The 41358-nt window shown below is 33.8% G+C and carries 33 protein-coding genes and 1 pseudogene (1 of these 34 cut by a window edge); 10 read left to right on the top strand and 24 right to left on the bottom strand.

What is annotated here, in order from left to right:
- Positions 1 to 229 precede the first annotated feature (229 nt).
- Positions 230 to 394 (top strand): DUF4269 domain-containing protein, encoded by a 165-nt coding sequence (locus FT986_RS00540; protein WP_370451097.1) that lies wholly within the window; start codon positions 230 to 232, stop codon positions 392 to 394.
- A 227-nt stretch (positions 395 to 621) separates the two neighbouring features.
- Here the strand turns inward: FT986_RS00540 and FT986_RS00535 are convergent, their stop codons facing one another.
- Complete coding sequence (locus tag FT986_RS00535; protein WP_147863340.1) at positions 622 to 2109, bottom strand: hypothetical protein; 1488 nt, start codon at positions 2107 to 2109, stop codon at positions 622 to 624.
- A gap of 976 nt (positions 2110 to 3085) precedes the next feature.
- On the opposite strand from FT986_RS00535, the gene FT986_RS00530 reads away from it, so the two are divergent.
- The 4 genes and pseudogenes from FT986_RS00530 to FT986_RS00515 all read left to right on the top strand — a co-directional run.
- Positions 3086 to 4927: a tetratricopeptide repeat protein gene (locus FT986_RS00530; protein WP_147863339.1), complete on the top strand. Its 1842-nt coding sequence runs from the start codon at positions 3086 to 3088 to the stop codon at positions 4925 to 4927.
- A gap of 413 nt (positions 4928 to 5340) precedes the next feature.
- Positions 5341 to 8400, top strand: a complete 3060-nt coding sequence (locus FT986_RS00525; protein WP_147863338.1) for a T9SS type A sorting domain-containing protein — start codon at positions 5341 to 5343, stop codon at positions 8398 to 8400.
- A gap of 10 nt (positions 8401 to 8410) precedes the next feature.
- A complete protein-coding gene (locus tag FT986_RS00520; RefSeq protein WP_147863337.1) occupies positions 8411 to 8611 on the top strand; it encodes a hypothetical protein in 201 nt (66 codons plus the stop codon).
- Positions 8612 to 8764: 153 nt separating this feature from the next.
- Positions 8765 to 8920: pseudogene (locus tag FT986_RS00515) on the top strand (DUF2200 family protein); the annotation flags it as partial.
- 58 nt (positions 8921 to 8978) lie between these two features.
- Here FT986_RS00515 and FT986_RS00510 read toward each other — a convergent pair.
- Positions 8979 to 9719, bottom strand: coding sequence for a hypothetical protein (locus FT986_RS00510; RefSeq protein ID WP_147863335.1), 741 nt, complete (start codon positions 9717 to 9719; stop codon positions 8979 to 8981).
- Between the two features lie 504 nt (positions 9720 to 10223).
- Here FT986_RS00510 and FT986_RS00505 point away from each other — a divergent pair.
- A complete protein-coding gene (locus FT986_RS00505; protein WP_111541471.1) occupies positions 10224 to 10400 on the top strand; it encodes a histone H1 in 177 nt (58 codons plus the stop codon).
- Between the two features lie 100 nt (positions 10401 to 10500).
- Here FT986_RS00505 and FT986_RS00500 read toward each other — a convergent pair whose 3' ends face one another.
- From FT986_RS00500 to FT986_RS00470, 7 genes are all read right to left on the bottom strand, one after another.
- Entirely contained in the window at positions 10501 to 12375 is a 1875-nt protein-coding gene (locus tag FT986_RS00500; protein WP_147863334.1) for a hypothetical protein, read from the bottom strand.
- A 296-nt stretch (positions 12376 to 12671) separates the two neighbouring features.
- Positions 12672 to 12851, bottom strand: a complete 180-nt coding sequence (locus FT986_RS00495; protein WP_147863333.1) for a hypothetical protein — start codon at positions 12849 to 12851, stop codon at positions 12672 to 12674.
- 3 nt (positions 12852 to 12854) lie between these two features.
- Positions 12855 to 13541, bottom strand: a complete 687-nt coding sequence (locus FT986_RS00490) for an ABC transporter ATP-binding protein (RefSeq protein ID WP_147863332.1) — start codon at positions 13539 to 13541, stop codon at positions 12855 to 12857.
- Positions 13542 to 13725: 184 nt separating this feature from the next.
- A complete protein-coding gene (locus tag FT986_RS00485; protein ID WP_147863331.1) occupies positions 13726 to 14532 on the bottom strand; it encodes an anti-sigma factor domain-containing protein in 807 nt (268 codons plus the stop codon).
- Entirely contained in the window at positions 14532 to 15062 is a 531-nt protein-coding gene (locus tag FT986_RS00480) for an RNA polymerase sigma factor (RefSeq protein ID WP_111542058.1), read from the bottom strand. Before FT986_RS00480 ends, FT986_RS00485 begins: the two co-directional genes overlap by 1 nt.
- A 102-nt stretch (positions 15063 to 15164) precedes the next feature.
- A complete protein-coding gene (locus FT986_RS00475; protein WP_147863330.1) occupies positions 15165 to 15983 on the bottom strand; it encodes a hypothetical protein in 819 nt (272 codons plus the stop codon).
- A gap of 102 nt (positions 15984 to 16085) precedes the next feature.
- On the bottom strand, positions 16086 to 16943 hold the full coding sequence (locus FT986_RS00470; RefSeq protein WP_147863329.1) for a diacylglycerol kinase family protein: 858 nt from the start codon (positions 16941 to 16943) through the stop codon (positions 16086 to 16088).
- Between the two features lie 69 nt (positions 16944 to 17012).
- On the opposite strand from FT986_RS00470, the gene FT986_RS00465 reads away from it, so the two are divergent.
- Positions 17013 to 17975 (top strand): App1 family protein, encoded by a 963-nt coding sequence (locus FT986_RS00465; protein ID WP_147863328.1) that lies wholly within the window; start codon positions 17013 to 17015, stop codon positions 17973 to 17975.
- Between the two features lie 59 nt (positions 17976 to 18034).
- Here FT986_RS00465 and FT986_RS00460 read toward each other — a convergent pair whose 3' ends face one another.
- On the bottom strand, positions 18035 to 18319 hold the full coding sequence (locus FT986_RS00460; RefSeq protein ID WP_147863327.1) for a YtxH domain-containing protein: 285 nt from the start codon (positions 18317 to 18319) through the stop codon (positions 18035 to 18037).
- 143 nt (positions 18320 to 18462) lie between these two features.
- Positions 18463 to 20223, bottom strand: a complete 1761-nt coding sequence (locus tag FT986_RS00455) for a mechanosensitive ion channel family protein (protein WP_147863326.1) — start codon at positions 20221 to 20223, stop codon at positions 18463 to 18465.
- Positions 20224 to 20370: 147 nt separating this feature from the next.
- Here FT986_RS00455 and FT986_RS00450 point away from each other — a divergent pair, with 147 nt between their 5' ends.
- Positions 20371 to 20892, top strand: coding sequence for a hypothetical protein (locus tag FT986_RS00450; protein WP_147863325.1), 522 nt, complete (start codon positions 20371 to 20373; stop codon positions 20890 to 20892).
- A gap of 3 nt (positions 20893 to 20895) precedes the next feature.
- Complete coding sequence (locus FT986_RS00445; RefSeq protein ID WP_147863324.1) at positions 20896 to 21645, top strand: hypothetical protein; 750 nt, start codon at positions 20896 to 20898, stop codon at positions 21643 to 21645.
- 80 nt (positions 21646 to 21725) lie between these two features.
- Here the strand turns inward: FT986_RS00445 and FT986_RS00440 are convergent, their stop codons facing one another.
- From FT986_RS00440 to FT986_RS00395, 10 genes are all read right to left on the bottom strand, one after another.
- Positions 21726 to 23531, bottom strand: a complete 1806-nt coding sequence (locus FT986_RS00440) for an acyl-CoA dehydrogenase family protein (protein WP_147863323.1) — start codon at positions 23529 to 23531, stop codon at positions 21726 to 21728.
- A 27-nt stretch (positions 23532 to 23558) separates the two neighbouring features.
- Positions 23559 to 24749, bottom strand: coding sequence for an acetyl-CoA C-acyltransferase (locus FT986_RS00435; protein ID WP_111541178.1), 1191 nt, complete (start codon positions 24747 to 24749; stop codon positions 23559 to 23561).
- 54 nt (positions 24750 to 24803) lie between these two features.
- Positions 24804 to 25169: a four helix bundle protein gene (locus FT986_RS00430; RefSeq protein ID WP_147863322.1), complete on the bottom strand. Its 366-nt coding sequence runs from the start codon at positions 25167 to 25169 to the stop codon at positions 24804 to 24806.
- 46 nt (positions 25170 to 25215) lie between these two features.
- Positions 25216 to 27621: a 3-hydroxyacyl-CoA dehydrogenase/enoyl-CoA hydratase family protein gene (locus FT986_RS00425; RefSeq protein WP_147863321.1), complete on the bottom strand. Its 2406-nt coding sequence runs from the start codon at positions 27619 to 27621 to the stop codon at positions 25216 to 25218.
- Positions 27622 to 27623: 2 nt separating this feature from the next.
- Complete coding sequence (locus FT986_RS00420) at positions 27624 to 28076, bottom strand: MarR family winged helix-turn-helix transcriptional regulator (RefSeq protein ID WP_111541181.1); 453 nt, start codon at positions 28074 to 28076, stop codon at positions 27624 to 27626.
- A gap of 355 nt (positions 28077 to 28431) precedes the next feature.
- Positions 28432 to 30213 carry a long-chain fatty acid--CoA ligase gene (locus FT986_RS00415; protein WP_147863320.1) on the bottom strand — a complete coding sequence of 594 codons (1782 nt, stop codon included), beginning with the start codon at positions 30211 to 30213 and terminating at the stop codon, positions 28432 to 28434.
- Between the two features lie 153 nt (positions 30214 to 30366).
- On the bottom strand, positions 30367 to 31806 hold the full coding sequence (locus FT986_RS00410) for a glycosyltransferase family 2 protein (RefSeq protein ID WP_147863319.1): 1440 nt from the start codon (positions 31804 to 31806) through the stop codon (positions 30367 to 30369).
- 251 nt (positions 31807 to 32057) lie between these two features.
- Positions 32058 to 35720 (bottom strand): phosphoribosylformylglycinamidine synthase, encoded by a 3663-nt coding sequence (purL, locus tag FT986_RS00405; protein ID WP_147863318.1) that lies wholly within the window; start codon positions 35718 to 35720, stop codon positions 32058 to 32060.
- Between the two features lie 110 nt (positions 35721 to 35830).
- Positions 35831 to 37711, bottom strand: coding sequence for an endonuclease (locus tag FT986_RS15825; RefSeq protein ID WP_187248542.1), 1881 nt, complete (start codon positions 37709 to 37711; stop codon positions 35831 to 35833).
- Between the two features lie 8 nt (positions 37712 to 37719).
- On the bottom strand, positions 37720 to 38931 hold the full coding sequence (locus FT986_RS00395; protein WP_147863317.1) for an RsmB/NOP family class I SAM-dependent RNA methyltransferase: 1212 nt from the start codon (positions 38929 to 38931) through the stop codon (positions 37720 to 37722).
- Positions 38932 to 39006: 75 nt separating this feature from the next.
- On the opposite strand from FT986_RS00395, the gene FT986_RS00390 reads away from it, so the two are divergent.
- Complete coding sequence (locus FT986_RS00390; RefSeq protein WP_147863316.1) at positions 39007 to 40086, top strand: oxidoreductase; 1080 nt, start codon at positions 39007 to 39009, stop codon at positions 40084 to 40086.
- 31 nt (positions 40087 to 40117) lie between these two features.
- On the opposite strand, the gene FT986_RS00385 is transcribed toward FT986_RS00390, so the two are convergent.
- The 3 genes in view from FT986_RS00385 to FT986_RS00375 are tightly spaced (at most 18 nt apart) and all read right to left on the bottom strand, a layout consistent with a single transcriptional unit that may run on beyond the window.
- Entirely contained in the window at positions 40118 to 40546 is a 429-nt protein-coding gene (locus FT986_RS00385) for a hypothetical protein (protein ID WP_111541187.1), read from the bottom strand.
- On the bottom strand, positions 40543 to 41055 hold the full coding sequence (locus FT986_RS00380; RefSeq protein ID WP_147863315.1) for a hypothetical protein: 513 nt from the start codon (positions 41053 to 41055) through the stop codon (positions 40543 to 40545). Before FT986_RS00380 ends, FT986_RS00385 begins: the two co-directional genes overlap by 4 nt.
- An 18-nt stretch (positions 41056 to 41073) precedes the next feature.
- On the bottom strand, positions 41074 to 41358 hold the 3' portion of the coding sequence (locus FT986_RS00375; protein WP_147863314.1) for an RNA polymerase sigma factor. 279 nt of this gene lie beyond the right edge of the window; only the last 285 of its 564 coding nucleotides appear in the window; its start codon lies beyond the right edge, outside the window; it ends in the stop codon at positions 41074 to 41076.

Raw genomic sequence — 41358 nt, 5'->3', positions numbered from 1 at the left:
ATTTGTACAACAAGAGCCGTGTGAGGGGAGACTTTCAAGCACGGTTCTGTGAGAGGCTTAGGGTGAAATTCCCTTTGCCTACTCGATTACTAAACCGTTGTGGGTAATTTTAAAAAACCCTTTATTTATCAGGGTATTAACACCCCATATCTGTATATCAAAAAAAGGACGAAAAAAAAACAAGTATGGGTTATAGACAATTTGTTACGAATTCAAAACTGATAATTTTTTGTTTGAGATTTTTGGGCAAAATATTCCAACCGAAAAGCAAAATGCGTATCGTCATATGCTGATTGAAAAAGAGATTTTAAACGAAAGGGGTGTTGAGTTTCGAAATAAAATTATGGAGCTTAAGCATAGCGGCATAAAACCGAACCCGCATTTGCTCAACTAATAGGGTTAACAGGAAATCCTTATAAAGCACTATTAAAACTTGAAGAATAGGGAAGGAGGTGGTTGATAGCTGCTAGTGGTGTAGGGAGTTTAGTTTTGAGGATTCATTTTTTAAAAACATAACAACTCATAAGACTAAACCTCTAGAATAATAAGCTGCCGTTGTGATAAATGCCTGATGCATTTCTAAGAATCAAGCAAAGAAGACTTGAATCCTGTTTATCAGATTTATTTAAGATTGATAGGCAATCCTACGCCTAAACCAAAACGCAAGTCATTATCTCTACCATTTGGACTAAGGCTGAGGTCAGTGCGATCTAAAAATGTCTGAATAGTAACTAATGGTTTATCTTTTTCTTTATTTTTTAAGTTGAACAAAACCCCTAAACGCATAGGAGAAAGCTCTTTATCTTTTACATTTTTTTGTCTACTAAAATTGATGTACTCATAACTTATGATACCAAACAAACCTACCGGAATATTGAACGGATAGTAATAGGTTTCTAATTTAACGCTATTAGACGTCCCATACTCGTAACTAGCGTCTCCTATAAAGGCAGCGTCATCTTTTGTGAAAATGATAGGGTTTCCGTTAACGTCGGTTCCCAAGGATTGGGTAAAATTTAAAGTACTGTTTGAAAAACTGGAGATGTTTGAAGCCCTGCCTGCTGAAGTAGATGCTTTTATAAAAAAGCGATGCGGAAAGAATTTAAATCCATATTTCTTTTTACGTTCGTAATTGTAATTGAGGGAGAAGGTGATCCCGTATAAGTCTCCTTTGGTATCAGAGAACATGTTAGAGAAAGATTGACTGGGATCAAGGCTAAAGCTCCTAAAGCTTTCTCTTTTATAGAAAGGGGTTACCCCAAAAAATGTATTGTGTTTGGAATTCCACTGGGATTCAGCTGCTTTTAACTCCAAATCTATAAGTTCCTCTTCAAGTTTATTTAGGATGTAGGTTTCATTTGCTTTATAGACTGAAAGTAACTTACCGATGTTAAATTGAGTTGAAGTTATGGTGTGGGTTTTTGCTACTTCTTCTAAGGAGATAGTTTCAGTTTTTGTAAGTTTTAGCTCTTTAGTATCAACTTCACGTGAGGGTAATGCATCAAAGCCTTTAGCTTCCTGATCGTTAATGTAGAGGGCTGTTATTGCTTTTAGTTTCTCATATATTTGAATGTGTGAGGTGTCAATGTCTCTTTCCAGTCCACTAAAATTGGTACTTGTTATTTTAGGGTCTGTAAGTAATTCGTAATACTTGTCATGTTTGTTTTTAGCTTCAAGAATAGCTTCAAGGATTGCCAGTCGATGGGTGGTGTTCTTTAAATAATCAGGTTTAGTATAACCAGATAAGAACAACAAAGAACGGTAGTAATTGAAAGATATTTTCGCTTGTTGCCCGCCTTCTTCCTCATCAAAAAAATAGACCCCATTTGTACTTGTCAGATCTGCTTCCATAGTCAATACTCCTGAAGCTCCATTGTATAAGAGTCCGTTAATTTTGAGATTGCTGCCTTTGTCGTTAAGGGTAGCACTAATTCCTTGTTGCGGACTGTTTTCACTCAATAGCAAATAACTAAAATTTTGAGAGATCATTTTGTTATAAGCCGCAGCACTAACCAGCTGTTCCGGTTCTTCAAGGATAAGCTGACGCTGTGCTTGTATCTTAAAAAAGCTTAAACTTAAAACGCTGAGAACTAAAGCAAATTTTTTCATGACTCCAGTGTTTTGATTATTAGTAGATTATCTATAATAAAGTAAGCACTTTTTACCTTCTTAAACCATCCCCAATATTGGGTATTTATCCCTTTTGAAAAAATCATGGAAATCAGCAATCATCCTATTTTAAAAAATTGCAATTGAATTAAACGGTCATAAGCGTTCTTATAATATGGAAAGAGGATTCAAGAGTGTAAATATGCATTTAAAGAAACTAATAAAGCCTTCTCGATTTTTGTCTTTTATGTAATTAAAACAAATCGACTTTTGGAAACTCACAAATACTTAAGCAATAGTAAAGTGAATAAGTAAAAACTTATTTCTATGTATCTTATTCATTAATTGAAGAAAAGATCTTTCACTTCACTGCGTTTTGTTCTAGATGACAGGTTCTTTTTGTCATTTCGATGGACGAAGGACTGAGAAATCTGTTTAAATAGGAGTTAGAGTTTTTAATGAAAAGGTATTTCGACTTCACTGCGCTACGCTCAATATGACAGATTATTTTATGTCTGTCATTTCGATAGGCCGAGTGCTTTTCATCATCTAAAGGAACGACCTATCTAGAAATATATTGAAAATCAAGGAAGCAGCGAGGACTAGAAAATAAAAAGCTGTTTGAGAGCAACTGATAAGGAGGGTGAGTTCTTTTCATTTGTGGCTGGGGATTCCGTAGTATTTTTTTATAGATTTTTAGTCAGTCTTGATTCCTGCCCGTACCGGTCGGGCGGGTTTGTTTCGTTTTGTACCAAGACAAATCAATTTTAGAGATTCACGAATACTTAAGCAATAGCAAAGTGAATGAGTAAAAGAAGAGGAAGCTTCGCGAATATTTGCCATACTTTAAATAATCCTAACATAGCGGAGACCTATGAGTTCTTTTATTTTTTTGATAGGAAAGAAGGAAGGGCTTTTGTTTTTAATTTTTCTTAAAATGGAATAAAAATGTATTTTTGCATTTTTTTTTAAAGTTATGAAATCTTTACTCCCAGTACTTTTTTTTTTAGCTCAACAGTTACTTTTTTGTCAACATCTTAGCAAAAGTGAAGCAGACCATGTATTTAATATTCAATTAAACACTTTTAAAAAAGTATTTGCTCATCCTCGTCAAGCTAAAATAACGGTAGATAGTCTCATCAAAAACACTAACCTTTCTTGGCCAGATAGCTTAAAGGCTAATAATTATAATATTAAAGGAAGCTACTTTACTACCGTTGGAAAACAAGACTCGGCCGTATATTATTTTGAAAAAAACATAAGTTTATTAGATACTACTAAGCTCATTTATCCCCGAATGATTAATAATCTAGGGGTAGTTTTAAAGAAGAAGGGAGATTATAAAAGAGCATTTTATTGGATTGCTAAGGGAATTGAAATCGCTAAACATCAAAATAATCAGAAGGCACTTCAGTTACTCTATGGTTTAAAATCGGCGTGTTACGCACGGCTTCAAAATTATCCTTTAGCCATCGAATATCAAAAGATGGCTATAGAAATTATTGAAAAAAATAATTTGACCAATGATGCCATTTATATGGAATACCATAACCTGGCAAATTTGTACATGAACGTAGAGAATTACAAAATAGCTATTGAAATGTATGAAGACCTATTACCTAAGTTTCAATCGGTCGGTTTAATGGATACCTATTATTTGACTGCCCTTAATTTAAGCAACTCTTATATAGGTGCTCAGCAATTAAGTCGAGCAGATAGTTTAATTGGAGTAACGAGACCTAAAATCCAAGAATACGGAGATCCTAATATCATAAGTTATTCTAAAGAATTAAAAGCTTTAATATTAGAGAAAAACGAAAATTTTGTAGAGGCCGTTGCAATCTACCAAAAAGTTTTCGAAAAATCTTTAGAAATTAATAATGAGCGTTTGTATACGATAGCCTATAATTATCTTGGCCTTCTAGAAAATTTAGGGCAACATGAAAAAGCAGAACAATTGGTGTTGAATGTGTTGGCTTATGAGAATACAAAAGAAGATTCTCAGTTTGGGATCCTTGCCCAGCTTGAATTTTATAAAAAAGCGAAGGAGTATTTAAAAGAAAATGATAAAAAATCCTATGATGAGTTATTGCTAAGAACCATCGAACTGCAAGATTCCTTGCAACGTATGAATGATGGTTTAGTGGAAAAACAACTAGAATTAGAATATGAGAATAAAGCTCACAAAAATAAAAATATGCAATTAGAGCAACAACTCATGAGTACCAATGTAAAATTTTGGTTGACTTTTGGAGGTTTGAGTTCGTTAATTATATTAAGTTTTTTAGGCTATAAAAGAAGTATAAAAAACCATCAACTAAAAGTTGAAAAAATTAAAGCTTTTAAACGAGAACAACAGCTGCTCGCAGAAAAGCTCCAGCAAGAAAAAGAAATAAACCAGTTGAAAAGGAAAAAAATTGAAAAGCAAAAGGCAGAAATGCTAGCCTTAACCGCTGAACAATCTAAAATTCAACAAAAGTATAGCGCTATATTAGATAAGTTGGATGATACAACCCAACAAAAAATACAACAACAACTTAAGGAAATCACCCGAGGAGATGAATATTGGGATGTGATTAAAGAAAAGTTTTTAAGTATTAACCCCCATTTTATTAGTCAACTTAAGACTCGTGTACCTCGCATTACAAGTACTCAAATCGATTTTTGTGCTTTGATTAAAATGCGCTTGTCAAATAAAGAAATAGCAAAAGTCTTAGGAGTAACCCATGAAAGTGTGATTTCTAGAAAGTATCGACTTAAAAAGAAATTTAACTTAGAAAAAGAAACGGACTTTACTCGTTTTATTGAGGATTTATAGTAACTATATATCCCTTCTTGCTTTTCAGTTTTGATTAATTTTTTAATAAGTACAACTTGTTTATTACTTATAAAATTTTTCATTTTACTTCATTTTAACTCAATTTATCAACAAGTAAAATTTTTTTCGATACTTGGGGGTAAGACTATTATTCACCATTATAGCGGTTAAAAAAAATGATATAATAACGCTTTTTTAATCTATTGATTTTTTTCTTTTTTTTTAGAATCTAATAAAGACTTCTTTTCTATACTGTATCGTATCACTCTATTTTATCATCATATAATATAAAAGTAATAGGCTTCTAACTTGTTCATTTTAAGGGTTACCTGTAGATGTCTATAGTTTGTCTATGCTCGATTTTTGCTAAACATGACGAGGTTAAATAGGTTTGCTAAAAACTAATTAATCTTATGAAAGCACATTTTACCTATTTAACTATTTTATGTTGGTTGTGTATGAGTATTCCCTATTTTGCGGTAGCACAAACAGCTATTCAGCCTACAGGAAATGGAAGCACTAGCTCACCTTATTTAATTTCTAACCTTTCAGAACTTTATTGGATATCTCAGAATTCTTCTAGCTGGGATAAGCAATTTCAACAAACAGCAAATATTAACGCTTCTTCTAGTAGTAGTTGGGATGCTGGGCGCGGATGGACACCTATTGGTAATTCAGCAATAGGCTTTTCAGGGAGTTATGATGGAGTATCGTATAGTATCTCTAATTTATCCTTTGATCGTCAGGATGTAGATTTTACAGGATTCTTTGGGGTCTTAACAGGAAATGCGTTGGTGACAGATGTCCACCTTATAAATGCTGATTTTAAAATGAGCCATACGACGAATGGTGAAGAAGGAGACTATGTAGGAATTTTAGCAGGTATTACCGATATGAATACCACTATAAACAATTGTACTACTTCTGGTGATGTTGAAGGCTACCGACAAGTAGGAGGGTTGGTAGGACAATTAAGGGGAAGTACCCACGTTACAAATTGTAAAACGACTGTAAATGTAACTTCAAAACTTCCAAGAGCAACTAGCGGTGGTAATAAGTGGTCGAACGCAGGAGGTTTAGCAGGTTCTACAGGAAGCGTTGTAAATGTAATAATTTCTAATTGCCATACCTATGGAACCGTTACAGGAGAAAATAGAAGTATAGGAGGTTTTATAGGCCATATCAATGAGGCTGGTTCATATACCAACTGTTATGCCAATGTAAATATAGATGCAACCAATAGCTACCAAGGAAGAGTAGGAGGTTTCGTAGGTCAAGTAGAAGGTACAGCAACACTCAAAAACTGTGTGGCCTTGGGTAATGTATCTGCAGCTGAAAATGCTTGGAATGCAGGGGTAGGAGCATTTGTGGGAAGAATGAGAGGCCAAGCTACTATTGAAAATGCGTATGCAAAAGGAAATGTAAGTCAGACAGGTTCCACGCAATTAGGAGGTTTTGCAGGAGATATTCTTTCAAGTAATCAAATTACTAACTCTTATACTACTGCTAATGTCACCAACGGAAATGCCTTTATCGGGGTAAATGAAAATAACACTTACTCAAATGTTATCAATAGTTTTTGGAATAGTAATACTGCAAATACTACCACTTCTCAGGGGGGGACTGGCAAAACAGCAGAAGAGCTAAAATTAGCGACTACGTATTTAGAAACTGACTGGGATTTTTTACTTGCAGATGCAGCTTGGGCGATAAATACAAACGTGAATGATGGTCTTCCTTTCTTAAGGTTCGAAAACGAAACCCCTTCTTATATCTGGTTAGCTGAAAATTTGAATAACGATTTTGAAAATCCAGCGAACTGGAGCGAAAATACGACACCTACTTCCTCGAATGTTATTATTCCATCTTTAGGTGCTTCTAACAGTTTAAAGCCTATTATATCTGAGGATATCATCATTACCAATTTAACTCTAGAAACTTCGACTTCAAGACTGGAGGTAGATGCACAAGCTTCTTTAAGCCTTACTCAAGATCTCGTTAATAACGGAATAATCACCTTTAAAAGTAATCAGTTAGGAGATAGCTATTTTGGTGAATTTTCAGGAAATATTACAGGAATAGGAAGTGTGGTATCGGAAAAATATTACCCGAACAAAAGAGCCTTTAGGATGGTGACAAGTTCCTTAAACACCACCTCTACTATTTATGATAATTGGCAAAATGAAGGTTTAAATACTTCAGGAATAGGTACCCACATTACAGGGTCTACTAGTGGAGCTAATGGTTTTGATGCAACCCTTACTGGAAATGCTTCTATGTTTTATTTTAATAATGGCTGGCAAGCTATCAGCAACACCAATATGAACACCCTTACGGCTGGAGAACCATATCGCTTAATGATACGTGGGGATAGAAATGTAGATTTAACCAATAATACATCTTCAAGCAGTACTACCCTAATCACAGAAGGGAGTTTGTTTTATGGCGCGACTACTTATAATCCAATTACAGCAACAACAGGAGGGAAGCATTTTAGCTTTATAGGAAATCCTTTCCAGTCGAGGATAGATATTTCAACATTAACCCAAGCTAATAGTACAAATTACAGTACTAATTTTTACTATGCGTGGGATCCTATGATTAATTCTAGAGGGGGATTTGTTACCATAGATTTAAGTGACGGAAGCAATGTTCAAAGCTCATCTATGAATCAAATTATAGAACCAGGACAGGCATTTTTCTTAGAAGCTTTATCTACTACACCTAGTATTTCTATCCTAGAAAATGTAAAAACCATCACTACAGTTCCAAGAAATTCATCTAACAGCTCTATAGCTAATCATTTGAAATTGCAATTATTAAATAATCAAAGTGAAGTGATTGACGGGATTGGGATTCGGTTTTCTGAGGGGGCCAATAACAATATAGATCTATATGATGCTGCTAAAATGGGTAATTTAGATGAGAACTTGGCATTACTTTCTAACAATCAATTACTAAGTATAGAGGAAAGAACCCTGCCTGAACAGACGGAATTGATTCCGATTTTCACCAATAATTGGAGAGCCTCTACCTATAGTTTCTCTTTAACAACTGAAGGCTTGACAGATCAAGATATATTTATAGTGGATCATTATTTAAATACCGAGACTTTATTAAATCAGGATTATGTTTTTCAAATTAATTCTAATGATACCAACTCATCTTCAGACTATCGTTTTTCTTTGAAAATATCTTCAGCTAATTTGGATTCTGCTCGATTAGATAATAACTCACCTATGATTTATCCTAATCCTGTACAATCTCAAGTGATGGTCCAGTTACCCAATGATTCTTATACCAACTCAAGGTTAGAAGTGTGGAATGTATTAGGAAAAGAGGTAGTCAACACTAGAATCGGTACACAAAACCATTTCGTTTTAAATGTGGACCATTTAGCAAGTGGGGTATATATAATAAAAATAAGGAAGTCGTCTGGAGAAACTTATCAAACTAAATTAATAAAAAAATAAATTCATAGTAATGAAAAAAAAATATAGACAGTTATTCATTTTAAGTCTTATTATACTAAGTACTTCATATATAAGTGCTCAAGGGATAGATGATGCTTTTGGTTTCCCTGACACCAATGTAGAAGATGTACCCGCAGCACCCATCGATATATTTGTTTACATAGGGGTAGCGGCAGCTGCTTGCTTGGGTATTCGAAAAGTAAAAAATTAAAAAAGTACTATACTGTATAAAAATACCTCGGTAAGCTATACCGAGGTTTTTTTTGCGATTCCACCAAGAGATACTGATTTGACTATATTTTTAATCTAGCTGAAATTTTTTAATCTCCAATTATTACAATATAGAAATAGAAAGCTGACTCAGTTGAATAAAAACGCTCCTCTTATCAAAGGAGTGATTTGTGGTTATCGGATAGAAGAAATTGAAGAGCCCTTAACGCAGCAAGTACGTTTTTTAGATAAATTAGTAGACGAATTGGCTCGAGGCCGAAAGATGGAAAAGATTTTACGTAAAGAATAAAACTCTTTCAATCTTTTGACTCCAAAACTTTATCTAAAACTTCTTCGATTTAAATAATTTATTCCACCCGAAATACTTTTTCAATTTTAGCTGGATGTAATTTTTTATCATTGAGAGAAATACTACCCATGAGAACATCTTCTTTATAGTAATGAATACAAGAGGAAACGATAACTAGGCAAGGCGATGTAAGTGGAAGAGTAGTAAAAGTTTGCGATATTAATGGATCATCAAAGAAAGTGACGTTAATTTTAAATACTTCTTCGTGTAAAGGCTTATAGGTGTTTTGTTCATAAGTACTCACCAAATAACATATCTCAGCACGATGATCGGGAGAAAGCCAGTGAATTTGAGTTTTGGGATTCAAGTCTCCAGTTTCAATCAAAATTTCTTGAGAAGGAGTAAGCGTACAATTAACCATAAGTCTGCAATACTCCGTAAATAAACTCGATAGGTTAAATTCAAATCCGTCCAATAAAGCGAAATCCCCTTTGCATAAATCTTTTTTTCCTTTAGAAATTTCGGTATTGCTTAGCATAGCTTGATAAACAGTTTTCCGAAAGCGATTGAACATTTGATGGTCATAATAGGTAAGGAATAGCCTGCGTAAACTTACACTTAGAGATTTAGTAGTCCGAGAAGCGGTGCCGAAATCTGAAGCCGATAATTTTGTCTGCTTGGTTTGCTTTACTCCGTTTTTCCCTGGTTTCGCTTGTAGAATGGTTTTTCCGTTGACTTGTCTAAAAACCAAATTTCCCAATCCGCCCACGATTCGGTTATGTTTATCTAATTGAGCCATTATTTATATCTTATTAAATTTAACAATCAAATATTTATATCTAAGAATAAAACCTCATTGTTTACATTATGTAAGCACAATTTTTGTGTAAAAGTGTGTATTGAGTGTGGACTCGATGTGGTTTGAGTGTGTATTCTATTTATCTGAAACCTAACTTTAAATCCATTCAATTCTCAAGCAAAAAAGGCTTTAACTTTGATAATCTGGTAGTAAGATACTAAAAAAATACTTTATAATGTTTTTAAAAGAAGGGGTAAGTTGCTGTTTTTTATGTAATTATAGTGTAAGCTTGTCGAAGAGGCTTTCTAAAAATAAATATTAGGCAGGTAAAGTTTTTTGGGTTTCCCTTTTCACTGTATATTTTATAGGTTAAGTAATAACTTCAACACGCACTTAAATTATACACTAAGGAAGGAGATCATGCAGGTATACCAAGATTAAGGTAGTTATTTATAGAAATAATTTTATTTTAGCCTTTTAATTTAAATTTATAACAGAGATTTTATGAAAGAACTTATTGAAAACATCCAAAGTACTTACGAAGCGTTTGAAAACGATGCTAATCAACAATTAGAAAGCGGAAATAAAGCAGCTGGTACTAGAGCTAGAAAATCATCTTTAGCACTTGAAAAATTGTTAAAAGAATTCCGTAAAGTTTCTATTGCAGAAGCTAAGAAATAATAAAGTTTATCCCCTCTACCGAGGGGATTCTTTTTTTAGCAGTTATATTACTGATTTTATAAAGCTAACGAAATTATATAAAGTTGCTTTTTATCGCTTTTTAGCGGAATTCTAAAATGTGGGGTTCTCGATAATCGTATTCATCTAACCTAAAAAGATTGTCATAATTCCCATTAAAACGCATTATATTTTGTCCTTCACCAGGAATATTGGGGAAAAATGAAAAGGATAATTTTATATTTTCAAATACAAAATAATCATTGCTTATCAAGAAGCCAAATCCCACCCGGGTATAGGAATCATTTTTAAAGAAGGGATCGGGTTCTTCTCCAATAAATCCTACATCAAAAGCTATAAACGGACTCATACGGAAACCTAGCCAACTAAAAGGGACATAAGACTGGGTTTGAAAATTAAAAACAAATTTTCGAGTTCCGCGTATGCGCTGAGTATCAAAACCATAAATACCATTGTAACCGCTTAAATCTAACCGGTCTTTAATGATTTCTTTGCGGTTAATTCCCACCGTCATATTGGTTTTTACAAACTGACGTAAGTACCAATTTCCTAAAGTAAATATAGGAGTAAAGTAAGTACTTTGTAATTTTACCAGCGATTGACTGGCTTTACCACCTTTAAAGTAACTTCCATATTGTAGGTTAGCAGCAAGGTAGCCAAAGTCGCTAAAATAATTGGTAAGGGTTAAATCGGTACCTATATATAAATTGTTTTCACCGTTTTGAGATTGCACTCCCGCGTGAAGAAAATAGCTGTGACCCACGCCAATATCCTCAATATCTCCATTTCTAAAGATATAGCGATCTCTTAAATAATTAACTTGACGAATTCCGGCAGAGCCTAATTTTATGTTTTGGTTGGAGAAAAAAGCAACAGAATCTACATTTTTGCTGGGTTTTTCTAAAAATTCGGTTTGGGCATATCTTGCCGCTAGGATAAAATTTGTGGGAAGATCACCTTTTTCTGTCCGGCTAGCTAGAGGAATAGCATAGCCTCCCCAAATATTATGACCTTGGGTTTTAATGGGAGTTCTATTGATACTATCACCACTTTCTTGATAAAAATCTTCATAACTACGCTTTTTCTGTAGACTTATTTCTCCAGCCCATCGCGTATAGGGCGAATAAAAAGTCCGGTTTAACCGAATGATGTTGAGGTAAGATTGATCGGTTTCTACATCTCTCGAAACCTCTGCATTGATATAAGAATTGTAAATGTTTCGTGCCTTATAGCCTAAGGTAAACCCTATATTTTCGCTGTTTTCAAAGTCTTTTTTATAAGCAGTGGAATATTGATGGCCTGTACCGAAAAAATTATATTCTCGAAGTCTAATTTCTCCATCATTTGCAGAAATATCTCCGTCCACTCCCAAACTCCAACTGTCTAGCACATAAATGTAAAGATCTATGGAGTCGGAAGAAGGTGTAATTTCCTGGGGTTGTATAAGCGCTCGTCTTATAAAGTTTCTTCTTCTCAATAAGCGTTCTGACTCTAAAACCAAAAGCGAATCTAGCGGGGTATTTTCTTTTAGTAAAGTTAAACCGCGTACCGTAAAATTTTTAGTTTTTGCGTGGAGAGAATTTCCAAGGCGATCCAACCGTTTAGTGGGCTTTACGGTGGTGTCTTTTTCGCTATAACCAAAGGGGTCATAGGTGGTGATGTTTATTTTTCTAATGATCTTTCCTTGATGTTTAAGGAAATTACGCTTGAGTTGTTGCTCAATTTGTTGGTTAGCTTTTTTTTCATCAGCAGGATTTACCGGCTCTAGCATCAATTGATACAGCAGTTTAGAAAACAGACTGCGTTTAGAAGTCGTTTCTAGTTTTTTATAAAAAACCGCGCTCTTTTGTTGCTGAATAGAATCTCTACTACCTATAGTAGATAGACTGTCTTTCTTTTGAGCAAATAAAGAAAAAGACACACAAAAGACGCACCATAAAACTATGCCGTACTTCAAATTACTCCGTTATCAGTGAATAGAACAAACATAGTTATTTTTACGGAATGCCTTTACAAGAAATTAAATAGAACAGTATTTAAAAACCATTTACTGAAATGGAAAAAGGAAAAAAACTGAAAGATTTCGTTTTTAAAAAAAAGTATGGTAACCACAAAACAAGTTTACATATTTTGGATTTAGTACAAGACTTGTAGTCTTTTGTCTTAAGTTAATAAGCCTATAGATTACTATTGCCTTTTAGTTGATAAGTAGTTTAAATCTACCTTGTAAGTTGATATCAAGTTATGAAATAGCTACTTCTTATCTAGTTCTTCTTTTCGATTTTTTATTCGTTGCCTAAAGTTTTTAGAATTACTTCCAGATCTTTTTTCTTTATTACGTTTGTTATTCGCTAATACGAGAAGAAAAAGTAAAGCGAGACCTCCAAAAACAAGGAGAATTTGAGTAAGAGGAGAAAAATTGTCAAAATTCATGATTTATCGGTTTCTTTGATCACTTTCAATCATTCCATCACGCAGTCTAATAACTCTATGGGCGTGTTCAGCAATTTCTTCTTCGTGAGTTACCAATATGACTGTGTTTCCAGCAGCATGAATTTCATTAAATAAGTTCATAATCTCCACCGAAGTTTTTGAATCTAAATTTCCTGTAGGTTCATCGGCTAAAATGATAGAAGGTTTATTGACTAAGGCTCTTCCTACGGCCACCCTTTGACGCTGACCTCCAGAAAGCTGATTGGGTTTATGATCCATACGGTCTCCTAAGCCCACATTTTTTAAAACTTCTGTAGCTCTGGCATCTCTGTCCTTTTTAGATTTACCAGCATAAATCATAGGTAAAGCGACATTGTCTAAAGCCGTAGTTCTCGGTAAAAGATTAAAGGTTTGGAAAACAAAACCGATTTCTTTATTTCGAATTTCAGCCAGTTCGTCATCACTTAACTGGGAGACATCCTTTCCGCTAAGGATATAAGAACCAGAAGTAGGGGTGTCTAAGCAACCTAATAAATTCATCAACGTAGACTTTCCTGATCCCGAAGGTCCCATTAAGGCCACATAATCTCCTTGTCGGATGTTGAGATCAATGCCCTTTAAAACCTTCACCGTTTCTTGACCTAATTGAAAATCTCTTTTAATGTTTTTAATTTGAATGACGTCGCTCATACTGAATCTGATTTCTATAGGTAAGACGTGTAGAATCTATTTTTGTTACAGAAGTAATTAAAGGTTATGGTAAAATTAAATATACAGGTTTTATTTATAAGAAATTTTAGATTAGTGTTTTTGTTAGTTGAGAAAGGCCCTTCAAGAAATTGAAGGGCCTTTTGAATATATTAATAATCTGATTTTAACTATTTTTTACTATACCTAAAGTATATAATTGTTCCATGGTAGGACTCTCACTTCCTCCTTTAGGTTCTAACGTAATACCAAATGCTTGAGAAGAGTTGATATTCTCTAACATAAATACTTTGTTTTCATCTTCACTAAAATTAGATAACAAACCAATACTCGTTGGGGTTAGAGGATCTAAAGCTAATGACCAAACTTGATATTCTTTTCCTTCTGGAGGTGTAGGAAGATTTTTAGCATCTATATAAACTTTTTTAGATTGTTTATCCCAATGTACGGCAGCGTAAGCTTCAGGAGCAACTTCTTGTCCGTCAAGCGGAACTGTTACAATATTTTTATCTCTAAATATAGCCAGTAATTCTTCTTTCTTTTCCGCGGAAGCGTGGGCATCATTAATTTGTTGCTCCATTTTTGCTTTTTGAGCATTAACCACATTTAAGTTTTCTCTTAATTGATTGCGATCTTGTAATACTGAAAATAAACCAATAAGCAATGCGATACTTGCTGCCCAACCAATGTATAAAACGATGTTGGTTTTCTTTTTCTCTTTACGAATTGGAATCGTTTTAGAGTTGTCGACTAGATGCAACTTGTTTTTTATAATAGCCAGAAGTTGATTAGGATTATAAGGCGCAGCAGCTGTTGATAATTGATTTAACGAATTTTCAATTTGCTCAACTTCCTTTTCTATTTCTGGATATTTCTTTAGCTCCTTACTAACTTCTTTAGATTCTTCTTCTGTTAAAGCACCACAAACGTAAAGCTCTAAGATTCCTGATGATATGTATTCTTGTATATTCATTACTTTACTAATATATCTCTAAGTGATTGTATACAGTTTCTACTGCGAGTTTTTATAGTTCCTAAAGGAGTATCTAGCTCTTCGGCGGTTTCTGCTTGAGTATAACCTTTAAAATAAAGAAGCTCTATAATTTGTTTACAATAGGGTTTTAAAATCTTGATGTATTTTTTAATACCAATAGCGTCGACACTATTAGCAAAACTGTTTTTTTCTTCTAATATATCTACGTAAAAATCAGCGGTTAAGTTTTTCTTTTTGTTCTTAAATGCTTTAGATCTTGTTTTATCTATAGAAGCATTTCTTGCAATATTTAAGGCCCAAGTAAAGAATCTACCTTTGGAATCATTATAGGCTTCGGCATTGTTCCATATTTTTATAAAAACATCTTGTAAAATTTCTTCAGCTAGATGTTGGTCTCTTACAATATTATAAATGACACCAAATAAGCTTTCAGAATACCTCTCATAGATACGCTCAAAAGCTTTGGGATTTTTGTTTTGTAATTCAGCTATAAGCGAATCTGGTTGCATAAAATGTTGTTATGGTTGGCTATAAATGTAGTGAATATTTTTTATAAGAAAAAGGCTACAAGAGTATTGTAGCCTTAATGAATTTTTATAATTAAAGAATAATTATTCTTCTAACATAAAAGTTCTAGTAGTTTGATTGAAAGGTCCTTCTATTAAATTTCCATCGGCATCTAATAGTTCAATCTTAACTGTATTTTCTCCCATAGGTAAACCTTCCATTACGTAAGGTACCCAATCATCTAACATAAATTCTTGTCCGTTAATGGTAGCTCTTACTTTATTACCATCTGCTGCGATATCTGTATTTACTAAGAAAAAGTCTAACATCACTTTTTTAGTGTCTTCTCCTTTATAAGTTCCTTTTGGTCTGCTGTAAAACATATGAGGAGCTTCAAAATCTACTTCCATCATTTGCTCTTCAGTAGGTTCTCCTACAGAGAATTTTTTTACTACAAATGAATTTTCATTTTTTACGGCTTCGTGATATGATCTAGATAAGAATGCAATCATTACGTGGTCCCCTTGATCTAATGTTTTAGAAAATTTAGGTTCGTAATGCGCTGAGTAAGGTTCATTATCTAATATAAAATGAATATGCTGTCCTTTTGCTGAAGCAGCTAGCATATTAGGTTGCTCTGGTTCAGTTTGAACCCCAAGTTCATAATTTTTAACTTCGAAGTCAAAAGTAATATCTTTCTTTGCTTGATTGGTTTCAGTTGGAGATTTAAGTTTTAAACTAGCATCTGCAAACTCTGGAGAACCTGTTAATTTAGTTAAAGTAATTTCCTTTACTTCTTTTACCTCTTCTGGTTCTGAAGTCATTTCAGTTTCGATCTTTTGCTCTTCTTTTTTAGTGTCATTCTTACAAGAAGTAGCAAAAACTAAGGCAATTGCCGATAATATTAAGCTTGTTTTTTTCATGGTTGGTGATTTTAAATTAATAGGCTAATTTAAAAGGATATTTTTTTCTACCATATTTTTTAAGAAAGCTTAACATTATTATAAAGAATTTTACGTGAATATTTATCGCACAAAAATCGTTAAAGCTTGAGGCTCAATTATAGCCTCTACTTCATTTAAAGTTTTGCAGTATTCGCCATCTATTTGAAAATCTATTTTCTTATTGGATTTAATAATAGCTTTTTTAGTAGGAATAACCTCTAGGAATTCTGGGGAAAGTTTAGCTCCTTTATTTAATGTCTTAAAAACTTCAATAACATCTAATTTTTTAAATAAGAGAAGTTCAAATATGCCATCGTCCATTTTTCCATCGGCATTTACAATGGCGCCAGTTCCAAATTTTTTAGAGTTTGCAATAGCCAACATAATTCCTTTTTTATTAAGGGTTTCGCCATTTACCTCTATAGTAAAATCGTAAGGCCCTTCGGTACTAAAAAGTGTAGGGATAGTTTGTATGGCATAACCAAATTTACCTCTAAAGCTTCCTTGTTCATATTCTCGAATCAATTCCGCGTTAAGCCCAAGGTCACTAATGTGTAAACAGAGCTCACCATTAATTTTAATTGCATCAATAGATTTTTTGTGATCCCCTAATGCTATTTTAATAAACTCTTCTGGTTCTAAGGGAAGATCAAGATCATTTGCTAATCCATTAGCAGAACCCGCGGGTAAAATCCCGATAGGTAATGATTCTTGCTTTTTCAAGGCTTCGGCAACTAATTTAATTGTACCATCACCTCCCGCTACCAGAATTCTTTCAAATTCATTAGAAGTAATAAGGTTTTGAATTTTCTTTATATCACCTTCTCCAGTAGTTTTAAAAATTTCAAAACCGGTTGTAATGTTTTCTCTTAATAAGTTTAAGATAGGACCTTTATCTGAATCACCACTTATAGGATTTATTACCAATAAAATTTTCATAACGACCTGTTTGTTGCGAGCTAATTTATTTATTTTTAAAATTATTATCTGTTATCGTTTTTATAATTTATGGCATTAGCATTAAAAATATATAGAGGTTACGCAAACGAAAGAAAAATTATGGTCTTTGGTCACGTCTTTGAAAAAGATGCGCCAGATGTTTTTAAGCTAGATAAAAAGTGGTACAAACACGCCTGGCAAGTTTTGCGGATTTTTAGAATCAAAACCGAAAGTAACGCAAGTGTAGTTTTTAAATTTAGAAACTTAGAGGTAAAAACGAAAACTTTAGATGATGGTCATTTTAGAATGATGATTCCGTATGAAGATGATATTGAACCTGGGTGGCATAATTTTAAAGTGGAAGTTATTGATGATGAATCTAGACAAGAAGAAGTAGGGGAGTTTGTAAAACCTTACCCTGGAGAATATGGGGTGATTTCTGATATTGATGATACTTTTTTAGTTTCTCATTCGGGTAACATCTTTAAGAAACTTTATGTCATGTTAACGCGTAATGTCAATAAAAGAAAAGTATTTGATAATGTGGTGGAACATTATAGATTGCTGAATCAATTGGGGAGAAAAGAAAGGTCTAAGAATAATGCTTTTTTTTATGTTAGCAGTAGCGAATGGAATTTATACAATTTTATTATTCAGTTTACTGAAATTCACCAATTCCCTAAAGCTGTTTTAAAGTTAAAAGAAATAAAATCGGGACTTCGAGATTTTCTGAGTACTGGAGGAGGAGATCATAATCACAAATTTTTTAAAATAAGACATATTGTTGAGTTTTACCCAGAACTTCATTTTATTCTACTGGGAGATGATTCGCAACAAGATCCTTATATCTACAGAGATATTTCTAAGATTTTCCCTCAGAATATAAGCACGATTTATATTAGACAAACTCAAAAAAGAAAAAAAGAGAAGGTAAAACAAATTCTATTAGAACTGAACAAGCGTGGCTTCAAAACTTGTTATTTTAAGGATAGTAGTGCAGCAATGGAACACAGTAGAAACAATTTAAAATAAAAAAAACGCCAATTTTATTAGGCGTTTTCTTTAATTTTATGCTTTGACATTACTTATTTTTAGCTTACAGCTTTGTGTAAATCTGCTTTGGTGTTATAAGCAGCTTCTTCTACTTTGTTATTAGCTGTTGCAGCATTTTTTTTAGCTTTTAAAGATTCAAGCTTGTGCTCTAAAGAGTTTTTTACACTATCTACTTTATTTTTAGCACCGCTGACATAATCATTTGTAGAGTCTGCAATTTCTTTTCTTGTTTCTGAACCTTTTTTAGGTGCAAACAATAATCCTGCAGCTGCACCTGCAACTGCTCCAGATACTAAACCAATAATCAATTTTCCTACTTTCATAATCTTTTTTAGTTTTTAAGTTTATAGCTTTTTTTGTTGTTGTAAAGATATAAACTAGCTTTATTCAAAAACTAAGATGCTAGTTAAGCTATTGATAAACTTTTGTTTAAAAACTTAAAGATTTAACAGTTGGAGATTAATAACTATTTTTCTGCATTTTCGGGAGAGTTTTTAATTACCACTCTAGATTTAGATAGGTGCATACCGTCTTCTAGTTCACTAATAAATTTCACTAATTTTTCTCTAAGTACGCAGTGCAAATCCCAAGTATGGGTAGCATCTTTAGAACTACAAAGCGCTCTTATTTGTATCGCTTTCTCGGTAACGTCTACCACTTGTACAACGGGAGGATGATCTTTATCCCAGCTTTCTTCTTGCTCTAAGAGTTCTTTAAATTTTTTTCTGACTTTCTCTACATCAATTCTATAGTCTGCATATAGCATAATAGGTCTTATTTGGTGTGCGCTTGTCATAGACCAATTTTCGAATGTATTAGATATGATAAACTTAAGCGGAACTATAAGTCGGCGTAAATCCCAAGTTCTTACCACCATGTAGGTAAACCGAATATCTTCTACGTAGCCCCAATCGTCTTCAATAATTATGGTGTCACCAATTCTTGCAGGTCTTGTAATTGCAATTTGTATTCCCGCTATAATATTCCCTAAAGTGCTTTGCGCAGCAATACCCAAAATAACGGTGGCCACTCCGGCGGAAGCCAACAGAGAAATCCCTAATTTTTCTAATGATCTAAACTGTGATAATATAATACTAGCCCCTACAATGATAACCACAAAAGTGACAATTCTCCTAGCTACAGAAATATAAGTGAGCATCATTCTAGCTTCAGAGTTTTCTTCGGGATTGGTATCACCAATTTTATTTTCGGCTACGTGCACCATTAAAAAATCTATCAGTCTCATGATTAACCAAGTAATAGAGCCTATGACGATAATGAGAAGGATAGCGTATAAAGTTGTTGCAAAAGAACCGGTAAAAGATATTAATTCATTTAAGAGAATGTAAAAAATGAGTATCCCAAACGTAATACCTGCTGGTTTAGATAAGCGGTTAGAGATATTATTAACCCATATTTTATCTGATTTTAAAAATAATTTCCTAAACACATATATAAGACACTTACCTAAAAAGTAAGATAATAATATTAAAATAAGAGTGCCTACAGGTTTCCAAATAGGCATACCTAGTATCTCTACCCGAGCCCAATCGGGCATCATTCTATCTAGTTTTCTGGGACCATAAAACTCGTAAAGAGGTTCGATATTCTCTACGGTATTCGCAGAGATGAGCCAAAAGGCTCCATAATTTTTAAATTTTACGCGTTGTAATCTTAAAACAACATCCTTATTGTTTAAATCAATTTCACCAAAAACAATACTTCTTCTAGGCTTACCAGCAACCGCTTGATTAGTAGTAGTGCTTATATCTATTTGACCATCGGGACGATCCGATAAATCACTCCAATTAATTTTTACTCTTTGATTAAGTACAAAATATAATTTTTCAGCTAAAATACCAGCGTCTTTTTTTGAGAGGTTGCTAGGAAATAAATTAAAATTGAGAGCATAAGCGGCTTCTTCATATTTTTCATTTCTAGCATGAGCAATAAAATGTTCTAAAGTAGCTTGGGGAGTTTGCAAATTGTACTCACTTGCAGGTAAACCAATACTTTCATTTAACCTTCCCAAAACATAATAGGCTTCATTATATTCTTCTATAGGGTTAGACCTATAGTTTTCCTTATCGGAATTAATAACGCTTTCCTTTTTGGGGAGGTTTGTTTTTTCGAGATGAGTAGAATCTTCTTCCTGCTGTGCTTGTATATGAATACTAAAGACAACAAAAGTGATTGCTAATAAGGTAGAAATGTAAGAATGCTTCATAGAAATGTAATTTACAAGCTTTTAAAAAAGTAGATTCTTAGGAATTTGTTAAATCTATGTTTTATCATATTAATTTAATGTAAACATTTTAAGAAAGAAGCAACCCTTTTTAAAATGAATCATCTACTCACTAAACCTATCTAATTTATGAAAACTATAAAAATTGTTTTATTTTCTATTATTACCATCTGCTTTTCATCTTGTATTTATTGGAATAATGATGATGACATTCCTGACATTTCTAGTCATGAAAGTCTATATAAACCTATAACTCAATCTAGGTTAATTTTTGAGAATGACATAGAACTTCAAGCTTCTAGGCCTATTAGTGATGCAGGTAAAATCTACGTAAAAGATGAGTATATTTTAATAAATGAAAATGAAGAAGGTTTCCATTTATATGATAATACCAATGCTGAATCTCCAGAACCCATAGCTTATTTGAAAGTAAGAGGCGCAACAGACTTAGCCATTCGAGGAAACACCGTTTATGTTCATCATTTAGTCGATTTAGTAGCTATAGAATATAATTTTTATACGAATTCTATAGAAAATGTAAATAGGTCTCCTAATGTATTTCCACGCTTAAACTCTCCAGATGGATTTTCAGCGGCATATTTTAATGTGCCTGAAAATGAAATCATTGTAGATTATCAACTTAAAAACTAAATCATGAAAAAAATTATATTATTCTGTTTAATTATTATAGTAGCCTCATGTAGCTCAGATAGTAATAGTAGTACCAATAATTCTGCAGATTTTGGAGGAGATGGAGTAGGAGGGAGCTTAGCTAGATTTTCCCTTGCAGGAAATTATTTATATACAGTGGGAGAAGAATCGCTTAGTGTTTTTGAAATTACCAACCCCAATCAGCCTATTTTTAAGGGAAGTACCTATATAGGATTCGATATTGAAACTTTATACGCTTTAGGTGATAAATTATATGTGGGAAGCAGACTAGGAATGTTTATTTATGATATTTCAGCTCCAGAAAATCCTTTGCAATTAGCAGAGGTAAGCCATATTAGAAGTTGTGATCCTGTAGTTTCATCGGGAGACTTTACGTATGTCACTTTGCATACCAATGCAGCTTGTGAGGGAGACATTAATCAATTAGAAATTTATAATACAGAGAATCCTTTGTATCCAGAATTATTAACTACAGTACAAATGAATCAGCCTATAGGATTAGGGCTTTACGGAAATTATTTACTGGTAGCCGATTTAAATGTTGTCAGAATTTTAGATGTATCAGAACCTCAATACCCAAATTTTGTTTCTTCAATTCCCGTTGCCGGATTTGATTTGATCATAAGAGAAAATGAACTTTTTTTAATTGGGGAAGAACAGTTAACGCAATATGAATTAGGAGTATTTAACGATGAGTTCACCTTTACGGAAGTAAGCGAAATCACTTTTTAAGGTTTCACCTGAAATAAAAAAAAGCCACATCTACTTATGTGATGTGGCTTTTCTCAACTAACTTAACCTAACTTAAATTTTTAAAAACAATATTCATTTTCTGAAGTAAGTTTTTCTGCAATCGTATTTCTAAGTGCTACGACATTAGGCATATTTTGATATTTTGTAAAACGCTTAAGTCCCATTAACATCATTCGCTGCTCATCACCTGTAGCGAAAGAAACGATACTTTCTTTTGCTTTTTGAGTTACGATATCTACGGCATTGTATAAGTAAAGTTTACTCATCGCAATTTGTTCTTTTTGAGAATCCTCACCATTTCTTTTTGCATTCTTTTCGGTTCTTAAGATGGTAGATTCTGCCATATAAACCTCAATAAGAATATCAGATGCAGCTAATAATAACTGTTGGTGCTCTTCTAAATCTGGTCCAAATTTTTGAACTGCGCTACCAGCCACCATTAAGAATACTTTCTTTAGATTGGCCACCATCTCTTTTTCTTCAGCAAACAACTCAGAATAATCTGGTTTGTCGAAAGAAGGAATTCCTGTTAACTCATCAGCTACAGCTTGAGCTGGACCTAATAAATCTACGTGACCTTTCATCGCTTTTTTAACGAGCATTCCCACGGCTAGCATTCTGTTAATCTCGTTGGTTCCTTCGTAAATTCTAGAAATACGAGCATCTCTCCAAGCAGACTCCATTGGGGTATCTGCAGAGAATCCCATACCACCATAAACTTGTATTCCTTCATCACTACAGTTTTGAATATCTTCTGAACATGCTACTTTTAATATAGAACATTCTATAGCATATTCCTCTACACCTTTTAATTCCGCTTCAGCGTGAGAGCTTCCTTCCGCTTGACGGATAGCAATACGATCTTCCACATTTTTAGCAGCTCTGTAAGATGCTGACTCCCCTGCATAGGCAGAAGTAGCCATTTCGGCTAACTTATATTTAATCGCACCAAAATTGGCAATAGACGTTTTAAATTGAACACGATCGTTAGCATATTTAACTGCGCTATCGGTTACTCTACGTTGTGCATCTAAACAAGCCGCAGCTAATTTGATTCTACCAACATTTAAGGCGTTCATTGCAATTTTAAAACCGTTACCTCTTTCTGAAAGCATATTTTCTACCGGAACTTTTGTTTCGTTAAAAAATACTTGTCGGGTAGAAGAGGAGTGAATTCCTAACTTCTTTTCTTCCTCTCCAAAAGAAATTCCGTTCTCTTTATCGTTTTCTACAATGAAACCCGTAATATTTTTATCATCTTCAATTCTGGCAAATACAATAAACACGTTAGCGAACCCTGCATTAGAGATCCACATTTTTTGGCCAGAAATACTGTAGTACTTACCATCATCTGAAAGTACTGCTTTTGTTTTACCAGAATTAGCATCACTACCTGCTCCAGGTTCTGTTAAACAATAAGCACCAAACCACTCACCAGTCGCTAATTTAGGAACGTATTTTTTCTTTTGTTCTTCGTTACCATATAATGTAATAGGCATTGTACCTATCCCCGTATGCGCTCCAAAAGCAGTGGCGATAGAACCTGTTGCTCCAGAAATATAATCACATACCAACATAGTAGATACAAACCCCATCCCTAAACCATCGTATTCTTCGGGAACTGCTATACCTAAGAAACCAAGTTCTCCTGCTTTACGCATTACCTTCTCGGTTAGGTCATAATTCTTATTTTCGAATTCCTCTTTTTTTGGCCAAATTTCACGGTCAACAAATTCTTTTACCGAGTCTTTCATCATTTTCTGCTCCTCATTAAAATCTTCTGGAGTGAAAACGTCCTCACATTTGGTTTCCTTTACAAGAAACTGTCCGCCGCGAAGGATATCTTTTTTATTTTCTGTGCTCATTTTTATTTAGTTATTGTGTTATGTTTTTTAATTTAAGAATTCATAAACTCCAGCTGCACCTTGTCCTGTACCTACGCACATGGTAACCATAGCGTGTTTATTTTGAAGATTACGCTTACGCATCTCATCAAAGATTTGAACAGAAAGTTTAGCTCCCGTACAACCCAAGGGATGTCCCATAGAAATGGCTCCTCCGTTAACGTTAAGTCGGTCTGTATTAATTCCTAATTCTCGAATTACAGCTAATGACTGAGAAGCAAATGCTTCATTCAACTCAATAAGCTCCATGTCGTCTAATTTTAATCCAGCTTGTTTTAAAGCTTTTGGAATGGCTTTTACAGGTCCGATCCCCATAATTCTTGGTTCAACACCTACTGCTGTAAAACTTACCAATCTTGCAATAGGTTCTAGCTTGAGTTCTTTTACCATTGCTTCACTCATTACTAGAGTAAAAGCAGCACCATCACTCGTTTGTGAGGAGTTACCGGCTGTTACGCTACCGCCTTCAGCAAATACAGGACGAAGTCTAGCTAATGCTTCTATAGAAGTATCGGCACGGGGTCCTTCATCTTTAGTTACTGTATAAGAACGCGTTTTCTTTTTTCCATCTTCGACATAGGTTTCGTCTATGTTAATGGGTACAATTTGATCTTGAAAACGATCTTCGGCTTGAGCTTTTAAAGATTTTTGATGAGATTGAAAAGCAAATTCATCTTGATCTTCGCGAGAAACTTTATACTTGTTGGCTACAGCTTCTGCCGTTAATCCCATTCCCCAATAATAATCTTCGTTACCCTCTTTCGCTACTTTATAATCAGGTACTGGTTTGTAACCTCCCATGGGGATGTAACTCATACTTTCAACTCCTCCAGCGATAATACATTCGGCTTGACCGCTTTGTATTTTTGCTGAAGCGATGGCGATAGTTTCTAATCCAGAGGCACAGTAACGGTTAACAGTTACACCTGCTACATCTTCAGTCTTTAATCCCATAAGAGAAACAAGACGTCCCATATTTAGACCTTGTTCGGCTTCTGGCATCGCGTTTCCTACAATAACATCATCGATTCTTGTTTTGTCAAAATCTGGTAGCTGCTCCATCATATACTGAATGGTTTCTGCAGCTAATTCATCTGGTCGTTTGAACCTAAAAACTCCTCTAGAGGATTTTCCTACGGCGGTTCTATATGCTTTTACTATATATGCGGTTTTATTCATCGTTTTATTTTTTGACTTAAGATGATAGGACTTATGAGATAAGATTTTCTCCTGTTATGAGTTCTTTATCTTTTCCATAAATCTTGTAATCATCCCTTGAATTAATTGAATTTTATTTTCTAAATGTTTAAATGTATTTTCTGAAATATAATTAATTTCAAATGCGATAATTAATTGTGTTTCCCACTCAAAAGCTGAACCCAAAGCGGTTTCTAAATATTGTAAAAAATGCTTATTAGTACTTTTACTTGTTCCCTCAGCAATATTAGAGGGAATGGAAACTGCAGAACGTTGAATTTGACTTATAAGTGAATATGTTTCTGTTTTAGGGAATTTTTTAGTTATAGAATAAGTTTCTTTGACTAATTCTATAGCTTCCGTCCAGATCATCAATTTTCTAAAGTTATGATTTGCAGCCATAATATTAATTATCTTAAGTCATTTTTTCAATAGTCTACTTTAAACATTAATTTCTAAGCGGTTTCCCTTTTTTCAACATATGTTGTAATCTCTCTAAGGTTTTTCTTTCTCCCGTTAGCGATAAGAAAGCTTCCCGTTCTAGATCTAATAAATATTGCTCACTTACTTTTGTTGCAGCAGATAAATCTCCTCCTGCCATTACATAAGCCAATTTATTAGCGATTTTTTTATCGTGTTCACTAATATATTTTCCAGCATACATTTGGTCTGTACCTACATAAAAAGCTCCGAGTGCTTGCTTTCCTAATACTTTGATATCAGTACGGTGGATTGGTTTGGTATACCCATTTTCAGCCATTAGTAAAGCGTGTTTTTTAGCCATAGCTAATTGCCTTTCCTTATTAACTACGATTATATCTTTTCCTTTTTGAAGAATATTCGTGTCAAAAGCTTCGTATGCTGAGGTGGATACTTTAGCCATTCCAATAGTTAAGAAATGTTCTCTAAGTCTATTAAGTTCTACATCATCTTTTTGAAAAGTATCAGCAGCTCGAACAGTCATTTCTTTAGAACCACCACCACCAGGAATCACACCAACACCAAATTCTACTAGGCCAATATAAGTTTCGGCATGGGCTACAACTTTATCCGCGTGAAGCGAAAGTTCACAGCCACCTCCTAAAGTCATATTGTGAGGAGCCGCTACGGTTGGTATCGAGGAATAGCGCATACGCATCATCGTATCCTGGAAGTATTTAATCGCCATATTGAGCTCATCATATTCTTGCTCTACAGCCATCATAAAAATCATCCCAATATTGGCACCTACAGAGAAATTTTGTCCGTCGTTGGCAACCACTAAACCTTGATAATCTTTTTCGGCTATATCGATGGCTTTGTTAATTCCGTCAAGAACATCGCCTCCAATTGAATTCATTTTACTGCGGAATTCTACGTTTAAGATTCCGTCTCCTAAATCTTCTACAACAACACCACTGTTTTTGAAAACCTCTTTAGATTCTCTAATATTATCTAGAATGATAAAAGCATCTTGTCCAGGGACTTTTACTTGTTCTTTTTGAGGAATATCGTAATAGTAAGTGTTACCCTCCTTTACGGAATAAAAAGACTTGCTACCAGTTTCTAGCATTTCATTTACCCAGGCTGCAGGTTCGTAGCCTTGCTCTTTCATCATTTCGATTCCTTTCTCTACGCCAATTGCATCCCAAATCTGAAAAGGACCGTGTTCCCATCCAAAACCAGCTTTCATAGCATCATCTATTTTGTAAAGCTCATCTGATATTTCTGGAATACGATTAGATACATAAGCAAAAAGAGCAGAAAAGTTCTTACGGTAGAATTCTCCTGCTTTATCTTTTCCTTTAATAAGAACTTCAAAACGATCGCTTACATTATCAATTGTTTTAGTGAGTTCTAACGTAGCGAATGATGCACTTTTTCTTTCTCTATATTCTAAAGTGTTTAGATCTAGAGATTTTATTTCGCTAGAACCATCTTTCTTTTTTTCTTTTTTATAGAAACCCTGTCCCGATTTGCTTCCGAGCCATTTGTTCTCCATCATCGTATCTATGAAACCAGGCAACTTAAAGAGATCGTGCTGCTCATCATCGGGTACATTTTCATAAAGACCATTGGCGACGTGAACTAGCGTATCTAAACCAACCACATCAACCGTACGGAAAGTGGCTGATTTTTGTCTACCAATTACTGGTCCTGTAAGTTTATCAACTTCTTCAATAGTCATATCCATATCTTTTACCATATGGAAAAGGCTCATAATACTAAAAATACCAACTCTATTTCCAATAAATGCGGGGGTGTCTTTCGCTACTACAGATTTTTTTCCTAGGAATTTTTTTCCGTAGTCATTTAAGAATTCCAATACATCAGGAGAAGTATTAGGTCCAGGTATGATCTCAAATAATCTTAAGTATCTTGGCGGATTAAAAAAGTGAGTTCCGCAAAAGTGTTTTTGAAAATCTTCACTTCTACCTTCATTCATAAATTTAATTGGGATACCAGAAGTGTTCGAAGTGATTAAGGTTCCAGGTTTACGATGCTTTTCTAAGTTATCAAAAACCTGTTTTTTAATATCTAATCTTTCTACAACAACCTCTATAATCCAATCGACTTCAGAAACTTTATGAATGTCATCTTCTAAGTTACCTGTAGTAATTCTATTTGCGAATTTTTGATGATATATTGGAGAAGGCTTTGATTTTAAAGAAGCTTGTAGGGCTTCGTTTACAATCCTGTTTCTTACCGTCTTATCTTCTAGGCTTAAACCTTTTTTCTTTTCTTTATCATTTAATTCTCTAGGTACAATGTCTAGTAACAGGACTTCTACACCAATATTGGCGAAATGACAAGCGATACCGCTTCCCATAATTCCTGATCCTATGACAGCTACTTTATTAATGTTTCTTTTCATAATTATTTTACAGGAGTTTCTGATTTATAAATTTTTTTGTTGTTGATTAATTCCATGATTGTATTGGCTACGCGATTAAAAGTTTTAAGATCTTCTTGCGGAATAACTTCATTCACAGCTTCATCAAAAGTGAGAACTACTTCTTTAGAAAAAGCTCTCATTTCTCGTCCAAATTCAGTCAACTGGATGATAACACTTCTCCCATCTTCTGGGTTTCGTTGTCTAGTAATTAAGCCTTTATCTTCCATAGTCCTTAAGGTTCTAGACAAACTTGTTGCTTCCATTCCCATTTTTGGACCCAAAGAAGTAGAAGGAGTACCTTCATCTGGATCTATATTCAGTAAGGCAAATCCTGTAGCCATAGTGCTACCTTTTCTGCTTGCTTCTTCATTATACATTTTAGCAACTGCAATCCAAGTAGCTCTTAGTACATAATCTATTGTTTTTTCTTTCATATATTATACTTGTCATTCAAATATAATGAATTTTATTATGCACGCATAATGTTATCGTGTTAAATTTTATAGGGAAGTGTAGAAAAAGAAAAGTTTTAACAGAAAATAGGTTTATAATGAATATAAATATAGGAATAAATAAACAATAAAACGTTTTTTGTAATTTATATTAAAAGAATAGACTTCTGAAAATATGAATATACTGTGCAATTATAGAGTAGAAGAAAAGTAATGCTTAGCTTTGTATTTAAATAAGAAAAAAGAAGAAAAATTGGAGGCCTAAATGTGATGAGCAATTTTAAGTAAAAAAAGCTCTAGAGTTTATCTAGAGCTTTTTATTGAAGTTTTAAATTACCTATGATTGAACCTCATAAATTTTATTGTATAGGTCTAAATATTTCTCCTTAATTACCTTTCTCTTCATTTTCATAGTAGGAGTAAGGTGGTTATCATCTACAGACCACACATCGGGAGTTAATTCGAATTTTTTAACTCTTTCCCATTTTCCAAATCGTTCATTGTAGAAATCTACTTCTCTTTGAATTCTATTAATAACCTCATTAGAGTTACATAATTCTTCTGTAGATGAACCAATATCTATGTTTTTTCTGCTAGCCCAATCTTCAATAAATTCAAAATTTGGTTGAATTAAAGCTGCAGGCATTTTTTGACCTTCACCAATCACCATAATTTGTTCGATAAAACGAGATTGTTTCATCGTGTTCTCAATCATTTGTGGAGCTACATATTTTCCACCAGATGTTTTAAACATTTCTTTTTTACGATCGGTAATTTTTAGGAAACCTTCGTTGTCAACTTCGCCAATATCACCTGTATGAAAATAATTATTTTTTAAGACTTCATCAGTTTTTTCTTGATCTTTGTAATAACCAATCATCACCTGAGGTCCCTTGATTAGAATTTCTCCATCTTCCGCAATTTTAACTTCAGTTTCTGGAAGAGGTTTACCAACAGTCCCTACTTTAAACCCTTTATGACGCATATCATTAACCGCTATAACAGGCGATGTTTCTGTAAGACCGTAACCTTCCATTACACCGATTCCAGCTGCATTAAATACACGTGCTAGTCGAGGTTGAAGCGCAGCACTACCAGAGGCAATTACTCCTAAATTTCCGCCAAGGGCTTCTTGCCATTTGCTGAAAATTAATTTACGTGCCACTTTGAGCTTAGTTTCATACCACCAACCATTTTGTCCGTAGGGTTCCCATTCTAATCCTAATTCTACCGCCCAGTAAAATAATTTCTTTTTAATCCCTTCTAAAGCGGTCCCTTTAGCAATAATCTTATCATATACTTTTTCTAAGAGTCTAGGAACTGCAGACATGACATCAGGTTTAACCTCTTTTAAATTTTCACTGATTTTATCTATAGATTCAGCAAAATAGATGCTTACTCCGGTGTATTGATACATATAAAGTAACATGCGTTCATAAATATGACACACGGGTAGAAAGCTAATAGCAACACTTTCTTTTTCCTCTAGCGGAAGTCTAGTGGCACTATTTACAGCGTTACTCACTATATTTTTGTGAGATAACATCACTCCTTTAGGTTTTCCTGTAGTACCAGAAGTATAAATGATGGTAGCTAAATCATCTTCAGAAATTTGAGATTTAATATCTTCTACTTCTTTTTGATTACTGTCATCTTCTCCTAATTCAAGTAACTCTTTCCAGCTTTTGGCCCCCTCAATATCATCAAAACTATAGACCTCCTTTAATGAAGGGACTTGATTTTTAATTCTATTTACTTTCTCTAAAACTTCTTTATCTGAAACAAAACAGTATATAGATTCACTATGATTTAGAACATAGGCGTACTCTTCTTCAGAAATAGTAGGGTAAATAGGAACATCTTGTGCACCTGTTTGCAAAATACCAATATCCATAATATTCCACTCTGTGCGATTGCTGGTAGAAATGATGGCTATATTATCTTTCTTATTAACGCCTAAACGTAATAAAGCTCTACTAATTTTATTGGCTTTGTTGATATATTCTTCCGTAGAAGTGGCAATCCATTCGTTTCCGTACTTGGTTACCAGTGATTTTTGTAGTTTGAAATTCTCTAATTGATAGTATGGAAAGTCAAAAAGGCGTTTTACTTCTGTCATAAGAAAAAGGAGTTATTATTATGCAAAATATAAAAATAACTCCTCTTTTTCTATTAAATTTTTATAAAAACTATTTATTTATAAGATAAATATTTGTCGCACAGTTAAATATTAATAAAATATATAACTCAATTTATAAATAAAACCTCCTTTTTAAGCCTTTGGGGTAACGAAAGTAGCTTTTGTTTTAGGTAATTCTCTTGTTAACCATCCACTTCTACTTGCAGTTGCGATAGCATAAGGAGTTATCCAAAATAAAGTAAATGTGTAAAATAAACTATAAGGATATGCCCAAAAAGATTCAATTACCGTGTGCTTCTTAGCATAAAATAAAGCTTGAAAACTTGAAAACACAAGTATACTGACTAAAGCTGAGGTAATAAATAATAAGGGATAAGTAACAATAAAGAACAACATTAATAACACCATTGGGTAAGACAATAAAATCTTAGACCACTGGTTTAATAATAATATTCTGGTTCCTGTCTTAGGTCCTTTTCTAAAATCTCCAAAAGCAAATCTACTCATCGCAATATTCTCTCTTACATTACTTCTTTCCCAACGGATAAACATTTTGTATAGGTTTTTGTATCGCTCAGGAATATTAGTATATACGAAAGCATTTCTTTGAAACAATACTTTATAACCTTGTTTTAAAATCATATTGGTCATCGCTCTGTCTTCGCCAATATCTGAAGGTTGACCGTTAAAGGTTTGATTGATCCATTCTGGTAAACAGTTTAAAACAGCATCTTTACGATATGCAGCAAGAGCACCAGGTGTACATAAAACCGATCCTAATACACTTTGTGCAGATCTAACAAATTCAAAACTAAAAGCAAAACTAACATTCAGCATTTTTGGAATAAGAGCTTTTTTATTGTTTAGGACTCTTACATTTCCAGCCACAGCTCCACATTCTTCATTATTCACAAACGGACTAGCCATATTTCTCAAAGTGTCTTTTTTTACGATAGAATCACTGTCCACAGTAATAAACACATCTCCTGTAGCTAAATGAAATCCGCGGTAAAGAGCGTGTCTTTTTCCTTTATTTTCAGGTTGTTGATAGATAGCTAAACGATCGCCTAATTGCTCTTTGGCTTTTTTCATCCATTCCCATGTATCATCTTTACTACCATCATCGATAGAAATTAATTGAATTTTTTCTTCAGGGTAATTGCTTTCAGCTAAACTAATAAGTGTTTTCCATACCAGTTTACCCTCATTATAGGCAGGTACGATAATGGTACAATTTGGTAATTCTTCATCTGAAACAGATTCAACTACTTTATATTTAAAATATAAAACAATTAGATATACTAAAAAACCAATATGCGTTGCTAACAAAGCAATACCACCTATTCTCAAAGCTTTACCCCAAGCATTGTTCATTCTTTCTAAATGAATCGCTTCGAAATATGGGTAAAATAAAAAAGTAACCACTACAGCGCTAACTAATAGCAGAAACGTTCCTGCAAGAATTAATAACTTGGTTGAATTTGACTTATCATTATCTGGTAATGATTTATTTTGAGAGTTTAAAAAATCGTGAGATTCAATTGCTGAGTATTTTCTTGCTGTATTGCTCATATTCGTTTTTTTGGTTTACTTCTCATAAGCCAATATTGATGCCACGAGCTTAAACCTTGATAAACAATACTATTCTAAAGGATCGGTTTTATAATGTGTAGAAATTTTCTACAATTGTGTAGAATCTAATCTCATAAAAACCACATAAATTCTAATATTTAGGTTAAAAAAAAACACTTCTAGAATTGACTAAAACAAAAAAGCTTGAAGTTGAAAAACTTCAAGCTTTTCTAAAAAATATAAATTTTACCTTATTTGTTTTCTAGCCACTTGCGTGCATTTACAAAGGCTTCTAACCAAGGTGTAACTTCATCATTACGATCTTTAGGGTAGTTAGCCCAATTCCATGTAAAAGTAGAACGCTCTAAGTGCGGCATCATCACTAAATGTCTTCCCGTATCGTCTGTTAACATAGCGGTATTAAAATCTGAGCCATTTGGGTTGGCAGGATAATTCTCGTAGCCATATTTACCCACAATATTATACTTTTCTTCTCCATAAGGGAAGCTAAACTTTCCTTCACCGTGAGCTGCCCAAATTCCTAGTTTACTTCCGGAAAGATCAGATAACATAATAGATTTATTCTCTTTAATTTCTACCGATGTAAAATTACATTCAAATTTATGAGAATCATTGTGAAGCATTTTAGGCTTTTCGGTATGATCTGGGTTAATTAAGCCTAATTCTATAAATAATTGACAACCGTTACATACTCCTAATGAAAGCGTATCTTCTCTATCAAAGAATTTTTTGAGAGCGATATTAGCCTTTTCATTATATAAAAATGCACCAGCCCAACCTTTAGCACTTCCTAAAACATCTGAATTTGAGAAACCACCTACAGCCGCAATAAATTGAATGTCTTCTAGATTTTCCCGACCTGTAATTAAATCGGTCATATGAACATCTTTTACGTCAAAGCCAGCAAGGTGCATAGCACGAGCCATTTCACGCTCAGAGTTAGATCCTTTCTCTCTAATAATTGCCGCTTTTATTTTCGGTTTACCCGAATCAATTACAGGTAGTTTCCCTGTAAAATCTTTAGGGAATTGATAAGAAAGAGGTTGTTTTTTATAATTATCAAAACGCTCTTTTGCCTTAGTTTCTCCGCTTTGTTTCTGGTCTAATAAATAAGAAGTTTCAAACCAAGCATCACGATAAGTGGCAATATCAAACTCAAACTTATCGGTTTGGTTGGTGATTTCTAAGCTTCCTTTAGTAGTTACTTCTCCTACCTTGAAAAATGAAACGTTAAGCTCTTCTAATATTGCTTCCGCGGAAGCGTCTTTAGTCTGAAATACAATTCCGCTATTTTCATTAAATAATACTTTAGCAGAGTCTTTTTCATTTAAAGCGCTTAAATCTATAGTAGCACCTAGATCTACATCAGCAAAGCACATTTCTAACAAAGTAGTGATCAATCCTCCTGAAGCAACATCGTGTCCAGCTAAAATATGATCTTCTTTAATTAATTTTTGTATTGCATTAAAGGTCTTGGCAAATTGCTCATCATCTTTAATCATAGGAACTTCAGTCCCCACTTTATTTAAAATTTGAGCAAAAGAAGAACCTCCTAATTTAAAATTATCTTGAGATAAGTTGATGTAATAAATGTCACCGCCATTTTTTTGTAAGACTGGTTCTACTACTTTGGTGATTTGATTACAATTCGCTGCTGCGGAAATAATCACTGTACCCGGAGAAATTACCTCTTTATCTGGATATTTTTGCTTCATCGATAAAGAATCTTTCCCTGTAGGGATGTTAATTCCTAAATTTATAGCAAAATCTGAGACTCCTTTAACAGCTTCATATAAGCGCGCGTCTTCACCTTCATTATTACAAGGCCACATCCAGTTGGCAGAAAGTGATACTGATTTTAATCCTTTTTCTAATGGTGCCCAAACTAAATTAGTCAATGACTCAGCTATTGAGTTTTTAGCTCCCGCAACCGGATCTACCAATCCAGAAATAGGGGAGTGTCCAATAGAAGTAGCCACCCCTTGATTTCCATTATAATCTAAGGCCATTACACCTACATTGTTTAAAGGTAATTGTAGAGGTCCTACATTTTGTTGTTTGGCAACCCTTCCTGAGACACAACGGTCCACTTTATTGGTTAGCCAATCTTTACAAGCAACAGCTTCTAATTGTAATACTTGTTTTACGTAATCGTAAATTTTATCTGTCTTATATTCTAAAGCAGAATAATTTTGTTGAACGGTTTTGTCGTTCATAATGGTTTGAGGCGAACTACCAAACATATCGGCTAGAGCCAAATCCATAGGTTTTTGTTTAGAAGTGCTTCCTTCAAACGTAAATCTATTATCATTCGTAACTTCACCTACTTGATACATAGGAGAACGTTCTCTATCTGCTACTCTTTTTAGGGTAGCAATTTGATCTTTCCCAATCACTAATCCCATACGTTCTTGAGATTCATTCCCAATAATTTCTTTAGCAGAAAGCGTAGGATCACCTACAGGTAATTGGTCTAGATCTATTTTTCCTCCTGTTTCTTCTACCAATTCACTTAGACAATTTAAGTGACCTCCAGCGCCATGATCGTGAATAGAAACAATAGGGTTTTCATCTGCTTCTACCATTCCGCGAATTGCATTGGCGGCACGTTTTTGCATTTCTGGGTTAGAACGTTGTATAGCGTTAAGCTCTATACCACTGCTAAATTCTCCTGTATCTGCAGAAGAAACTGCAGCTCCTCCCATTCCAATTCTATAATTTTCACCTCCAAGAATAACAATTTGATCCTCTTTCTTAGGAACATCTTTTAAAGCTTGGTCTTTTTTTCCGTAGCCAATTCCGCCTGCGAGCATAATCACTTTATCAAAACCTAAGTCGCGATCATTCTCGGTATGTTCGAAGGTAAGAACAGATCCCGTAATAAGAGGCTGACCGAATTTATTTCCAAAATCTGAAGCTCCATTAGAAGCTTTAATAAGGATATCCATAGGAGTTTGATATAGCCATTTGCGTTCTTGCATTCCTTTCTCCCAAGGTCTGTCTTCATTAAGACGACTGTAAGAAGTCATATAAACAGCAGTTCCTGCTAATGGTAAAGAACCTTTACCACCTGCAAGACGGTCTCTAATTTCTCCCCCGCTTCCAGTTGCAGCTCCGTTAAATGGTTCTACAGTAGTAGGGAAGTTGTGTGTTTCTGCTTTAATAGAAATCACAGAATCGTAATCTTTATTTTGGTAATAATCTGGCTTGTCGGCCGATTTTGGAGCAAATTGCTCTACTCTAGGTCCGTTGATGAAAGCTACATTATCTTTATAAGCCGAAACAATTTCGTTAGGATGTTTTTCTGAAGTTTTTCTAATAAGTTTAAAAAGTGATGAGGGTTTTTCTTCCCCGTCAATCACAAATTTTCCATTAAAAATCTTATGCCGGCAATGTTCTGAATTAACCTGAGAAAATCCGAAAACTTCTGAGTCGGTTAGCTTTCTTCCTAATTTTTCTGATAGTTCTTCAAGGTATTTTACCTCTTCTTCATTTAACGCTAAACCTTCTTGTTGGTTGTAAGCACTAATATCATCAATACTTTTAATTTCTTCGGGTTGTATATGAATATCAAAAATATCTTGATGTAGTTCGTGATATTTTTGAGAAAGCATAGGATCAAAATCAGTAAAGTCTTTTTCTACTTCATGAAATTCTTCAATACGTAGAATGCCTTCGATTCCCATATTTTGAGTGATCTCTACCGCATTTGTACTCCAAGGAGTAATCATCGCTGCACGAGGACCTATAAAATCTCCTTTTAAAGATTCTTTATTGATTTGTTGAGCGTCACCAAAAAGCCAATTGAGTTTTTGTATGGCGTCCTCTTGTAATTTTTGTTGTGTTTGTACGGTATAAACCGTTTTTGAAGAGTTTCCGAAGAAAAGAATCATAATCGGGTGGTTTGTGTTGTGTTGAGCTGCAAATTTACTTTTTTCTTTCAATTATTACTATAAAAAAAAGCGGCAATTAAAGCCGCTTTTTTTTGTAGTCTATTTAGAAATTAATGATTGATCACTAATTTTTTTGTAGCTGTTTTTCCTTCCGCAGTAAGCTTTAATAAGTATAAGCCATTGCTAATGCTACTCACATTAATATTAGAAGTAGAAACTTGTTGAGCTTGCTGAATCAATCTTCCGTTAAGGTCATAGATTTCATAAGAAAAATCAACATTATTATTCATTTGAACATTTAGGTTATTTCCTTTAACTGGGTTAGGATAAAAACTAAAATCTAATTCTTTTGTGTTAACCCTCAAATTGTCTTCTCCAGTAATTTCGAAACTATCTACTGTCCATCGAGTAGCATCATCACCATTAGAAGTATCATATTTAAAGGCTATATAAGCAGAACCAGAAATAGAGCTAATATTAATATTAGAATAAATGTTTTCTTCAATTGTACTAGATCCATCAGAATGTAAAGCGATATTTACATTAGGAACAGGTTGCCACGTAAAATTAGAAGGAGTTGCACTTCCGTCATAATCAGTTGAATATAAAAGTTGAAGCTCTGAGTCTCCATATGCAGCTGCAGTAAAGAATCTCAATTTTTCGTCTTGATACAAATCAAAATCTATAGCGGTGTAGGTGATAAGCCAATCTGTGCTCGGAACTTGCCCTTGAGAATAACCATTCATTTGAAAACTTGCTGTATTATTTTCTCCGTATTGAGTTGAACACTCCCAATCTAAATCACTTAATTCTGAAATAGCATTAAACTGAGTAGAGTTACACCCTTCAAAATCTTCACTAAAAATAATGGTTGGAGCATCTAGTGTTGTAATATTCACCATATTGCTTAACGCTGATATGTTTCCGTAAGCATCTAATGCTTTTACAGCGAAAGAGTAATTGGTTTGTGGTGATAATCCTGTAATAGTAGTTTGTAGGGTAGTTACGTTTTTAACCACTACGCCGTCTTGTTCTACTTCGTAAGAAACCACACCTACATCATCTGTAGCAGCATTCCAGTTTAAATCTACAGAAGAAAAAGTGGTATTGGTTGCAGCTAAATTTGTTGGTGCAGTTGGAGCTTGAGTGTCTGGATTAGGATCCCAAACTACAGCAACCCAAGATGGATTGTCAATATATGGATTTCTGTTTCCTTGAAAATTATATGCAGCATTGTTACGGTCTAGCTCTTTTTGAGAAACAGGATCGTTATTGTGCCACTGGATAAGCATTTCTAGCATCCAGTCTTCAAATACTTGATCTGAACTTCCATCTAATGTATTTTGACTTCCATCGTTTACAGACTCCCATCCACCAATTTGATTTTGGTATCTTGTAGCCATGTAAAAATAAACTCTAGCAACATCACCTTTAAACTCATCTATAGGTTCAAAAACAGTCCCGTTATAAGCATTTGGATGAGAATATACATTACTTCCTTTTTTAGATCCGTTGTTAGACGTATAAGAAGCACTATTTACTTCACCAAAAGGAAGGTGTCCTCTTTGTCCGTTTACATAACCATCTGTAGGGTACACGTGGTGAATATCAGATTTCATAGGAGAAGCAGAGTTAAACCAGCTTTGAGGCATTAAATGCTCACGGTTATAACAAGATCCTTCTCCAGAATAACTACCACATTGATCAGATCCTAGAGTAAAATTGTAAGAGTCTGCTCCTGATGGGTTTTCAGAGTAAATATCTAAAATAGTACCATCATTTTCATAATAATTATCTCTATCTGAAGTGCTGTATCCCGTCCATAAATCACCATAACTTTGAGAGTTGTGACCACTGGTAATGATGTCTCTTAATTCTGACTTTAAAGTGTAACCACTTAAACCTTGCGCACTATTATAATAACCAGCAGGGACTTGTGCGAAAGTAAATAGAGTTGCAAGTAGACAACCTAATAAAGTAATTTTTTTCATTTCTTATTTTAATTTTTAATTAATCGTGCCATATAAAAACCATCGTAGCCAGATTCGTGGCTTAAGATTATTTTTTCATCTTCAAGTGAAAATTCTTGTCCAGCTTCTGAAGCTAAAAAGTTTTTTACTTGATTTTGATTCTCTGATGGTAGAATAGAACAAGTGGCGTATACCATTTTACCACCTTTCTTTAAAATTTTAGAATATTGATTTAAAATTTCTTGCTGCGTATGTCTAATCTTATCTAAAAATTCTGGTTGAAGCTTCCATTTAGCATCTGGATTTCTACTTAAAACCCCTAATCCGCTACATGGAGCATCGATAAGAACTCTGTCGGCAGAGTTATATAATTTTTTAATCACTTTCGTGCTGTCTATCTCCCGTGTTTCAATATTGTGAGCTCCAGCACGTTTAGCTCTTCGTTTTAGTTCTTTTAGTTTATTTCCGTAAATATCTAAAGCAATAATTGCTCCTTTATTTTCCATTAAGGAAGCTAAATGCAAAGATTTTCCTCCAGCACCAGCACAAGTATCTACCACTCGCATTCCTGGTTCTACTTTTAAAAATGGTGCTACTAATTGAGAAGATGCATCTTGTACTTCAAATAATCCATCTTTAAATGTAGTGGTTGAAAATACATTTGCACGCTCATCTAATTGAATCGCAGAAGGATATTTTTTTAAGGAATGAGTTTCAACAGTTTCAGAAAATAAGCTATCTATTAATTTTTTAGGTGTTGTTTTTAAAGTGTTAGCTCTTAAAACTACAGGAGCAGTATGATTTAAAGCAGCAATCTCTTTGGTCCATTTTTGTTCACCTAATTCTTGAACTCCGAGCTCATCCATCCAATCTGGAATAGATTCTCTGTATTTTCTTATTTTAGAAAGTTCATCAAATCTTCCTTTAATTCTTCGAGTAGGAGTTTCTTCTAATTGTTTCCAATCTGGAAGCTGAATTCCTTTAAGTGTAGCCCAAACAGCAAAGAGTCTAAACAAGTTAGCTCTAGAAAAAGGTTCTTTTACTTCGGCTATTTCAGCATAAAGTCTTTTCCAGCGTACAATGTCGTAGACTGTTTCAGCAATAAAACCACGATCTCTAGCACCCCAGCGTTTATCTCTTTTTAAAGCTTTTGATATTTCTTTATCGGCATATTTTCCTTCATTAAATATATAGTTTAATGTATCAACTACCGCAAAGACAAGATTTCTGTGTAAACGCATGTATAAAAAATTTAGCGCGCAAAGTTAGTGAATTTTATGGGGGATTAATGTTATATTTGAATTTAAATCTATTTCATGAAGTACCTAATTTCTATTTTGTTTTTATTTCTTTTTTGGGGATGCGTTAATGTATCGCAAAACGATAACTCTTTAAAAGATTTTAATGCTGTAAAAATAGAAACCATTATAAAAAGACCAGAGAGTATTAGAGCTTTACACGTATGTGAAAATCATATTTTCTATGGGGCTTCTGGAGGTGAATTCGGTTATTTAAATACTGCAGATAATTCGGTGGCATATATTGGTCAAGTTCAAGAAGCCAAAGACTTAGAGTTTAGGGCTATTTCAAGAACTAAAGAAGCAGATTATATACTGTCTGCCGGAAATCCCGCCTTATTGTATAAAGTAAATTATTTTGGGAAACGTAAGCTGAGTTATAAAGAGGAAGGGGAGAAAGTATTTTATGATGCCATGGCTTTTTATGACGACCTTAACGGAATAGCAATGGGAGATCCCACTAAGGATTGTATTTCAATTTTAATAACGAAAGATGGTGGGGAGAACTGGGAAAAAGTGCCTTGTGAAAAATTACCTTCAATAATTGAAGGAGAAGCAGCTTTTGCAGCAAGCAATACTAATATTTCTATTGTAGAGGATAAAGTTTGGATAGCAACTGGAGGTAAAACCTCTCGAATCTATTTTTCTGAAAATATGGGAGAGTCGTGGGAAGTGTATGAAACTCCAATAATTTCAGGCAAATCAACAACAGGAATTTATAGTATTGATTTTTACAATGAAAGTACAGGTATTGTTATAGGTGGCGATTATACTAACCCAGATGGCAAACAACAAAATAAAGCTATTACTAAGGACGGAGGAAAAACTTGGAAAATAATTGCTGAAGGTGAAAAACCAGGTTATAAAAGCTGCATTAAGTTTGTTCCTAATAGTAACGCCAGAGAGATTGTTGCTGTAGGATTTACGGGAATATCTTATTCTTCAGATTATGGTAGAAGCTGGAAGCAATTAAGCGAAGAACCATTTTATACGATAAGCTTTTTAAATGATTATACCGCTTATGCCGCTGGAAAAGGGAGAATTGCAAAATTAGTTTTTATAGAAAATGGCTCAAAACAAGAAGTCCTGAGCCATTAACGAATTAACACTAACCAAAAATTATGAATCTTTAATCCTTTTTATATTGTTCTAGAAGAATTCTATGAAAATCCCTCTCTGCCTTTTTTAACATCAATATTTTTTTATAAGATATTACTTGATGTAATTTTTCAACAAACTCTCCTTTAAGGTCTGCACTTTCTTTTTTAAGGCTTACGTATTGCTCAATTAAAGTTTTAGCTGTTGCTTCATCTATTTCTTCAATTAAATCAATTCCGTTTTTTACATCACACCATTTTGCTTCATAGAGCTTATCGGTTTTTTCCTCAAACTGATTGTAAATAGGCCAAAAGCTCTCTGCTTCTTTTTGAGAAAGATCTAGTGCCTTAGTAATGTGCGATATTTTAAGCGCTTTAATTTTTTCGTCATCATTATCTTGTGCTGAAATAAGCTGAGACGAAAAAAGAAAAATAAATGCGATGTATATTATTTTTTTCATTCTTCAATTAATGTAATTAGTTCTGCATTTTCTGAAAGGTAATCTAAGATAGCATCTTCATCTATACTTTTCAGTTCTTTTTCATCTACGGTATTATTTCCGTTAAGGGAGACCTCAAAATCTCTAAATTCAATATTAAAAAAATCTTTCTCTAATTGTTCTTCTAAAGCAATAGGATTTATATCTTCTTCGTTTGAAAATTGATTGAAAGAGAATTGATTTTTAAAAACAAAAAATCCGATAAGGAAAATGGCAGCAATGGCTGATACTTTAGAAATAGTCTTAACGCTAAATAACAAAATAACTTTTCCTTTCTTGTTTTCTTGAGGTAATTCTACTTTAAAGTTTTCAAAATAATTTTGCGGAACTTTAAACCCTGAATCTATACTTTTGTTTTCAATCTCTATCTCTTCACTGAATGAGGGCATATTCACTTGAAAATCTTCAAAGTAATTTTCTGGAGTTTTAAATCCTGTTTTATGTTTTAATATGTGCTTCTTTTTGCTCATTCTCTAATTTAGACTCTTTTAATCTATTAAGGTTTGATCTTGATCTAAAAAATTTTTAATTTTTTTTACAGCATGATGATAATTAGATTTTAAAGCACCTTCACTTATCTCTAGAATCTCTGCAATCTCTTTATATTTCAAATCTTGAAAATACTTCATATTAAAGACTTGCTTTTGCTTTTCTGGTAGTTGAGCAATAGCTTTTTGCAGAGCGAGCTGTATTTTATTACCTTCAAAATAGGTATCGCTTTCTAAATTGTTGAGAAGGTGATCTTGTAATTCTTGATTAGAAATATTTAGCTT

The sequence above is a fragment of the Mesonia sp. K4-1 genome, assembly GCF_008017825.1.
Classification (GTDB): domain Bacteria; phylum Bacteroidota; class Bacteroidia; order Flavobacteriales; family Flavobacteriaceae; genus Mesonia.
This window is presented reverse-complemented; position numbering and strand designations above follow the sequence as displayed.

Bases quoted from the DNA above. Each gene is read 5' to 3' on its own strand.
- FT986_RS00415 (WP_147863320.1), bottom strand. From the start codon at position 30,213: ATGACAGAAGTAAAACGCCTTTTTGACTTTCCATACTATCAATTAGAG.
- purL (WP_147863318.1), bottom strand. From the start codon at position 35,720: ATGATTCTTTTCTTCGGAAACTCTTCAAAAACGGTTTATACCGTACAA.
- FT986_RS00480 (WP_111542058.1), bottom strand. From the start codon at position 15,062: ATGCAACCAGATTCGCTTATAGCTGAATTACAAAACAAAAATCCCAAA.
- FT986_RS00420 (WP_111541181.1), bottom strand. From the start codon at position 28,076: ATGAAAGAAAAAACAATAGATTATGTACTAAGAGCTACTTGGATTGCA.
- FT986_RS00525 (WP_147863338.1), top strand. From the start codon at position 5,341: ATGAAAGCACATTTTACCTATTTAACTATTTTATGTTGGTTGTGTATG.
- FT986_RS00535 (WP_147863340.1), bottom strand. From the start codon at position 2,109: ATGAAAAAATTTGCTTTAGTTCTCAGCGTTTTAAGTTTAAGCTTTTTT.
- FT986_RS00410 (WP_147863319.1), bottom strand. From the start codon at position 31,806: ATGAGCAATACAGCAAGAAAATACTCAGCAATTGAATCTCACGATTTT.
- FT986_RS15825 (WP_187248542.1), bottom strand. From the start codon at position 37,711: ATGAAAAAAATTACTTTATTAGGTTGTCTACTTGCAACTCTATTTACT.
- FT986_RS00385 (WP_111541187.1), bottom strand. From the start codon at position 40,546: ATGAAAAAAATAATATACATCGCATTTATTTTTCTTTTTTCGTCTCAG.
- FT986_RS00495 (WP_147863333.1), bottom strand. From the start codon at position 12,851: ATGAATTTTGACAATTTTTCTCCTCTTACTCAAATTCTCCTTGTTTTT.
- FT986_RS00485 (WP_147863331.1), bottom strand. From the start codon at position 14,532: ATGAATATACAAGAATACATATCATCAGGAATCTTAGAGCTTTACGTT.
- FT986_RS00460 (WP_147863327.1), bottom strand. From the start codon at position 18,319: ATGAAAGTAGGAAAATTGATTATTGGTTTAGTATCTGGAGCAGTTGCA.
- FT986_RS00475 (WP_147863330.1), bottom strand. From the start codon at position 15,983: ATGAAAAAAACAAGCTTAATATTATCGGCAATTGCCTTAGTTTTTGCT.
- FT986_RS00445 (WP_147863324.1), top strand. From the start codon at position 20,896: ATGAAAAAAATTATATTATTCTGTTTAATTATTATAGTAGCCTCATGT.
- FT986_RS00450 (WP_147863325.1), top strand. From the start codon at position 20,371: ATGAAAACTATAAAAATTGTTTTATTTTCTATTATTACCATCTGCTTT.
- FT986_RS00505 (WP_111541471.1), top strand. From the start codon at position 10,224: ATGAAAGAACTTATTGAAAACATCCAAAGTACTTACGAAGCGTTTGAA.
- FT986_RS00435 (WP_111541178.1), bottom strand. From the start codon at position 24,749: ATGAATAAAACCGCATATATAGTAAAAGCATATAGAACCGCCGTAGGA.
- FT986_RS00380 (WP_147863315.1), bottom strand. From the start codon at position 41,055: ATGAGCAAAAAGAAGCACATATTAAAACATAAAACAGGATTTAAAACT.
- FT986_RS00510 (WP_147863335.1), bottom strand. From the start codon at position 9,719: ATGGCTCAATTAGATAAACATAACCGAATCGTGGGCGGATTGGGAAAT.
- FT986_RS00390 (WP_147863316.1), top strand. From the start codon at position 39,007: ATGAAGTACCTAATTTCTATTTTGTTTTTATTTCTTTTTTGGGGATGC.
- FT986_RS00490 (WP_147863332.1), bottom strand. From the start codon at position 13,541: ATGAGCGACGTCATTCAAATTAAAAACATTAAAAGAGATTTTCAATTA.
- FT986_RS00520 (WP_147863337.1), top strand. From the start codon at position 8,411: ATGAAAAAAAAATATAGACAGTTATTCATTTTAAGTCTTATTATACTA.
- FT986_RS00470 (WP_147863329.1), bottom strand. From the start codon at position 16,943: ATGAAAATTTTATTGGTAATAAATCCTATAAGTGGTGATTCAGATAAA.
- FT986_RS00455 (WP_147863326.1), bottom strand. From the start codon at position 20,223: ATGAAGCATTCTTACATTTCTACCTTATTAGCAATCACTTTTGTTGTC.
- FT986_RS00465 (WP_147863328.1), top strand. From the start codon at position 17,013: ATGGCATTAGCATTAAAAATATATAGAGGTTACGCAAACGAAAGAAAA.
- FT986_RS00430 (WP_147863322.1), bottom strand. From the start codon at position 25,169: ATGGCTGCAAATCATAACTTTAGAAAATTGATGATCTGGACGGAAGCT.
- FT986_RS00395 (WP_147863317.1), bottom strand. From the start codon at position 38,931: ATGCGTTTACACAGAAATCTTGTCTTTGCGGTAGTTGATACATTAAAC.
- FT986_RS00440 (WP_147863323.1), bottom strand. From the start codon at position 23,531: ATGAGCACAGAAAATAAAAAAGATATCCTTCGCGGCGGACAGTTTCTT.
- FT986_RS00425 (WP_147863321.1), bottom strand. From the start codon at position 27,621: ATGAAAAGAAACATTAATAAAGTAGCTGTCATAGGATCAGGAATTATG.
- FT986_RS00530 (WP_147863339.1), top strand. From the start codon at position 3,086: ATGAAATCTTTACTCCCAGTACTTTTTTTTTTAGCTCAACAGTTACTT.